Annotated in this window: 45 protein-coding genes and 4 pseudogenes (2 of these 49 only partly in view); 29 read left to right on the top strand and 20 right to left on the bottom strand. The window is 71.5% G+C overall.

Annotation, left to right across the window (positions count from 1 at the left end; all coding sequences use genetic code 11):
- Together IG02_RS0111610 and IG02_RS0111615 are read right to left on the bottom strand one after the other, a co-directional pair.
- On the bottom strand, positions 1 to 406 hold the 5' portion of the coding sequence (locus IG02_RS0111610; protein WP_030745095.1) for a dienelactone hydrolase family protein. The gene continues 350 nt to the left of window position 1, outside the view; 406 of the gene's 756 nt are visible here — the first part of the coding sequence; its start codon is at positions 404 to 406; its stop codon lies beyond the left edge, outside the window.
- A gap of 319 nt (positions 407 to 725) precedes the next feature.
- Positions 726 to 1022: a hypothetical protein gene (locus IG02_RS0111615; protein WP_030745097.1), complete on the bottom strand. Its 297-nt coding sequence runs from the start codon at positions 1020 to 1022 to the stop codon at positions 726 to 728.
- Here IG02_RS0111615 and IG02_RS0111620 point away from each other — a divergent pair.
- From IG02_RS0111620 to IG02_RS0111725, 22 genes and pseudogenes are all read left to right on the top strand, one after another.
- Positions 1015 to 1371, top strand: a complete 357-nt coding sequence (locus IG02_RS0111620; protein ID WP_030745099.1) for a hypothetical protein — start codon at positions 1015 to 1017, stop codon at positions 1369 to 1371. The two genes, IG02_RS0111615 and IG02_RS0111620, sit on opposite strands and share 8 nt — an antisense overlap.
- A 524-nt stretch (positions 1372 to 1895) precedes the next feature.
- The gene (locus IG02_RS0111625; RefSeq protein ID WP_030745101.1) at positions 1896 to 3374 is read left to right on the top strand and encodes a sugar transferase; all 1479 of its coding nucleotides are present in this window, start codon (positions 1896 to 1898) and stop codon (positions 3372 to 3374) included.
- A gap of 72 nt (positions 3375 to 3446) precedes the next feature.
- On the top strand, positions 3447 to 4772 hold the full coding sequence (locus tag IG02_RS0111630) for a nucleotide sugar dehydrogenase (protein WP_030745103.1): 1326 nt from the start codon (positions 3447 to 3449) through the stop codon (positions 4770 to 4772).
- A complete protein-coding gene (locus IG02_RS0111635; protein ID WP_030745105.1) occupies positions 4762 to 6042 on the top strand; it encodes a glycosyltransferase family 4 protein in 1281 nt (426 codons plus the stop codon). The genes IG02_RS0111630 and IG02_RS0111635 overlap by 11 nt, the downstream gene beginning before the upstream one ends.
- A complete protein-coding gene (locus tag IG02_RS0111640; protein WP_030745107.1) occupies positions 6039 to 7439 on the top strand; it encodes a membrane-bound polysaccharide biosynthesis protein in 1401 nt (466 codons plus the stop codon). Before IG02_RS0111635 ends, IG02_RS0111640 begins: the two co-directional genes overlap by 4 nt.
- Entirely contained in the window at positions 7436 to 8956 is a 1521-nt protein-coding gene (locus tag IG02_RS0111645; protein ID WP_030745109.1) for a Wzz/FepE/Etk N-terminal domain-containing protein, read from the top strand. Before IG02_RS0111640 ends, IG02_RS0111645 begins: the two co-directional genes overlap by 4 nt.
- Before the next feature lie 3 nt (positions 8957 to 8959).
- A pseudogene (asnB, locus tag IG02_RS36245) lies at positions 8960 to 10892 on the top strand (asparagine synthase (glutamine-hydrolyzing)); the annotation flags it as partial.
- A 31-nt stretch (positions 10893 to 10923) separates the two neighbouring features.
- Entirely contained in the window at positions 10924 to 13140 is a 2217-nt protein-coding gene (locus tag IG02_RS0111655; protein WP_030745111.1) for a bi-domain-containing oxidoreductase, read from the top strand.
- Complete coding sequence (locus IG02_RS0111660; protein WP_030745113.1) at positions 13137 to 15113, top strand: heparinase II/III family protein; 1977 nt, start codon at positions 13137 to 13139, stop codon at positions 15111 to 15113. Before IG02_RS0111655 ends, IG02_RS0111660 begins: the two co-directional genes overlap by 4 nt.
- A gap of 14 nt (positions 15114 to 15127) precedes the next feature.
- Complete coding sequence (locus IG02_RS0111665; protein ID WP_030745115.1) at positions 15128 to 16648, top strand: right-handed parallel beta-helix repeat-containing protein; 1521 nt, start codon at positions 15128 to 15130, stop codon at positions 16646 to 16648.
- 1 nt (position 16649) lies between these two features.
- Entirely contained in the window at positions 16650 to 17963 is a 1314-nt protein-coding gene (locus tag IG02_RS0111670; RefSeq protein ID WP_030745117.1) for a membrane protein, read from the top strand.
- A gap of 8 nt (positions 17964 to 17971) precedes the next feature.
- Entirely contained in the window at positions 17972 to 19183 is a 1212-nt protein-coding gene (locus IG02_RS0111675; RefSeq protein WP_030745119.1) for a glycosyltransferase, read from the top strand.
- Positions 19180 to 20430 carry a class I SAM-dependent methyltransferase gene (locus IG02_RS0111680; protein ID WP_030745121.1) on the top strand — a complete coding sequence of 417 codons (1251 nt, stop codon included), beginning with the start codon at positions 19180 to 19182 and terminating at the stop codon, positions 20428 to 20430. Before IG02_RS0111675 ends, IG02_RS0111680 begins: the two co-directional genes overlap by 4 nt.
- On the top strand, positions 20427 to 21233 hold the full coding sequence (locus IG02_RS0111685; protein ID WP_030745122.1) for a glucose-1-phosphate cytidylyltransferase: 807 nt from the start codon (positions 20427 to 20429) through the stop codon (positions 21231 to 21233). The genes IG02_RS0111680 and IG02_RS0111685 overlap by 4 nt, the downstream gene beginning before the upstream one ends.
- Positions 21230 to 21877, top strand: a complete 648-nt coding sequence (locus IG02_RS0111690; protein WP_030745123.1) for a PIG-L deacetylase family protein — start codon at positions 21230 to 21232, stop codon at positions 21875 to 21877. Before IG02_RS0111685 ends, IG02_RS0111690 begins: the two co-directional genes overlap by 4 nt.
- A gap of 3 nt (positions 21878 to 21880) precedes the next feature.
- Positions 21881 to 22906, top strand: a complete 1026-nt coding sequence (locus tag IG02_RS0111695) for an NAD-dependent epimerase/dehydratase family protein (protein WP_030745124.1) — start codon at positions 21881 to 21883, stop codon at positions 22904 to 22906.
- The gene (locus IG02_RS0111700; protein ID WP_030745126.1) at positions 22894 to 24243 is read left to right on the top strand and encodes a DUF4910 domain-containing protein; all 1350 of its coding nucleotides are present in this window, start codon (positions 22894 to 22896) and stop codon (positions 24241 to 24243) included. Before IG02_RS0111695 ends, IG02_RS0111700 begins: the two co-directional genes overlap by 13 nt.
- Before the next feature lie 5 nt (positions 24244 to 24248).
- The gene (locus IG02_RS0111705) at positions 24249 to 25544 is read left to right on the top strand and encodes a membrane protein (protein ID WP_030745128.1); all 1296 of its coding nucleotides are present in this window, start codon (positions 24249 to 24251) and stop codon (positions 25542 to 25544) included.
- Positions 25541 to 26497, top strand: a complete 957-nt coding sequence (locus tag IG02_RS0111710; RefSeq protein WP_030745130.1) for a glycosyltransferase family 2 protein — start codon at positions 25541 to 25543, stop codon at positions 26495 to 26497. Before IG02_RS0111705 ends, IG02_RS0111710 begins: the two co-directional genes overlap by 4 nt.
- Positions 26494 to 27735 (top strand): polysaccharide pyruvyl transferase family protein, encoded by a 1242-nt coding sequence (locus IG02_RS0111715; RefSeq protein WP_030745132.1) that lies wholly within the window; start codon positions 26494 to 26496, stop codon positions 27733 to 27735. The genes IG02_RS0111710 and IG02_RS0111715 overlap by 4 nt, the downstream gene beginning before the upstream one ends.
- Before the next feature lie 11 nt (positions 27736 to 27746).
- The gene (locus IG02_RS0111720; protein ID WP_030745134.1) at positions 27747 to 28298 is read left to right on the top strand and encodes a dTDP-4-dehydrorhamnose 3,5-epimerase family protein; all 552 of its coding nucleotides are present in this window, start codon (positions 27747 to 27749) and stop codon (positions 28296 to 28298) included.
- The gene (locus tag IG02_RS0111725) at positions 28273 to 29679 is read left to right on the top strand and encodes a glutamate-1-semialdehyde 2,1-aminomutase (protein ID WP_051764872.1); all 1407 of its coding nucleotides are present in this window, start codon (positions 28273 to 28275) and stop codon (positions 29677 to 29679) included. Before IG02_RS0111720 ends, IG02_RS0111725 begins: the two co-directional genes overlap by 26 nt.
- Positions 29680 to 29691: 12 nt before the next feature.
- Here the strand turns inward: IG02_RS0111725 and IG02_RS0111730 are convergent, their stop codons facing one another.
- The 4 genes from IG02_RS0111730 to IG02_RS0111750 form a co-directional block, all read right to left on the bottom strand.
- Positions 29692 to 30363: a phosphatase PAP2 family protein gene (locus IG02_RS0111730; RefSeq protein ID WP_030745138.1), complete on the bottom strand. Its 672-nt coding sequence runs from the start codon at positions 30361 to 30363 to the stop codon at positions 29692 to 29694.
- Positions 30364 to 30626: 263 nt separating this feature from the next.
- Positions 30627 to 32216 (bottom strand): GMC oxidoreductase, encoded by a 1590-nt coding sequence (locus tag IG02_RS0111740; protein WP_030745140.1) that lies wholly within the window; start codon positions 32214 to 32216, stop codon positions 30627 to 30629.
- Positions 32213 to 34138, bottom strand: coding sequence for a thiamine pyrophosphate-binding protein (locus IG02_RS0111745; protein WP_234314705.1), 1926 nt, complete (start codon positions 34136 to 34138; stop codon positions 32213 to 32215). Before IG02_RS0111745 ends, IG02_RS0111740 begins: the two co-directional genes overlap by 4 nt.
- Positions 34139 to 34213: 75 nt before the next feature.
- A complete protein-coding gene (locus IG02_RS0111750; protein ID WP_030745144.1) occupies positions 34214 to 34879 on the bottom strand; it encodes a ThuA domain-containing protein in 666 nt (221 codons plus the stop codon).
- Between the two features lie 172 nt (positions 34880 to 35051).
- On the opposite strand from IG02_RS0111750, the gene IG02_RS0111755 reads away from it, so the two are divergent.
- Positions 35052 to 36101 (top strand): substrate-binding domain-containing protein, encoded by a 1050-nt coding sequence (locus IG02_RS0111755; RefSeq protein WP_267958504.1) that lies wholly within the window; start codon positions 35052 to 35054, stop codon positions 36099 to 36101.
- Here IG02_RS0111755 and IG02_RS0111760 read toward each other — a convergent pair.
- Together IG02_RS0111760 and IG02_RS0111765 are read right to left on the bottom strand one after the other, a co-directional pair.
- On the bottom strand, positions 36098 to 37423 hold the full coding sequence (locus tag IG02_RS0111760) for an MFS transporter (protein ID WP_063756766.1): 1326 nt from the start codon (positions 37421 to 37423) through the stop codon (positions 36098 to 36100). The two genes, IG02_RS0111755 and IG02_RS0111760, sit on opposite strands and share 4 nt — an antisense overlap.
- A gap of 205 nt (positions 37424 to 37628) precedes the next feature.
- Positions 37629 to 39152, bottom strand: a complete 1524-nt coding sequence (locus IG02_RS0111765) for a PucR family transcriptional regulator (protein WP_030745150.1) — start codon at positions 39150 to 39152, stop codon at positions 37629 to 37631.
- A gap of 164 nt (positions 39153 to 39316) precedes the next feature.
- Here IG02_RS0111765 and hisD point away from each other — a divergent pair, with 164 nt between their 5' ends.
- Positions 39317 to 40630 (top strand): histidinol dehydrogenase, encoded by a 1314-nt coding sequence (gene hisD, locus IG02_RS0111770; RefSeq protein WP_030745156.1) that lies wholly within the window; start codon positions 39317 to 39319, stop codon positions 40628 to 40630.
- A 263-nt stretch (positions 40631 to 40893) separates the two neighbouring features.
- Here the strand turns inward: hisD and IG02_RS0111775 are convergent, their stop codons facing one another.
- Entirely contained in the window at positions 40894 to 41493 is a 600-nt protein-coding gene (locus tag IG02_RS0111775; RefSeq protein WP_030745158.1) for an NAD(P)H-dependent oxidoreductase, read from the bottom strand.
- Between the two features lie 266 nt (positions 41494 to 41759).
- Here IG02_RS0111775 and IG02_RS0111780 point away from each other — a divergent pair, with 266 nt between their 5' ends.
- Positions 41760 to 42722: an AraC family transcriptional regulator gene (locus tag IG02_RS0111780; protein ID WP_030745161.1), complete on the top strand. Its 963-nt coding sequence runs from the start codon at positions 41760 to 41762 to the stop codon at positions 42720 to 42722.
- 88 nt (positions 42723 to 42810) lie between these two features.
- On the opposite strand, the gene asnB (IG02_RS0111785) is transcribed toward IG02_RS0111780, so the two are convergent.
- The 5 genes and pseudogenes from asnB (IG02_RS0111785) to IG02_RS42740 form a co-directional block, all read right to left on the bottom strand.
- Positions 42811 to 44652, bottom strand: coding sequence for an asparagine synthase (glutamine-hydrolyzing) (asnB, locus tag IG02_RS0111785; RefSeq protein ID WP_030745163.1), 1842 nt, complete (start codon positions 44650 to 44652; stop codon positions 42811 to 42813).
- Positions 44653 to 45440: 788 nt separating this feature from the next.
- Complete coding sequence (locus tag IG02_RS42125; RefSeq protein ID WP_199814002.1) at positions 45441 to 45587, bottom strand: hypothetical protein; 147 nt, start codon at positions 45585 to 45587, stop codon at positions 45441 to 45443.
- A gap of 588 nt (positions 45588 to 46175) precedes the next feature.
- Entirely contained in the window at positions 46176 to 48296 is a 2121-nt protein-coding gene (locus tag IG02_RS0111795) for a PQQ-dependent sugar dehydrogenase (protein WP_030745165.1), read from the bottom strand.
- Between the two features lie 203 nt (positions 48297 to 48499).
- Positions 48500 to 49663, bottom strand: coding sequence for a sugar phosphate isomerase/epimerase family protein (locus tag IG02_RS0111800; RefSeq protein ID WP_030745166.1), 1164 nt, complete (start codon positions 49661 to 49663; stop codon positions 48500 to 48502).
- A gap of 54 nt (positions 49664 to 49717) precedes the next feature.
- Positions 49718 to 50028, bottom strand: a pseudogene (locus IG02_RS42740) (alkaline phosphatase family protein); the annotation flags it as partial.
- 678 nt (positions 50029 to 50706) lie between these two features.
- On the opposite strand from IG02_RS42740, the gene IG02_RS42745 reads away from it, so the two are divergent.
- The 3 genes and pseudogenes from IG02_RS42745 to IG02_RS39205 form a co-directional block, all read left to right on the top strand.
- Positions 50707 to 50997 carry a hypothetical protein gene (locus IG02_RS42745; protein WP_234314707.1) on the top strand — a complete coding sequence of 97 codons (291 nt, stop codon included), beginning with the start codon at positions 50707 to 50709 and terminating at the stop codon, positions 50995 to 50997.
- A 7-nt stretch (positions 50998 to 51004) separates the two neighbouring features.
- Positions 51005 to 51208: pseudogene (locus IG02_RS42750) on the top strand (AAA family ATPase); the annotation flags it as partial.
- Between the two features lie 315 nt (positions 51209 to 51523).
- Positions 51524 to 51866: pseudogene (locus tag IG02_RS39205) on the top strand (IS701 family transposase); the annotation flags it as partial.
- A gap of 99 nt (positions 51867 to 51965) precedes the next feature.
- On the opposite strand, the gene IG02_RS0111810 reads toward IG02_RS39205, so the two are convergent.
- From IG02_RS0111810 to IG02_RS0111835, 6 genes are read right to left on the bottom strand one after another with little or no spacing between them, the layout of a single operon-like run.
- The gene (locus tag IG02_RS0111810; protein ID WP_051764876.1) at positions 51966 to 52733 is read right to left on the bottom strand and encodes an SDR family NAD(P)-dependent oxidoreductase; all 768 of its coding nucleotides are present in this window, start codon (positions 52731 to 52733) and stop codon (positions 51966 to 51968) included.
- A complete protein-coding gene (locus IG02_RS0111815; RefSeq protein WP_030745172.1) occupies positions 52709 to 53689 on the bottom strand; it encodes a Gfo/Idh/MocA family protein in 981 nt (326 codons plus the stop codon). Before IG02_RS0111815 ends, IG02_RS0111810 begins: the two co-directional genes overlap by 25 nt.
- Complete coding sequence (locus tag IG02_RS0111820) at positions 53686 to 54606, bottom strand: sugar phosphate isomerase/epimerase family protein (RefSeq protein ID WP_030745173.1); 921 nt, start codon at positions 54604 to 54606, stop codon at positions 53686 to 53688. The genes IG02_RS0111815 and IG02_RS0111820 overlap by 4 nt, the downstream gene beginning before the upstream one ends.
- Complete coding sequence (locus tag IG02_RS0111825; protein WP_030745174.1) at positions 54603 to 55157, bottom strand: VOC family protein; 555 nt, start codon at positions 55155 to 55157, stop codon at positions 54603 to 54605. The genes IG02_RS0111820 and IG02_RS0111825 overlap by 4 nt, the downstream gene beginning before the upstream one ends.
- Positions 55154 to 56149: a LacI family DNA-binding transcriptional regulator gene (locus IG02_RS0111830; protein WP_030745175.1), complete on the bottom strand. Its 996-nt coding sequence runs from the start codon at positions 56147 to 56149 to the stop codon at positions 55154 to 55156. Before IG02_RS0111830 ends, IG02_RS0111825 begins: the two co-directional genes overlap by 4 nt.
- A complete protein-coding gene (locus IG02_RS0111835; RefSeq protein ID WP_234314708.1) occupies positions 56142 to 57131 on the bottom strand; it encodes a Gfo/Idh/MocA family protein in 990 nt (329 codons plus the stop codon). The genes IG02_RS0111830 and IG02_RS0111835 overlap by 8 nt, the downstream gene beginning before the upstream one ends.
- A gap of 90 nt (positions 57132 to 57221) precedes the next feature.
- Between IG02_RS0111835 and IG02_RS0111840 the strand changes: the two genes are divergently transcribed.
- Positions 57222 to 57671, top strand: partial view of a bifunctional 4-hydroxy-2-oxoglutarate aldolase/2-dehydro-3-deoxy-phosphogluconate aldolase gene (locus tag IG02_RS0111840; RefSeq protein WP_234314709.1) — the 5' portion only. The gene runs 279 nt beyond the window's last position; the window shows 450 of its 729 coding nt (coding positions 1–450); it begins with the start codon at positions 57222 to 57224; the stop codon falls past the right edge of the window.

Raw genomic sequence — 57671 nt, forward strand, 5'->3', positions numbered from 1 at the left:
CCATGCAGTAGCCGGTGATGCCGACCGGCCCGTCGGTGGCCCGCGGACAGGCGGCCAGCCAGTCGAGGTAGGAGCCGGCGTCGCGCATGGCGAGTTCGGGGGTGAGCGCCCTCGCGATCGGCATGAGCTTCTCGAAGATGTCCGGACGCGTCCCGGCCTCGATGAACTCGGGCAGCTCCACCAGCGGGGCGGCCCCGTCGCGGTAGAAGACGTTCGGCACCAGCACGGTGTAACCGGCCCCGGCCAGGCGGTCGGCCATACCCCGCAGGTGAGGCCGGATCCCGAAGAGATCCATGTAGAGCAGGACGGCCGGGTGCCGAGCGGTGTCGTCCGGGTGCGCCAGGTAGGCATCGGCGACGCCGTCCTGGGTGGGGACCTCCACGGCTGTTCCTCGTACGGCGGTCATGGGGGCTTCCTTTCAACGGCACGTACGGTGAGGCGGGAAGCGTATCGGCCCCGGCCCACGGGGCGAGACGATCACGGCGATTCATCGGCGGGCTTCGCTCGCCAACGCCACCGCACCCCACCGCATAGCGCCACCTGACACCACATGGCGCCACATGGGGTTGCAATGGCGCCGAGCTGGCGCCACTATTACCGCCCGAGGAGGTGCCGCTGCGGACCGACATGAACATCTACGGCGTGCACCGCCTGCCGGTCACCTGGGACGCGGACTGATCCCCCGGTCGGCGCGGAACGGCCGGTGCGCTGTGCCGGTGGGCACGTCAGTTCGTCCTCTGCACGGCGCACACCGTGGCCGCGCCGTTGAAGACCTGCCACGAGAGCGTCTGCCGGTCGGTACGCCGGGGGCAGCTGCCGCCGTTCAGCACCGCCGTGATCGCCATGATCGCGTTCTGGCCCTTCGGCACCCGCGTCCGGTCGCAGCCCCAGACGCTGAACAACCGCCCCTCGCCGCGGAGTGATCCGTCGGCCTGTTTGCCCAGCGTCGCGGGAAAGCACTGCCCCGCGGTGAACACGCGGTCCAGGCACAGGGCGACGGTCGAACCGTCGTCGTTGGCCATCTGGTCGACGGCCTTCGGCGCGGCAGTCGGGTTCGGTGGCGGGATGGTGGTCGACCTGTTGCAGGGGCACGTGGGCGACGTCGTCCTGGTCCCCCCGGACGGTCTGGCGCTCGGCACCATCAGCGGTCTCGGCGGCGCCCTGGGCTACATCCTGAGCCTGACCGCCTGGGGCCAGTGGTGCGTGCTCTCCCGCGCCTGGCTGCCGTTGACCGGACGCCTCCCCTGGGCCGTCGTCACCTTCCTCGACGACGCCTACCAGCGCGGCGTCCTGCGCCAGGCCGGCGCGGTCTACCAGTTCCGCCACGCCCGTCTGCGGAGCCACCTCGCCCAGGCCCACCGACGGAGATGAGGCCGCGCCCCCCGGGGCCGGGCGGGCCGCTGGAGGGCGCGGTGGCGTCAGGACACCCGTACGTCTTCACCAATCGGTGGATCAAGCCTCAAAGCTTGAGCACAAATTCCACACACCCTCTCTTCATTCGGGTCCCGATGGTCTAGATTGACCGTGCTTCAGCTGTTCGGACATGAGGCGACCAATGATGATCTATGGGTCCGACACTATGTAAAGCCAGCTTGTCGCGTCCCCGGCGCCAGATGTCGGGGTGATCAGTTCTCGGAGCCCGAGAGCGGGCCCTGGGTGCGGGGAGCACCCCGGGTTCCGGCGGGTTCCCGCGCGCCACGAAAGCCTGGCGGGGCAGGCGAGTCCGCTGCCGCCGGGGCGGGTGTTCACGTAGCTCTGCGATGGCCGGTCTGCCATGCGCGGCCGGGGGGTGGGGGCCTCCCGAGGGGAGGAGCGGTGCGGGGGGCGGGGGCCTCCCGAGCAGAGGAACAGTGTGAGGCGAACACGTCGAACCACTGGGGACCTTGGGGGGTTCTGTGCGGCAAGGGGGATTAGTCAGCCCGTTTCCGTCGGCGCGCGGGCGTCTGGCGGACGGGGCGAGCAGCCGGCCCGCGATCGACTGGGAGCAGCGGTACCAGCGCACCGTGATCACCAGCGATACCGTGGCCACCGCGTTCGTGGTGGCGACGATCGGCAACTTCTTCGGGGCCCGGGACGCGGCCAACTGGCACGAGAAGTGGGGAATCCTCGCATTCGGCACCGAGCTGCTGGTGCTGGGGGCGCTTGCGGTGAGCCGGGCGTGGGCTCCGGCCGTGCTCGGCCAGGGCGCCGAGGAATTCCGCCGGCTCGGACGCTCGCTGTTCGCGGCGACCGTCGTACTGGCGCTCGGCGGGATCGCCCTCACCTCGCGCAACATCAAGTTATGGATCTTCGTCGCGATCCCCGCGATCGCGCTCGTCACCATGACTTCGCGGTATCTGCTGCGCCTTGGGCTGCACAAGCAGCGCAAGGAAGGACGGTGCCTGAGACCGGTGCTCGCCGCCGGGAGCCCGGCCACCGTGCACGACCTGATCACCCGGACCCGCAAGTTCCCGCACCTCGGCTGGCGGGTGGACGCCGTGTGCACGACGGACGGTCTCGGGACCGACGGTGACCAACTGGACGGCGTGCCGGTCGTCGGCCCGCTGGCGGACGTCGCGGGCCACGTCCGCCGCGACGGCTACCGGGTCGTCGCGGTCACACCGGACCCGCACTGGTCACCGGACCGGCTGCAACGGCTGGCCTGGAACTTGGAGGGCAGTGACGCCGAGATGGTCGTGGCCCCCGTTCTGATGGAGGTGGCCGGCCCGCGGCTGCACATCGACGCGGTGCTCGGGATCCCGCTGCTGCGGGTCAGCATGCCGGCCTTCACCGGGGGCCGCCGGGCGGTCAAAGAGGTTGTCGACCGGATCGGCGCGGCGATCCTGCTGATGCTGTTCGCGCCGCTGATGGTGTTCATCGGGCTGCTCGTGCTGGCGGACAGCCGGGGTGGGGCGTTCTACCGCCAGCGCAGGGTCGGCAAGGACGGCCGCGAGTTCACCATTCTCAAGTTCCGCACCATGGTCACCGGGGCGCACGGGGCACGCGCCGTTCTGGCCGACCGCAACGAGGGTGCGGGGCTGCTGTTCAAGCTCCGCCGGGACCCGCGGGTGACCCGGGTGGGAGCGGTGCTGCGCCGGTACTCGATCGACGAACTCCCGCAGCTTTTCAACGTGCTCACCGGATCGATGTCGCTCGTCGGTCCGCGGCCACCGTTGCCGGAGGAGTCCGCCGCGTACGGCCCGGACATCCGGCGGCGGCTGCTCGTCAAGCCCGGGCTCACCGGCCTGTGGCAGATCAGCGGACGCAGCGACCTGCCGTGGGAGGAGGCCGTCCGCCTCGACCTGCGGTACGTGGAGGACTGGTCGCTCGCCCTCGACACAGTGATCTTGTGGAAGACGCTGCGTGCGGTGCTCCAGGGGCGGGGGGCCTACTGATACGCGGGGGGATTGTCCGGTCGGCGCACGGACCACAGGCCAGAGAGGCCTGTCTGGGGGGAGGAAGCGATCATGAGAGTCAGCGTTTTCGGGCTCGGCTACGTGGGCTGCGTGTCGGCCGCGTGCCTGGCGAGCCTGGGTCACGAGGTCATCGGGGTGGACGTGAACCACGTGAAGGTCGACCTGGTCAACGACGGCAAGGCCCCGGTGGTCGAGGAGCGGATCGGCGAGCTCACGGCCGAGGTCGCGCGGACCGGAGCGTTACGCGCCACCGGCGACGTCCGCGAGGCGATCATGGGCAGCGAGGTGTCGCTGGTCTGCGTGGGCACACCGTCTGAGTCCAACGGCAGCCTCTGCACCACGTACTTGGAGCGGGTCACCGAGCAGATCGGCGCCGCGCTGGCCGAGGGGGCCGAGCGGGGGGTGCGGCACACCGTCGTGTTCCGCAGCACCATGCTCCCGGGCACGTGCGTGAACCTGCTGGTACCGATCCTGGAGAAGTACGTCGGCGGCACGGCCGGGGTGGACTTCGGGGTCGCGGTCAACCCGGAGTTCCTGCGCGAGGGCACGAGCGTGCGGGACTTCTTCGACCCGCCCAAGACCGTCATCGGCGAGCTCGACCCGGCGAGCGGCGACGCGGTGGCCGCGCTCTACGACGGCCTGCCCGGCGAGGTGTTCCGGGTGCCGGTCCCGACGGCCGAGGCGATCAAATACGCGGACAACGCGTTCCACGGCCTCAAGATCGGCTTCGCGAACGAGCTGGGCGCGGTGTACCAGGCGCTCGGGGTGGACTCGCACCAGGTGATGGACGTGTTCCTGGCCGACCGCAAGCTGAACATCAGTCCCGCCTATCTGCGGCCCGGCTTCGCCTTCGGCGGCTCCTGCCTGCCCAAGGACCTGCGCAGCCTGGTCCACGCGGCGCGGCGGGCCGACGTCTCGGTGCCCATCCTCTCCCACGTGCTGGCCTCCAACTCCGACCATCTGCAGCGCGCGGTGGACCTGGTCGAACGCACCGGCAGGCGCCGGGTGGGCCTGTTCGGGCTGTCCTTCAAGCCCGGCACCGACGACCTCCGCGAGAGCCCGCTCGTCGAGCTGGCGGAGAGGCTCTTCGGCAAGGGGTACGACCTGCGGATCCATGACGCCAACGTGAGCCTGTCCCGGCTGATCGGCGCGAACCGCGAGTACATCGAGACCCGGCTGCCGCACCTCGCGCAGCTGCTCGCGGACTCCGTCGACGAGGTGCTCGACCACGCCGAGGTGTGCCTGGTCGGGACCAGGGACCCGGCCGTGCTGTCGGCGCTGCCCCGAAGCGGCGGCCCGATGATCGTCGATCTCGTCCGCCTTCCCGACGCCGAGGCGCGCCGGGCCGAACCGGGGTACGTGGGCCTTGCTTGGTGACACATCGTCCGGCGACACGGCCGGCGACGAGCGGCAGGGCCGGCGTGCGCTGATCCTGGTGGAGAACCTGTCCGTGCCGTTCGACCGGCGGGTGTGGCAGGAGTGCACGACGCTGCGCGACGCGGGCTGGACGGTGCACGTCATCTGTCCCCGGGGGAGCAAGCGGGACACGGAGCCGGAGGCGGAGATCGACGGCGTGCGGATCCACCGCTACCCGTTGCGCGCGGCCACCGGAGGACCGGCCGGCTACCTGCGGGAGTACGGAGCGGCGCTGTGGCACACGGTCCGGCTGGCCCGCGGGATCGGCCCGGTCGACGTGGTCCACGCCTGCAACCCGCCCGACCTGCTGTTCCTGCCGGCACGGTGGCTGAAGCGGCGCGGCGCGCGGTTCGTCTTCGACCAGCACGACCTGGTGCCCGAGCTGTACCTCTCCCGGTTCGGCCGCGGCGAGGACCTGCTCTACCGCGCCGTGTGCGCGCTGGAACGGCTGACGTACCGGGCCGCGGACGTCGTGCTCGCCACGAACGAGAGTTACCGGGACGTCGCGGTGCGCCGTGGCGGCCGGCGGCCGGAGGACGTGTTCGTGGTGCGCAGCGCGCCCCAGACCGACCGGTTCCGACCGGTGCCGCCGGAACCGGAGTTGAAGCGCGGCAAGCCCCATCTGCTGTGTTACCTCGGCGTCATGGGCCCGCAGGACGGCGTCGACTACGCCTTGCGGGCGCTCGCGAAGCTGCGCGACGAGTTCGGGCGGACCGACTGGCACGCGGTGTTCGTCGGCGCCGGCGACGCCTTCGACGCGATGGTGGAGCTGTCACGGCGGCTCGGGCTCTCCGGGCAGGTGCGGTTCACCGGGCGCGTTCCGGACGCCGACCTGATCCGCTACCTGTCCACCGCGGACGTGTGCCTGTCCCCCGACCCGCGCAATCCGCTCAACGACGTGTCGACCATGAACAAGGTCCTGGAGTACATGGCGATGGGCCGGCCGATCGTCTCGTTCGACCTCCGGGAGGCGCGCGTCTCCGCCGGTGACGCCGCCGTCTACGCGCCCGCCAACGACGAGGCCGCATTCGCCGAGCGGATCGCGCTGCTCCTCGACGATCCGGAGAGGCGGGCCCGGATGGGCCGGATCGGCCAGGAGCGGATCAACGGGCGGCTGTCCTGGCGGAACTCGCAGGCGTCGCTGCTCGCCGCCTACGCCGCTGCCTGCGGTGACAGGGCTCCGGTGTCGGCGGGCGATCCGGGCCGGACAGGGAAGAGGCCGCGGCGTTGAACGACGACACGATCCGCCTGGCCACCATCGGGCGGATCCTCCGCCTGCGCTGGCGGCTTCTCGCCGTCCTCACCGTGCTGGGCGCGCTCGTCGGCTACGGCGCGTCGGCGGTGCTGTTTCCGCCGCGGTACACGGCGTCGGCATCGGTACTGCTGCTCGGGCAGTGGGAAGAGCGCGAGCTGCTGACCCAGGTGGACATCGCGACCAGTTCGTCGGTGGCCGACCGCACGGCCGCCGCGCTCGGCTGGAGCGGAGTCGGCGGCGGCGAGCTGCGGGACCGGGTGACGGCCGAGGCCGCCGACGGGAACATCATCAAGATCTCCGGTACGGCCGACACCCCGGAGCGCGCGCAGCGGCTCTCCGACCAAGCGGCCCGGCAGTTCGTCGAGTTCGCCGCGCGGATCACCGGCGGCGGCACCGGCTCCGAAGCCACCGCGGCGCCCGAGGCGCTGCGGAAGAAGGTCGACGAGGCCGGCCGCCGCATCACCGACCTGGCGAACGCGGCCGATCCGGGGCGGACCGTGGAGAGCGTGCAGGCCCGCACCGCGCTCGAGAAGCTGCGCACGTCGCTGGAGGAGGCCATGACGAAGCTGGACCAGGCCGCCCCCGCGAACAACAAGGCGGGCATGGTCGTCATGGGACCGGCGGCCCGGCCGGGCGACGAGGCGCCGCCCACGACGACGCAGCTCATCGCCGGCGGGGCGCTGCTGTTCTTCCTGGTCGCGGTCGTCGGCCATCTCACCGCCGCACGGATGAATCGCCGGCTGCGCACCGGCCCGGAGATCGCCGCGGCGCTGGGCTCGGTGCTCCTCGGCACCGTCGACGTACCTGATGAACGTGGCGCGCGCCGGCCGGAAGCCCCTGGCCCGCGGGCCGGGATCCGGCGGCTTCTCGGCGTCGACACCCGGTGGGACACACCGGCCCCGCAGCGGTCCGCCGACGAGGCCGGCAGGCGGATCCGCTACCGGCGGGTCTGCGCTCGCCTCCGGGAACAGCTGCCGGCCCCGCGGCGGCTGCTGGTGGTCGTACCGGACGGCGACGAGATCGCCCGCCGGGCCGCCGGGCAGCTCGTCGCCGAGGCCAGGAGCGAGCCTTCTCCAGCCTCTTCGAGCAGGGCGTACCCCGTGTTGCGGGTGGTGGAGGTCCCGGTGGACCGGCCGACGGTGCCGGACCGCGGCCCGGAGTCCGGTGCCCTGGTGGTCCTCAGCGCGGGCAGCTGGACCGCGGAGGAGGTCGGCGGCATCGCCGAGGCGTGCGCGGACGGCAGGCACGAGGTCGTCGGCGTTGTCGTCGCCGGCCCGGTCCGGGCCCGCCCGACGCGGTCCGCCGGCCATCCCGAGGACCACCCCACTGTGGCGCTCGCGGTGCACGGTCGCGCGACGGGAGATTCAGTGTGACGACGAGCACGACGTCGGAGTCGTCGGCCGCCGCTCCGTTGCTGGACCTGCGGGCGCTGGTGGTGGCGGTGCGCAGACGCCGCCGCCTCTGGTGCTCCCTGGCGCTCCTGGGACTGCTGGCCGGCGTGGCGGTGGCGGTCCTGCTGCCCCCGCCGCCGAGCGCGGTGACCAAGGTGCTGGTCGCGCACGCCGAGGACCAGCCGAACGACATGGGAACGCTGATCCGCACCGACGTCGCCGTGCTGGGGACCACGCGGATCGCCGAAAAGGCCCTGCGGTCCCTCAAGTCCTCCGAGGCCCCGGAGGACTTCCTGCGGGACTACCGGGGCACCGGCCTGACCAACAACCTGTTGCAGATCGATGTGGCGGGTTCCAGCGACGAGGACGCGGTGGCCCGTGCCAAGGCGCTGGCCGACGCGTTCGTCGCGGACCATGTGCGGCGGATGCGGGAAACCGCGGCGGCCGAGGCCAAGGCCCTGCTCGACCAGCGTGACCGCATGCGGGACGAACTCGCCGAGGTCAACAAGGAGATCGGCGTCCGGTCGCCGGAGACGGAGAGCGACCCGAGGGAGTCGGCGGGCGTCGAGACGCTCTTCGCCCGCCGGGCCGAGCTCAACTCGCGGATCGCCGATTTCGACCAGCGCGCCGCGGAGGCCCGGACCGGCACGCCCAAGGTCGTCGCCGGCACGCAGATCGTGGACGCCCCGCGCGCGGTGCGGCACTCCCTGCCCAAGGCCGCCGCCACCGACGCCGCGATCGGGCTCGTCCTCGGGCTCGTCCTCGGGCTCGCGCTGGCCGCGGTCCACACGGTGGTGGCGGACCGTCCCGTGCTCCGCCGTGACATCGCGGCGAACCTGGGCGCCTCGGTCATCACGGAGCTGCCCCACCGGTCGGGCAAACTGTGGCGGCGCCGACGGACCCGGGTGGCACGCGAGCGGCTCACCACCAGCCTGGCCCGCACCGTGCGCGGCTCCGCGGAACCGGTGTCGCTGCTGGAGCTGGGCTGTGCGCGCGCCACGAGCGTGATCGCCCTGGACGTCGCCGGGGCACTGGCGGCGGAGGGGCCGTTGGTCGTCGTCGACGGCCTGCCCGGCCCGCAGCTCGCCGGGCGCCGCCCGAAACCGGGAGACCCCACCGTGGTCAGCGGCGAGCGTGCCGCGGCCGTGTCGGATCAGGAGCGCCGGCTCGGTGTCGGCTCGGTCGCGCCCGGCACGGCGTGGACCGACCTCCAGTACCTCGGCACGCGGACCGTGCTCGTCGTGCGGGCCGGGCACGGCAGCGCCGCGTGGCTGCACACCGTGGCGCGGCAGCTCGCGGACCAGCGCGTCGCGGTGATCGGTGTGGTGCTGATCGACCCCGACCCGTGGGACCGGACCGACGGCACTCTGTGGGACGGGCTGCACACCGCGCTGCGCGGCCACAACGAGCGGCCGGCCCGGGAGAACGCGCCGGGCCGGGCGCGGACGGAGCGGCCGTCGTGGACACGGGTCCCGGACATCGACCAGGAGGCGCGGTAGAACATGTGTGGCATCACGGGCACGTACCGGTGGCCGGACGGGAAGGCCGTGACCGACCGGCTCACCGAGATCCTCGCCCATCGCGGTCCGGACGGGGCGGGCCGGTACAGCCATCCCGCCGGTGACGGAGAGGTGCACCTCGGGCACCGCCGACTGGCCATCATCGACCTGTCCGGGACCGGCGCCCAGCCGATGGTCTCGGGCGGCCTCGCCCTGACGTACAACGGCGAGCTGTACAACGCGCCCGAGCTGCGTGCCGAGCTGGCGGCCGCCGGGGCGCGCTTCCGCGGGACCTCCGACACCGAGGTGGTGCTCGAGGCCTGGCGGCGCTGGGGCACGGACTGCCTGCCCCGGCTGCGCGGCATGTTCGCGTTCGGGATCTTCGACGAGCGAACCGGTGACCTGGTGCTCGCCCGCGACCAGCTCGGCATCAAGCCGTTGTTCCTGCTCCGGCGCGGTGCGGGCCTGGTGTTCGCCTCCGAGCTCAAGGCGCTCGCCGCCGCGACCGGTGGGTCGCTGGAGGTGGACCATGGGGCGCTGGTGGCCTCGCTGCTGTACTACTGGGTGCCGGACTCGCGCTGCGCGTTCCGCGAGGCGGAGAAGCTGCCGCCGGGGAGCTGGCTCAGGTGCCGGCCCGACGGCCGGGTGGAGCGCGGCACCTACTGGAACCTCCGGGACGTCGCCGCCGAGGGCCGGGAGCGGGCCCGGACCGGCGAACAGCCGGACCTGGCCGCCGTCGTCGAGGAGTCGACCCGGCGCCACCTGCTCTCCGACGTACCCGTGGCGACCTTCCTCTCCGGTGGCCTCGACTCCAGCTACCTGACCGCGCTCGCGGCCCGCCACCGACCCGGGATCTCCGCCTACACGATCGGATTCCGCCCCGAGGACGCCCGGTTCGAGGCTATGCCGGACGACCTGCGCTACGCCCGGCAGGTGGCCGAGCGGTTCGGTGTCGACCTGCACGAGATCGAGATCGCTCCGAACGTGCTCGACCTGCTGCCGCGGATGACGTACCACCTGGACGAGCCGATCGGCGACCCCGCCGCGATCAACACGTTCCTGATCTGCTCGGCCGCCCGGGAGGCCGGGGTCAAGGTGATGCTCTCGGGGATGGGTGCCGACGAGCTGTTCGCCGGTTACCGCAAGCACCTGGCCAACCTGCTCGCGCTGCGCTACCAGCGCGTCCCGCGGCCGCTGCGGCGCGGGGTGTCCGGGGCCGTGGACCGGCTGCCGGTCGCGACGGCCCGCCGGGGGTACCGTTCGGTGCGCTTCGCGAAGCGGTTCCTCTCCTTCGCCGACCTGCCGGAGGAGACCGCGTTCCGGCGCAGCTACACCATGTACGACCAGGACGAGCTGCTGGCCCTGGTCGATCCGGACCTGGCCGGGACGGTCACGGACGTGCTGACCGAGCACGCGGACGTCTACCGGGACAACGACCTCGACGACTTCGTCAACCGCATGTGCCTGGCCGACGCCCGGATGTTCCTGCCGGGCCTGAACCTCGCGTACACCGACCGGTCGAGCATGGCCGCGTCGACCGAGGTGCGCGTGCCGTACGTGGACGTCGAGGTGGTCGAGGCGGCGTTCGCCGTGCCCGGCGAACGCAAGATCGCCGGGCGGCAGGGCAAGGCCGTCCTCAAGGAGGCGGCCACCTCGATCCTGCCCCGGGAGATCGTCTACCGGCCCAAGGGCCTGTTCAGCGCCCCGCTGCGCGCCTGGATGAGCCGGGATCTGGCACCGCTGGTCCGCGAGGTGGTGCACGACGGCGTGCTCGTCAGCTCCGGGCTGCTGCGCCGCGACGCGCTGGCGCGCATGGTCGCCGAGGACGCCGCCGGGCAGCGGGACTTCTCCAAGCATCTGTGGCATGTGCTGACCCTCGAGTACTGGTACCGCGACGCGACCTCCGGAGTCCGGCCGGAGCACTCGCCCGGCGGCGTGGAAGACGGCTCAGAAACAAGGGGACTTGGGTGAAACAGGTTGTGCAGAACTACAAGAGCGGCGAGCTGGCGGTCCTCGACGTGCCGGTGCCGGGCTGCAAGCCGGGCGGTGTGCTGGTCCGCAGCGCCTACTCGCTGATATCCACCGGGACCGAGCTCATGAAGGTGTCCGAGGCCGGCATGTCGATGCTGGGCAAGGCCCGCTCCCGTCCCGACCAGGTGGCCAAGGTCATGCAGAGCGTGGCCACCAACGGGGTGCCCGCCACCTACCGCAAGGTGATGGGCAAGCTGGACTCCTACACGCCGCTGGGCTACTCGTTGTGCGGGGTGGTCGAGCAGGTCGGCACCGGCGTCGACGATGTGGCGGTCGGCGACCTCGTGGCCTGCGCCGGCAACGAGCACGCGTTGCACGCCGAGCTGAACTGGGTGCCGAAGAACCTCTACGCCCGGGTGCCGGACGGCCTCGCGCCGCGGCACGCGGCCTTCGGCACCGTCGGGTCGATCGCGTTGCAGGGCGTCCGGCGCGGCGAGCCACAACTCGGCGACGTGGCGCTGGTCATCGGCCTCGGCCTGATCGGGCAGCTGGTCGTGCAGCTCCTCGCCGCGGCGGGGGTCCGCGTCGTCGGCGTCGACCCCGACCCGACGCGCTGCGCGCTCGCCGAGCGACTGGGCGCCGCGGCCTGCGGCGATCCCGCGTCCACGGCCGTGGAGGCCGCCGTCGCCGAACTCACCGGCGGTCACGGCGTGGACCAGGTGTACCTGGCCGCCGGCGGCGACAGCAACCAGCCCGTCGAGCTGGCCGCCCGGCTCTGCCGGGACCGCGGCCGGGTCGTCGACATCGGCAAGACCCGCCTGGACCTGCCGTGGAACGCGTACTACGAGAAGGAGCTCGACGTCCGGTTCTCCCGCAGTTACGGCCCCGGGCGCTACGACCCGGAGTACGAGCTCGAGGGGCGCGACTACCCGATCGGCTACGTGCGCTGGACCGAGCGCCGCAACCTGGCGTGCGTCCTCGATCTCCTGGCCCGCGGCAGGGTCGACGTCGAGCCCCTGGTCTCCCACGTCGCCGACTTCGACGACGCCGCCGAGACGTACCGGAGCCTGAAGGACGGCGGCCTGAAGGCCGTGGCCGTGCTGTTCCGGTACCCCGGACCCGCGGCGGAAGGAGCAGCGGAGGAAGGAGCAGCGGAGGCCCCGGCGGTCACCGTGCCCGCGGTACGGCGCGGCGGCGGAGCGACCGCCCCGGCCCGGTCCGCCAAGGCGCCGGTGAGGCTGGCGTTCGTCGGCGCGGGGAACTACGCGACCTCGATGCTGCTGCCGCACCTGGCACAGCGCGACGGCGTCGAGCTGTCGGCCGTCGTCACCACGACGTCGCTGTCCGCGGCCAACGCGCGACGGAAGTTCGGCTTCGCCGAGGCGACCACCGATCTCGACGCCGTGCTCGGAGACACGTCCATCGACGCGGTGTTCGTGGTCACCCGGCACAGCTCGCACGCCGAACTGACCCAGAAGGCACTACGGGCCGGCAAAGCGGTGTTCGTGGAGAAGCCACTGGCCCTCACCGAGGACGAGCTGGCCGGCGTGCTCACCGCCGTGGAGGAGTCCGGCAACGACCGGCTGCAGGTGGGCTTCAACCGCCGGTTCGCGCCGCTGTTGCGGGAGGCCAGGAATCGGTTCGGCGTCCGGACCGGTCCGGCGAGCCTGCGCTACCTCGTCAACGCGGGCCGGCTGCAGCACGGCAGCTGGTACCTCCACCAGGGCACCGAGGGCTCGCGCTTCGCCGGCGAGGGCGGACACTTCATCGACACGGCGAGCTGGCTGCTCGACGCCGACCCGGTCTCGGTGTACGCGGCCGCCACGTCCGGCAACGAGGGCAGCGGTGACATTCAGGTGGTGCTGCACTACCCGGACGGGTCCACCGCCACCATCAGCTACGTCACCACCGGCGCGCCCGGCTTCCCCAAGGAGACGCTGGACCTCGTCGCCGACGGCAAGGTGCTGAGGCTCGACGACTTCGTCCGTGCCACCGTGTACGACGGCCGCCGCAAGCGGTGGGTCAGTTCGCGGCTGCCCAAGGCCCGGGACAAGGGCCAGTCCGCCGAGCTGGCCGCGTTCGTCAAGGCCGTGCGGACCGGCGGGCCGATGCCGGTGCCGCTGGAGTCGCTGGTCGCCACCACGTCGGCCACCCTCGCCGTCCGGGCCGGCCTGGCCGGCGGCGCGCCGGTGACGTTGGCGAGGGCGCGATGACGGTGAACCCGGGGAGTCCGGGCTGGTACCTGCGGCGGCTGTCCCGGATGGGACCGCGGGAGGTCGGCGGCCGGGTGGGCGACGCGGTGCGCAGGCGGCGGTGGCGGTCGGCGCCGCCCGCGTGCCCGGCGGTGACCGGCGCCCGTTTCACCGCGGCACTGCCCGCCGGGGCGATCGCCGCCGTACCCCCGGACGCCGCGAAACGTCTCATCACCGAGGCGGACCGGCTGATGCACGGGCAGGCCGAGTATTTCGGGGTGGTCCGCGACGACCTCACCGACCCGGACTGGTGGCGCGACCCGAGGACCGGGCGCCGGGCTCCGTCGGGCTACGCCTTCGACGTGCCGTACCGGAACGAGGACGCGGTCGGGGACATCAAGCAGATCTGGGAGCTGTCCCGGCATCAGTACCTCACCGTGCTCGCCGCCGCGTACGCGGTCACCGGGAACGAGCGGTACGCCGAGCGGGTCGCCGAGCACCTGCGGTCGTGGTGGGCGGCCAACCCACCGCTGCGCGGCGTGCACTGGACCAGCGGCATCGAGTTGGGCATCCGGCTCCTCTCCTGGGTGTGGATCCGCCGGCTGCTCGACGGCTGGCCGGGCGCGGCCGGTCTTTTCGAGGGCGACCCGGTGGCGCTGAACCAGATCTGGCACCACCAGCGCTGGCTGGCCGCCTTCCCCAGCCGGGGGTCGTCGGCGAACAACCACGTCATCGCCGAGGCCGCCGGGCAGTTCGCCGCGGCCTGCGCGTTCGGGTGGTTCCCCTCCTCGGCGCGCTGGCGAGCCGACGCGCTGAGGTCGCTGGAGCTCCATCTGCGCGGCAACACCTTTCACTCCGGCCTCAACCGCGAGCTGGCCACCGAGTATCACGGACTTGTCCTCGAGCTCGGCCTGGCCGCGGTGGCCGAGGCGGACGGAGCCGGCGTGCCGGTCCCCGCGTCGGTCCGGCTGGTCCTGCTGCGGATGACCGACGCGCTCGCGGCCGTCGTGGACAACCGGTTACGGCCGCCGCGCCAGGGCGACGCGGACGACGGGCACGGTCTGGTCGTCGACGGCGCGGGCACCGACCGCTGGGCCTCGCTCCTCGCCACGGGGGACGCCGTGTTCGGCCGGCTCTCCTGGTGGCCGGAGGTGACCGGCACCGATGTGCGCACCCCGCTGCTCGCCGCGCTCATTCGGCCGTACTCGAAGAACGAGGCGGCACCGGCCGTTTCCCGTCCCCCGAGCCGGCCGGCCCATTTCGCCGACGCGGGGCTCACCATCCTGCGCGGTCCCGCGGAGATCTGGTGCCGCTGCGACGGTGGTCCGCACGGCTTCCTGTCCATCGCCGCGCACGCCCACGCGGACGCGCTGTCCGTGGAGGTCCGGCACGACGGGGTCGACGTGCTCGCCGACCCGGGGACGTTCTGCTATCACGGGCAGCCCGAGTGGCGGCAGTACTTCCGGTCGACCCTGGGCCACAACACCCTGCGGCTGGACGGCGGTGACCAGTCCGTCTCCGGCGGCCCGTTCCTGTGGACCCGGCACGCCCGCAGCCGCGTCCTGGCCGTGGACGCGTCCGGCGCCTCCGACGCGGGGGTTGTCCGCTGGTGTGCCGAGCACGACGGTTACCGGCCCTCCGTGCACCGCCGCCGGGTGGAGCTGACCGCCGCGAGCAAGGAATTGCGGGTGGTCGACGAGGTGCGCGGCCCGCGCCGGGCCGTGCGGCTGGCGTTCCACCTCGGCCCGGCGATCGCCGCGGACCTGGCGGGCGACCGGGCGGAGCTCACCTGGACCCGGGACGGCGAGGACCGCTCCGCGGTGCTCGACCTGCCCGGGCAGCTGAGCTGGCGAGCGCATCGCGGCGAGAGCGACCCGCCGCTGGGCTGGTACTCCGCCGGCTTCGGCCGCAAGGAACCCGCCACCACGCTGGTCGGCACCGGATTCGCCGACGGCGCGGAGGGGTTCACCACCGTGCTCGGGTTCCGCGACTAGGGGAGGGAGGAAGCGTGGGGACGAAGTGGCTGCGCCGGGTGGCGCCGGCGGCACCGCTGGCGCTGACCCTGCTGGCGGCGACCGGCTGTGAGAGCACGCCGGACGCGCGGCCCGCGCCGACCGCCGCGCCGGCCACGTCCGTGGCCCGGGTGTGCGCCGAGCCCCCGGCCGGGCCGGCGGAGGCGCCGGCGGGCGCGGTGACGGTCGACCCCGCGGTGGTCGGCGACCTGGCCGAGAAGACGAGAAGCAGCCCCCCGGGCACCACGTTCTGGCTCCGGTCGGGCAAGCACAGGCTCGAACCGGAGCGCTACGCCCAGGTCATCGCCAAGGAGGGGAACCGCTACCTCGGCGCGCCGGGCGCGGTGCTCGACGGCGGGAAGACCAACAACTACGCGTTCAGCGGCACCGCCCGCGACGTCACCATCCGCCACCTGACCGTGCAGCGCTTCGTCGCGCCGAACAACGAGGGCGTGGTCAACCACGACATGGCCGACGGGTGGGTGATCGAGCACGCGAGGATCCAGTACAACTCCGGCGCCGGGCTGATGGCCGGCGCCCGCCAGCGGGTCCGCGCCAGCTGCCTGCGCGGCAACGGGCAGTACGGAATGAACGCCTACAAGGCCGGCGACTCCATCAGGGGCCTGGTGGTCGAGGGCAACGAGATCGTGGGCAACAACACCGACGACTGGGAGCGGCGGAAGCCGGGCTGCGGCTGCACCGGGGGCATCAAGTTCTGGGCCGTCGACGGCGCCGACATCCGCGGCAACTGGGTGCACGACAACCGCGGGGCCGGGTTGTGGGCGGACAACAACAACAACGACTTCCGCATCGAGGACAACCTGCTCGAGGCCAACGACGGTGCCGCGCTGATGTACGAGACCAGCTACAACGCGGTCATCAGGAACAACACGATCCGGCGGAACAACTGGGTCGAAGGCCGCACGTACGCCGACCGCGGCGACACCTTCCCGTACGCGACCCTCTACGTGTCCGAGTCCGGCGGCGAACCACGGGTCCGGGCCCGCACGGACAAGATCGAGATCTACGGGAACCTGCTGGAGAACAACTGGTCCGGGATCACCCTGTGGGAGAACGCCGACCGGTTCTGCAACAGCCCGGCCAACACCTCGACCGGTTACTGCACGTTGCTGGTGCGGGACACCGACCGCTGCGCGCGGCCGGCGATCGCCACCGCACCGCTCTACGCCGACTGCCGGTGGCGGACCCAGCGGGTGGACATCCACGACAACCGCTTCCTGCTGGACACGTCCGTCGTCCGGTGCGACGAGGAGTGCGGCCGGATGGCGGTCCTCGCCAACTACGGCACCTACCCGGACTGGTCGCCGTACAAGGGCAAGCGGGTGGCCGAGGCGATCACCCTGAAGCAGCGCAACCGCTGGTACGACAACGTCTACGCCGGACCATGGAGCTTCGTCGTCCACGACACGAGCCGGACGCTCGACTCCGGGCAGTGGCAGGGCACGCCGTACCAGCAGGACGCGGGCAGCACCTTCCGGTCACGGGCCGGTGATTGAGATGAGCGGATACCTGGCGCGCGGTGGGCCGCCGGGCGGAGCCGATACGGCGGGCGCGCCGCCGGGCGCCGAACCGCGCCCTGCCGGCACACCGAGGACCGTCGGGATCGTGTGGGGGCTGCTGGCCCTCAACACGCTCGGCTCCGCCGGGGCGAAGACCATCGTCCCGCTGCCCCGCTCCCTCATCCAGATGGTGACCATGGGCGCGCTGGGCGCCGCGTTCGCGCTGGCGCTCGCCGTCAATCTCCGGCTGCGCGTCCGGTCCAGCGCCTTCGTGTTCCTGCTCACCCTGCTGCTGGTGCCGAGCGTGATCTCCAGCGTGAACCTGGAGGTGGGGTTCGGCGCGCTGTTCCGCTGCGCCCGGCTGGCTCTCTTCGTCGGCACGCTGTGGCTGCTCAGCCGCTGGTGGGACGGCAGCCTGACGTTCGTCCGCCACCACATCCGGATGTACTTCGCGGTGCTCGGGCTGGTGGCCGCCGGGCTGGTCGCCTCACCGGGCACGGCCCTGCCCGAGTACTACGGCGGCCGCCTCGTCGGCGCGTTGTGGCCGCTCACCCCGCCGCAGATCGGACAGTACTCCGCGGTGATCATCGGGCTCACCGTGCTGCTCCTGCTGGGCCGCCGGACCACCGGGGCCGGCGCGGCGGTGATCATCGTGCCGTCACTCGTCCTGCTCGCGCTGACGCATACCCGGACGGCCACGCTCGGCCTGCTCGTCGGGTTGGTGCTGGCGATCGGCTCGCTCACGCTGACCAGCGCCGCCGCCCGCCGGTTCTTCGCCTGGGCGGTGCTGTGCGCCACGGTGGCCGCGGTGGTGTTCAGCTCCGCGCTGCAGGCGTGGTTCCTGCGCGGACAGAGCCAGGAGAACCTGTCCAGCCTCACCGGCCGGGCCAAGGTCTGGGACGCCCTGCTGGCAGCGCCCCGGACGACCTCGGAGCAGGTGTTCGGCGTCGGCCTGGGCGACAAGTCGTTCGGCGGGCTGCCGATCGACAACAGCTGGCTGGCCGTCTACAACGAGCAGGGTCTGATCGGCGTCGCCCTCGTGGCGGCGTTCATCCTCGTGCTGGGCGGCGTCGCGTTGCTGCGGCCCCCCTCCCCGGCGCGGGCCTGCGCGATCTTCCTGATCAGCTACGTCGGGATCTCGTCGTACACCGAGGCCGGCCTCGGTGACGCCTCGCCGTATCTGCTGCATCTGGCCCTGGCCGCCTCGCTGCTCGCGGCACCCGCCGCGGCCACGCCGCGGCCGACGGCCACGCTCCTGACGACGACGGCGACGGTTCCTCGACGACGTATCCCGCTATGGGCCCGGAGGTGACCTTGAGCATGCACGTTCTCGTGGCGCACAACCGCTACTCCTCGGCGCAGCCGAGCGGGGAGAACAGGGTGGTCGACCAGGAAGTGGGGCTGCTGCGCGCGGCCGGCCACCGGGTCGAGGTGTTCGAGCGGCGCAGCGACGACATCGCCGCCCGGTCCCTGTGGGGCAAGGCCGCGGTGCCGCTCCTGGTGCCGTGGAACCCGGCGGTCCGTACGGAACTCGCCGCGCGACTGCGCGCCGAGCGGCCGGACGTGGTGCACGTCCACAACGTCTTCCCGCTGCTGTCGCCGGCGGTCCTCGCCGCCTGCTCCGACGTCGGCGTACCCGTCGTCGCCACGCTGCACAACTACACCCAGGTCTGTCCGCCCGGCACGCTGCACCGGGACGGCCGGTCGTGCACCGAGTGCGTCGGGTCGGCGGCGTCGCTGCCCGCCGTCCGGCACGGCTGCTACCGGAACTCCCGCCTCGCGACGGTGCCGCTCGCCGTCGGCCTGACGGTCAACCGGCGGCGGTGGTGGTCCGGCGTGGAGCGGTTCTTCTGCATCTCCGCGGCGCAGCGCGACATCCTGGTGCGGTCCGGCATGCCGGCCGACCGGCTGGTGGTGAAGCACAACTTCGTGCCGGAGCCCGGCACCCGTCGAGCGGGCGCCGGCGAGCACCTGCTCTTCCTCGGCCGGCTCGCGGAGGCCAAAGGAGTGCGGCTGCTCATGGCCGCGTGGGACGAGATCGCGGCGGACGGCGGTGTCGGCGTACCGCTCGTGCTCGCCGGCGCGGGGCCGCTGGAGGGCGAGGTGACCGCCTGGGCGGCGGGCCGGGACGACGTGCGGTACGTCGGCCTGTACGACCCGGCCCAGTGCCGGCGGGCCGTCGCGCGGTCGGTCGCCGTGGTGGCTCCTTCCACGGCCCGGGAGACGTTCGGCCTGGTGGTCGCCGAGGCGATGGCGGCGGGGGTCCCGGCCGTCGCCGCCGGTCACGGCGCCTTCGTGGAACTCGTCGAGGACGGGGTGACCGGGCTGCTGCACCGGCCTGGCGAGCCCGCCTCGCTCGCGTCCCGCGTGCGCCGGATCGTGACCGAGGGGGCCCGCAACCGGGAGATGGGCGAGGCGGCCCGGCGCCGTTACGAGCAGTACTTCAGCCCGGCCGTCGGCCTGGAGCGCCTGGAGGACGAGTACCGCTCCGCGATCGCGGGTCGGACGGAATCAATGGGGGGCAGTAAATGACACGATGCCGACTCTGCGGCTCGGCGGCGCTGGCGAGCGTCGTCGATCTCGGGGCGACGCCACCGTGCGAGAGCTTTCTCGCCGCGGACCAACTGGATCAACCGGAGCCCGCGTACCCGCTGCACCTGCGGGTCTGCACCGACTGCTGGCTGGCCCAGATACCTCCGCTGATCACACCGGAGGAGACGTTCACGCAGTACGCGTACTTCTCCTCCTACTCCACCTCCTGGGTGGAGCACGCGCGCACGTTCGTCGCCGACGCCGTACAGCGCCTCGCTCTCGGCCCCGACGCCTTCGTGGTCGAGGTCGCGAGCAACGACGGGTACCTGCTGAGGCACGTGGTGGACCGGGGGATCCGCTGCCTCGGCATCGAGCCGTCGGTGAACGTCGGCGCCGCGGCGCGGGAGGCGGGGGTGCCCACGCTCACGGAGTTCCTGTCCCCGGACACCGGCTCGCGCGTCCGCGCCGAGCACGGCCCGGCGGACCTGGTCGTGGCCAACAACGTGTACGCGCACATCCCCGACGTGGTCGGGTTCACCCAGGGCCTGCGTGCCCTGGTCGCCGACGACGGCTGGGTCTCCATCGAGGTGCAGCACCTGCTGACCCTGATCGAGGAGAACCAGTACGACACGATCTACCACGAGCACTTCCAGTACTACACGGTCGCGTCCGCCATCCGGGCGCTCGAGAGCGGCGGACTCGCGCTCGTGGACGTCGAGTTGCTGCCCACGCACGGCGGTTCCGTCCGGCTGTGGGCCCGGCCCGCGGAGGTGGCCGGCGATCCGAGCCACCGTGTGGCCGACGTACTGGCCCGGGAGAAGGCCGCCGGACTGCTGGAGCTGTCGGGGTACAGCGAGTTCTCCGCCCGGGTGGCCACGGTGCGCCGGGACCTGCTGCGGTTCCTCATCGAGGCGGCCGAGCGCGGCGAGACGGTCGTCGGCTACGGCGCCCCGGGCAAGGGCAACACCCTGCTCAACCACTGCGGCATCCGGCCCGACCTGCTCCCGTACACCGTCGACCGCAACCCGTACAAGCACGGCAGGTTCACCCCGGGCACCCGCATCCCGATCCTGCCGCCCGAGCGGATAGCCGCCGACCGGCCGGACTACGTCCTGGTCCTCCCGTGGAACCTGCGGGCCGAGCTGGTCGAGCAACTGTCCTTCATCCACGACTGGGGCGGCCGGCTGGTCTTTCCCATTCCGGAACTGAGCATTGTCGAGGTCGCGCCGAAAGAGGTCACAGCATGAAGGTCGTTCTGTTCTGCGGCGGCTACGGGATGCGGATGCGGAGCGGTGCCGCGGACGACATGCCCAAGCCGATGGCGATGGTCGGACCGCGACCGCTGATCTGGCACGTGATGCGCTACTACGCGCACTTCGGGCACCGGGAGTTCATCCTGTGCCTCGGCTACGGGGCGCACCACATCAAGGACTTCTTCCTCAACTACGAGGAGACGACGTCCAACGACTTCGTGCTGCGGGGCGGGCGGACCGAGCTGCTGTCCACGGACATCTCGGACTGGACGATCACGTTCGCGCAGACCGGCATCGAGTCACCGATCGGGGAGCGGCTGCGCCGGGTGCGGCACCACCTGGACGGCGACGAGATGTTCCTCGCCAACTACGCCGACGTGCTCACCGACGCCCCGCTGGACGTGATGATCGACCGGTTCGCCCGGCGCGACGCCGGTGCGTCGATGATGGTGGTGCCGCCGCAGTCCTCGTTCCACTGCGTGGACCTGGGCGAGGACGGCCTGGTGGGCGGCATCACCGCGGTGAGCGACCTGCCGCTGTGGGAGAACGGCGGCTACTTCGTGCTCCGCCGGGAAGTCTTCGACCACATACCGGAGAACGGGGACCTGGTCGCCGACGGCTGCGCCCAACTGGCCAAGCGGGGGCGGCTGGTGGCGCATCGGCACCGCGGCTTCTGGAAGCCGACCGACACCGTGAAGGAGCGGGCCGCGCTCGACGCCGCGTACGCCCGGGGCGACCGCCCGTGGGCCGTGTGGGAACGGGACGGCGCGGGGGCGACCGCCGGAGCGAGCGCGTGATCCGCCTCGGTGCCGGGCCCCTGGAGCGGATCGTCGCGGTGGGCGCGCACTGCGACGACATCGCCATCGGAGCCGGCGGCACGCTGCTGACGCTGTGCCTCGCGCGGCCGGGTGTCCGTGTCGACGCGCTGGTGCTCTCCGGCGGCGGCGGTGAGCGCGAGCGGGAGGAGCGGGCCGCGCTCACCGCCTTCTGCCCGGGCGCCGACCTGCGGCTGACCGTGCTCAAGCTGCCGGACGGCCGGCTGCCCACGCACTGGGACGAGGCCAAGGCCGCGGTCGAGGAACTGCGGGCGCGGACGGAGCCGGATCTCGTGCTGGCGCCGCGCACCGATGACGCGCACCAGGATCACCGCGGCCTGGCGAAGCTGATACCCACCGCGTTCCGCGACCACCTCGTGCTCGGCTACGAGATCGTCAAGTGGGACGGCGACCTCGGCCGTCCGGCGGCGTACCAGCCGCTGCCGCCCGAGATCGCCGAACAGAAGGCGCGGCTGCTGCAGGAGCACTACCCCTCGCAGCGGCACCGGCCCTGGTACGACCGGGAGGCCTTCCTCGGTCTGGCGCGGATCCGCGGCATCGAATGCCACGCGCGCTACGCCGAGGCGTTCGCCGTCACCAAACTAACTCTCGACCTGGGGGAATGAACCTTGCGCGTACTGCTCACCGGGCACCAGGGCTACCTGGGCACCGTGATGGCCCCGGTCCTCACGGCCGCCGGACACGATGTCGTCGGACTCGACTCCGGCCTGTTCGCCGACTGCGTCCTCGGCCCGGCGCCCGCGGACCCTCCGGGACCGCCGGTGGACCTGCGTGACATCACGGCCGACCACGTGGCCGGGGTGGACGCCGTGATCCATCTGGCCGCCCTGTCCAACGACCCGCTGGGATCGCTGGCCCCGGAACTCACCTACGACATCAACCACCACGCGTCCGTACGCCTGGCCCGACTGGCCCGCGACGCCGGAGTGCGGCGCTTCCTGTACGCGTCCACCTGCTCCGTCTACGGCGCCGCCGGCGGCGACGGCCTCGTGACCGAGGACGCGCCACTGCGCCCGGTGACGCCGTACGCGGAGTCCAAGGTGCGGGTGGAGGACGACCTGCACGCGCTGGCCGACGGCGACTTCAGCCCGGTGTACATGCGCAACGCCACCGCGTTCGGCTACTCGCCCCGGCTGCGCGCCGACATCGTGCTGAACAACCTGGTGGGTCACGCGCTGCTGTCCGGCGAGGTCCTGGTGCTCTCCGACGGCACCCCCTGGCGCCCGCTGGTGCACGCCGCCGACATCGCACGGGCGTTCACGGCAGCGTTGACCGCGCCACGCGAAGCGGTGCACGACCGGGCGTTCAACATCGGCAGCGAGACCAACAACGTCACGGTCGCGGAGATCGCCGAGCAGGTCGCCGAGGCGGTGCCCGGCGCGAAGGTGGTGATCACCGGGGAGACCGGGGCGGATCCGCGGTCGTACCGGGTGGACTTCTCCCGGATCCGCGCCGCGATACCCGGCTTCGACTGCGAGTGGACGGTGAAGCGGGGCGCGCTCGAACTCGCCGACGCGTACCGCAAGTTCGGCCTGACCCGGGAGGACTTCGAGCGACGCTTCACCCGGCTCGCCGTGCTGCGCGCGGCGTCCGACGCCGGCGCCGTCGACGACACCCTGCGGTGGCGCCGGTGACCGAGGTCGGCGAGGAGATGCACGCGCTGGTGGAGCGGCTGTACCCGCTGTGCCGGAGCATCACCGGCGACGGTGTGCGCGCCACCCTGGACATCGTCGGCGAGTACGTCCCGCTACGGGTGCACGAGGTGCCGACGGGCACCCAGGTGCTCGACTGGACGGTCCCGCAGGAGTGGAACATCCGGGACGCGTACATCGCCGACGCCGCCGGCCGCCGGGTCGTCGACTTCGCCGCGTCCAGTCTGCACGTGCTCGGCTACAGCGTGCCGGTGTCGGCGACCATGCCGCTGGCCGAGCTGCGCGAACACCTGCACACGCTGCCGGACCACCCGTCCTGGGTGCCGTACCGCACCAGCTACTACAAGCCGGAATGGGGGTTCTGCCTGGCCCAGGAGACCCTGGACGCGCTGCCGGACGGCGAGTACGAGGTGTGTATCGACTCCACCCTCGCCGACGGCCACCTCACCTACGCCGAGCACGTGGTCCCCGGGCAGGTCGCCGACGAGGTGATCGTCTCCTGCCACGTCTGCCACCCGTCGCTGGCCAACGACAACCTGGCCGGCATCGCGGTGGCGACGTTCCTGGCCCGGGCGCTGGCGGAGCGGACGCCGTACTACACCTACCGGTTCATTTTCGCGCCCGGCACCATCGGGGCGATCACCTGGCTGGCCCGCAACGCGGATCGGGTGAACGGGGTGTCTCCCGCTCCGGGGGCGCCCCCCGGCCGAAGGCCGGGGGAAGAGCCGAGAGCTCGGGGAAAGGTCGAGCACGGCCTCGTGCTGGCCTGCGCCGGCGACCCGGGGCAGCTGACGTACAAGCAGAGCAGGCGCGGCGACGCGGAGATCGACCGGGTGATGCGGCACGTGCTGGCCGCGTCCGAACGCCCGCACCGCGTCACCGAGTTCACTCCGTACGGCTACGACGAGCGGCAGTTCTGCTCGCCCGGGTTCGATCTCGGCGTGGGCTCGCTCAGCCGGACCCCGTACGCCGGTTACCCCGAGTATCACACCTCGGCGGACAACCTGGACCTCGTCTCCCCGGAGGCGATGGCGGACACCCTCTCCGTCTGCCGCGAGGCGTTCGCCGTCCTCGACCGCAACCGGCGGTACGTCAACCTCAGCCCCTACGGCGAACCGCAGCTGGGCCGCCGGGGGTTGTACGACGCGCTCGGCGGCCGCAGCGACACCAAGCAGGCCCAGATGGCCATGCTCTGGGTGCTCAGCCTCTCCGACGGCGAGCACGGCCTGCTGGACGTCGCCGAGCGGTCCGGGCTGCCGTTCGACGCCGTCGCCGCCGCGGCCGACGCCCTGGTCGCTGCCGGGCTGATCAAGGCATGACGCCGATGACCACCGAGGGGGAGACGACGACACCGGCGCCGCCGGCGGGATCCGCCCGGCGGGCCCTCGCGGGCCGGCTGTCCTGGGGACTGGCCGACCAGGCGGCCTCCAGCCTGTCCAACTTCGTGGTGGGGATCTACGTGGCCCGCTCGCTGGGGCTGGCCGCGTTCGGCGTGTTCAGCCTGGCCTGGGTGACCTACGGCGTGGTGCTCAGCGTCGCCCGCGGCCTTGCCACCGACCCGCTCGTGGTGCGCTTCAGCGGCGTGCCGGACGCGTCCTGGCGCGGGGCGGTGGCCCGGTCGTCGGGTACCTCGCTCGGCGTCGGCGCCGCCGTCGGCGCGGCGTGTCTGGCGGTCGGGCTCGCTCTCGGCGGGAGTGTGGGGCCCGCGTTCGCCTGCCTCGGCGTCCTGCTGCCGGGGCTGCTGCTGCAGGACGCCTGGCGGTACGCGTTCTTCGCGGCCGGCACCGGGCGGAAGGCGTTCGTCAACGACCTGGTGTGGGGCGTCGCGCTCGTCCCCGCCATGCTGGTGGCGGCCCGTGTGGGCAGCGTCGCCGCGTATCTGCTCGCCTGGGGCGGGTCCGCCGCGGTGGCCGCGGTGTACGGCTGCGTCCAGTCCGGCATCCGGCCCCGGCCGGCCGGGGTCCGCGCGTGGCTTCGCGACCACCGCGACCTCGGCTACCGGTACCTGGCCGAGAACGTCGGCGTCAGCGGCGCGAGCCAGCTGCGGGCGTACGGGCTCGGCGCGATCGTCGGGGTCGGCGCGGTGGGTGTGGTCCGGGGCGCCGAGCTGCTCCTCGGCCCGTTCCTGGCGCTGCTGATGGGTCTCTCGCTGGTCACCGTCGCGGAGGCGGCACGGGTACTGCGGCGGACCCCGCACCGCCTCGGCAGGTTCTGCCTCCTGCTGGGCGGCGGGCAGGCCGTCGCCGCGCTGCTCTGGGGCGCGGCGCTGCTGCTGATGCCGGACCGGCTCGGCGCGCTCGTGCTCGGCGACGTCTGGGGCTCCGCCTCGGCGCTCATCGTGCCGGTCACCCTCGGCGTCGCCGGCGCCGGCCTCGGCACCGGGGCGGCGGCCGGGCTGCGCGCGCTCGCCGCGGCCCGGCGCAGCCTGCGCAGCCAGCTGTTCGCCTCCGCCTGTTACGTCATCGGCGGGCTCGGCGGGGCGGCCGTGGCCGGCACGGCCGGCTCGGCCTGGGGCGTCGCCGCCGCGACCGTCACCGCCTCCGCCGTGTGGTGGCTGCAGCTGCGGTCCGCCCTGCGCGAGCGCCGCCAGAACCCCATTCCCGAAGTGAGGACGTCATGACCGCGCAACCCCGGCTGAGCATCGGCCTGCCCGTGTACAACGGCGAGGAGTACCTCGCCGAGTCGCTCGACGCCCTGCTCGGCCAGACCTACGAGGACTTCGAGCTGGTCATCTCCGACAACGCCTCGACCGACGGGACGCGGGACATCTGCCGCGAGTACGCCGCGCGGGACGCGCGCGTCCGGTACATCCGGCTGCCGGAGAACATCGGCGCCGCGCCGAACCACAACTACGTGTTCACCGAGTGCCGCGGCGAGCTGTTCAAGTGGGCCTCGCACGACGACCTGTACGCCCGCGACCTGCTGCGGCGCTGCGTCCAGGCGCTGGACGAGCGGCCGGAGGTGATCCTCGCGCACGCCGACCAGGCGGTCATCGACGGCGACGGCCGGGTGAAGGTCCCGTACGAGTACGGTCTCGCCACCGGCTCGCCGAGCGCGCCCGAGCGCTTCCGCAGCATGCTGTTCGAGCCCGGCGGCGACGACTTCTACGGGGTCATGCGGGCCGACGTGCTGCGCCGGGTGCGGCCGCACGACAGCTACCACCACGCGGACCGCACGTTCGTCGCCGAGATCGGCCTGCACGGGCCCTTCCACCAGGTGCCGGAGCTGCTGTACTTCCGCCGCGACCACCCCACCCGGGCCGAGCGGGCGAACCCCGGCAAGCGCTCCCGGTGCGTCAACCTCGACCCGCGCCGGGCAGGCCCGCTGCACCCGACGCCGCGGCTGCTCGCCGAGTACGTCTGGGGCTTCGTCTCGGCGATCCGGCGGGCGCCGTTGTCCCCGGCCGACCGGCGCGCGTGCTACCGCCACCTGGCCGCGTGGCTGACCAGCCGGGCCCGGCCGGGCGCCGGCGAGCGGGTCGAGGACCGTGCCCCGGTCGACCCGGCCGAGCTCACCGTCTCCGTCGACGCCCTCGTCGCCGGCCGTGGCGGCCGTGCGGGGGGGCCGGCATGAGGCCGGCGGACGGAACTCCGGTGCGCGTGGGGGTGTTCGGCCTGCTCGGGTCCGGGAACCTCGGCAACGACGGGTCGCTCGAGGCCGTGCTCGGGTACCTCCGCGCCGAGCACCCGGGGGCGGTCGTGGACGCGCTGTGCGGCGGGCCCGAGGTCGTCACGGCACGGTACGGGATCCCCGCGACGCGGCTGCACTGGTACCGCGGGGAGTACCGGACCGCGTCGCGCGCGGGCTCGATCGCGGCGAAGGGGCTGGGCAAACTCGTCGACGCCGTCCGCACCGCCGCCTGGGTGCGCCGGCACGACGTGGTGATCGTGCCGGGCATGGGCGTCCTGGAGGCCACGCTGCCGCTGCGGCCGTGGGGCTTCCCGTACGCGCTGTTCCTGCTCTGCGCGAGCGGCCGGCTGCTGCGCACCCGGGTCGCGCTGGTCAGCGTCGGCGCGGCGGCGATCGGCAGCCGGCCGACCCGGGCCCTGGTGCGCTGGTCGGCGCGGCTGGCCACCTACCGCTCGTACCGGGACACCCAATCCCGCGACGCGATGCGGGAGATGGGCGTGGACACCGCGCGCGACGAGGTCTACCCGGACCTCGCGTTCGCCCTGCCGACGCCGCGGGCGGAATCGCCGCCGGGCCCCCCGGGCCCGCCGGGCCCGGTCTGTGTCGGCGTCATGGACTTCCACGGCGGCGACGACGACCGCGCCCGGGCCGGGGAGATCCACCGGCGCTACCTCGACGGGACGACCCGGTTCGTCCGCGCGCTGGCCGAGGACGGCAGACCGGTCCGGCTGCTCACCGGCGACGCGTGCGACGCCCCGGTGGTCGCCGCGATCCTCGACGCGGTGGGCTCGCCGCTGGTCACCGCCGCGGAGGCGGCCTCGCTGGCCGACCTGATGAAGGAGACGGCGGCCGCCGACACCGTGGTGGCGACCCGGTACCACAACCTGATCTGCGCGCTGAAGGCCGGCACCCCGACGCTCGCCCTCAGCTATGCGGCGAAGAGCGACGCGCTCATGGAGCGGATGGGCCTCGCCGCGTACTGCCACCCGGCGCGCGAGGTCGACGCCGACCGGCTGCTGGAGCAGTTCCGGGCGCTGGAGAGGCGCTCGGCGGAGCTGCGGCGGACCCTCACCGAGCGGAACCTGGCCGCCGCCAGGCGACTCGAGCACCAGTTCACCGCCCTGACCGCGGCGCTGTTCCCGGCGACCGACCACACCCACGCCTTGCGGGAGGCTCCATGAACGCGCCCGGAATGAGAGCGACCGAAGTCCCGGCCATCGCCGGCGCCTACCTGTTCGAGCCGACGCCGTACGCCGACGAACGCGGCTTCTTCTGCCGGACCTTCGACGCCGACGTGGTCCGCTCGGTGGGCCTCGACCCGAGCGCCTTCGTCCAGGACAGCGTGTCCCGCTCGGCCCGGGGCGTGCTGCGCGGCCTGCACCTGCGCTCCGGCGACGGCGAGGCGAAGCTGGTGCGGTGCTCGTACGGGCGCGTCTTCGACGTCGTCGTGGACCTGCGGCCGGACTCGCCGACCTACCGCGAGCGGGCCTTCTTCGAGCTGTCCGGCGAGACGCAGGCGACCCTGTACATCCCGGCGGGGTGTGCCCACGGCTTCCAGGCGCTGACCGGAACCGCCGACACCTCGTACCGGATCGACCGCCCGCACGACCCGGCGGAGGACGTGACGATCGCCTTCGACGATCCGGAGCTCGCCATTCCCTGGCCGCTGCCGGTCACATCGATGTCCCGGCGGGACCGGGAGGCGCCGAGCCTCGCCGATGCCCTGCCGCGGAAAGAGAGTTGAGGTCGGCGTGGACACCGAAGACACCGGAGAGTTCCTCCTCCCCCGGTCGCGGATGGCGAACGAGCGGCTGCACGCCGTGATCCCCGGGGGCGCGCACACCTACGCCAAGGGCGACGACCAGTACCCCGAGAACCTGGCCCCGGTCATCAGCCACGGCCGCGGCGCCCACGTGTGGGACGTCGACGGCAACCGCTACATCGAGTACGGCTCCGGCCTGCGGTCGGTCAGCCTCGGTCACGCCCATCCGCGCGTGATCGAGGCGGTGCGGCGGGAACTCGACCGCGGCAGCAACTTCGTCCGGCCGTCCATCGTGGAGGCCGAGGCCGCGGAACGCTTCCTGGCCACGGTGCCGACCGCGGAGATGGTGAAGTTCGCGAAGAACGGCTCCGACGCCACCACCGCCGCGGTACGCCTCGCCCGCGCCGCCACCGGGCGCCCGCGGGTGGCCGTCTGCGCCGACCATCCGTTCTTCTCGGTCGACGACTGGTTCATCGGCACCACGCCGATGTCCGCCGGCGTTCCGGCGGCGACCAACGAGCTCACCGTGGCGTTCCCGTACGGGGACCTGGCCGCCACGGAGGAGTTGCTCTCCCGGCACCGGGACGAGATCGCCTGCCTGATCCTCGAACCGGCCACGCACACCGGGCCTCCCCCGGGCCGGCGACCGCGGCCGAGCACGCCAGACCCCACTCCCGGGTACCTGGCCGGCCTGCGCGAGCTGGCCGACCGGCACGGCTGCGTACTGATCTTCGATGAGATGATCACCGGATTCCGCTGGTCCGAGGCGGGCGCCCAGGGCCTGTACGGCGTCGTCCCCGACCTCTCCACGTTCGGCAAGGCGCTGGGCAACGGGTTCGCCGTCTCGGCACTGGCCGGGCGCCGCGACCTGATGGAGCGCGGCGGCCTGCGTCACCCCGGCGACCGGGTGTTCCTGCTGTCCACCACGCACGGTGCGGAAACGCACTCGCTGGCCGCCGCGATGGCCGTGCAGACCACCTACGTCGAGGAGGGCGTCACCGCGCGACTGCACGCCCTCGGCGAGCGGCTGGCCGCCGGTGTCCGCGACGCCGCGGCGAGCATGGGCGTCGGCGACCACGTCGTCGTCCGGGGCCGGGCCAGCAACCTGGTCTTCGCCACCCTCGACGAGAACCGGCGGCCGTCGCAGCGGTACCGCACCCTGTTCCTGCGCCGGCTGCTCGCGGGCGGGGTGCTGGCCCCCTCGTTCGTGGTGAGCGGCGCGCTCGACGACGCCGACATCGATCAGACCGTCGATGTGGTGGCCCAGGCATGTGCGGTGTACCGGAAGGCACTTGACGCGGCCGATCCCACCCCCTGGCTGGGCGGGCGACCGGTGAAGCCGGTGTTCCGTCGCCTGGCGTGACCTGACGTCCCGTCAGCGGCGCTCCGGCCGGCCGGCGCCCGCCGTCCGGTCGGCCGTCCGGTCCACCAGCCACGCGGTCGCCGGTAGCACCGCCAGCGCGGTGCACCAGCCGCCGAGGACGTCGGTCGGGTAGTGCGCGCCCAGGGTGACCTGCGCCCAGCCCATGGCGGCGCCGGCGGCCAGCGCCGCGGCGAGCACGAGCAGCGCGCCGGCCGTCCTGCCGAGGCCGAGCCGGCCGGCGGCGAGCAGTGCCCCCACGAGGGCGAGGGCGGTGAGGAAGGCGGTGTGCCCGCTCGGATAGGACAGGTTGCCGTCGCCGTGGATGGTACGACCCACCACCTGCTTGAGCAGCGTCGCCGCCCCCACGCTCACACCGGCACCGGCGACGACGAGCACCGCCGCGCGAGGCCGCCGAAGCACCAGGCAGCCCGTCACCGCGGCCACGACCAGCGTCGCCGCTCCCACGGGCTCCCCCAAGAAGTCCGTGGCCAGGGCGACGTCCCGCCACAGCGGGCCCGCACCGTCCACCGCGGCCCAGATCCGCGCGTCCATCGCGCCGGGCTCGCTGTCGTCGGCGTACCGGCCCCCGAGCACGACGACCACCGACGCGGCGACGACCGCGATCAGTCCGAGCCACACGCGCAGCGACGGGGGCAGCACCTCGGACGCCGACCGGCCGGTCACACGCCCATGGTGGCGGTCGAGCCGAACACCCCGCTCAGGAACGGGACGGAAATGAGCCCGCGCACCGTCGCGGACCGTCCGGCAGCGACGCACCTCGCCCTCCCATCGGGCCGACGCCAGGTCCAGGGCATCGAAAGCAGTCTCCACTCGCCACCTTAACCCGCCGGACTCAACCCGTCAGAGGGTTTCACGGTCCCTGCGCCATGAGCGTCGGCCGCGCCGGGAGCAGGCCGCCGTTCCCTTCACCGGTAGGGTGGTGCGTGTCAGCGGCAGGCCTCCGCGATGTGCGGGGCGACGCGCACCGCGTTGGCCGCGATGGTCAGCGCGGGATTGAGTGCCGCGGAGGACGGAAAGAACGAACCGTCCACGATCCAGAGGTTGTCGATGTCGTGCGCGCGGCAGTCGGGGGTCAGGACGCTGGCGGACGGGTCGTGGCCGGCCACGGCTGTGCCGCACATGTGTGAGTTGGTGGCGATGCCCATGCGCTCGGTGAAGACGAGCGGGTAGCCGGCCTTGCGTACGGCGCGGGTGACGCGGCGGACCAGCTCGGTGTGCGGGACGGTGTTGTTGGGCGTCCAGTCGATGATCGTGCGCTCACCGTCGACGCGGACCCGGTTGGCCGGGTCGGGCAGGTCCTCCGTGGTCAGATAGATGTCCAGGCTGCGGTCGGTGAAGGCCTTCAGTGCCAGGGTGGGCGCCCAGGAGCGGGCTCCCTTGACGTGGGCGGCCTGGAGCTTGCCGAGCATCTGCAGGTTGCCCAGGGGGAATTCGTTGTCGGGGCCCGCGGTGTACCAGTCGTTGAGGCCGAGCGTCTTCTGCCAGCCGGTGCGGTTGCGGCGCAGCGGGTTCACGCCGATGAAGAAGGTGCTGTTGTGGACCATGTAGTTGCGGCCGAGGAGGTCGGAGGAGTTGGCCAGGCCGCGCGGGTGGTGGGTGTCGTCGGCCGAGCGCAGCAGCAGCGCGGCGCTGTTGACCGCTCCGCAGGAGAGCACGAACTGCTTGGCCTCGATGCGTACCGTGGTGCCGCGCACGTCCGCCTGCGCCGCGACGACCTGTGTGCCGTCAGCGCCGGTGATGAGGCGGGTGATGCGGGCTTCGGTGAGCAGACGGACATCCTTGGAGTCGAGGGCCGGGCGGAGCGCGCGGTTCTCGGCCTCGCTCTTGACGTCGTTGGGGCAGGGGGTGCCGTCGGAGGCGGTCGCCTGCATGCGCTGTGCCTGTGTGTCCAGGTTCATGCCGTTGGGCATGTGGAACGGGTTGAGGCCCTGGGCGCGCAGGGAGCGGGCGAAGCGTTCGACGGCGGGCTCGTGCGGCAGTGCGGGGTACGGGTAGTCGGTGGAGCGCGGCGGTTCGGTCGGGTCCTCGCCGGGGGTGCCGTGGACCTGGTAGAGCTCCTCGACGGTCGCGTAGTGCGGTTCCAGGTCTTCGTAGGTGAACGGCCAGGCGGGCGAGATGCCGTCGTAGTGCTGGGTCTGCTCGAAGTCGGTGGCGCGAAAGCGCGGCAGGCAGGCGCCGTAGAACTTGGTGTTGCCGCCGACCCAGTAGTAGACGCCGGGCTGGAAGGTGTCTCCGGTCCTGCCGTCGTACCAGGGTTCGGCCGTCTTGTAGCGGCCCTTGAGGAACATCTCCTCCGGGTCCGCGTTCTCCGCCTCGCGGGGCAGGAACCGGCCGCGCTCGACGACGAGTACGTCCAATCCGCTGTCCTTGAGGGCCCATGCCAAGGTGGCGCCGCCCATACCGGAGCCGACGACGACGACGTCGGCGGTGAGGGTCTCGCCTGTCGCGGTCTGGTCCACGACGGCGCCGGGACGCAGCGGGGCGTAGGGGACGACGGGGCTGTGATGCGTGTTCATGGTGGTCTGCCTCTTGGCGTGCGGGTGCAGGAGAGAGGAGGTGTGGCGGGGCCGGCCCGGCGGGGTGTCACCGGCCGGCCCCATACGGGTGCGCCTAGGGCGTGTTGCGAAAGTCCCGCCTGGCCGGCGACGCCTGGCACGCACGCTCGCCGCGTTGTCGGAGTCGTCCAAGTACGTCCAGTACGAGGACGATTGTAGGCCGGGACCGGGAAGTCCCACCAGCCGGGCACCCAGGGACCGGCCGCGTCGCGGTCGGTGGGGATCTCGATGAGTACGGGCGCGTTGGCGGCGAACGCCTTGCGGTAGGTGTCCTCCAGGTCGGCGGGGTCGTCGACACGGTAGGACTCCAGGCCGAACGCGGTGCCGAGTGCCTTGTAGTCGGGGCTGTAGGGACGGCCGTCGGGGTGATTGAACTCGGTGCCGATGTGGCGGCTGGTCTGCTTGCGCTGGCCGCCGCGGATCGACATGAACCCGGCGTTGTTCTGCACGATGAACACCACGGGGATGTTGTGCGTGACGCAGATGCCGATCTCCTGGGCGGTCATCAGGAAGTCGCCGTCTCCCACGACGCAGGCCACCTGCCGCTCCGGTGCGGCGAGCTTGGCGCCGATGGCGGCGGGGATCGCCCAGCCCATGGAGGAGAAGCCGCCGGAGGTGAGGTGGGTGCGCGGCTCGTAGACCGGGAAGGTCTGCTTGACCGCGCCCTGGGTGTTGCCCGAGCCGGCCACGATGATGCCGTCGCGCTCCATGACGTTGCGCAGGGCGCCCAGGGGCCGCTGCGAGGTGAACGGGAAGCGGTCGGAGTCGCGGCGGGAAGCGAGCTTTTCCTCCCACTCCCCCTTCAGTCCGGCCAGCTCCCCCAGGTATTCGGCACGGTCGGGCCCGGTGGCCGGCAGGGCGCCGGCGATGGCGGCGACGGTGGGCTTGGCGTCGGCGACGATGCCCACCTCGGCCGGGTAGTTCTTGCCGATCTCGTGCGGGTCGATGTCGATGTGGATCAGCTTGGCGGGCGGGATGGAGAAGGTGACGCCCTGCGCGTAGCTGGAGGAGGACCAGTCGGTGAAGCGGCAGCCGATCGAGATGATGACGTCGGCGAGCGAGGCGATCGAGTTGCCGACCGGGGTGCCGGTCTGCCCGACGCTGCCCGCGAACAGTTCGTGGTCCTCGGGGAAGGCGCTCTTGCCGTTCCAGGTGGTGACCACCGGAATCGACCACTTCTCCGCCAGCGCCAGGACCTCCTGGGCACTGTTGGAGGTGATGGCGCCGCCGCCCACCACGATGACGGGACGCTCGGCCGCCGCGAGGACCTCGGCCGCCCGCTCGACGGCGGTCGGGTCGGGCTGCGGAACGCCGACCGGGAGCCGCTGAGCGAGGTCGTGCAGTTCGACGTCGGCGGCCTCGGCCTGGACGTCCATGGGGATTTCGATGTGCGCCGGACCCGGGCGCCCGGTCAGCATGGAGCTGAACGCGCGGTGCATGATGAACGGCAGTTCCTCGACCCGGCCCGCCACCCAGTGCCGCTTCGAGACGGCCTCGGCCACCTTGGGGAAGTCGTTGTCGGTGTAGCGCTCCAGCTCCTGCAGGAGACCATGGCCGCGCATGTGGGTGGGCGGGCCGCCGGTGATGACGAGGACGCTGGTCGAGTCGCTGTAGGCGGTGGCCAGGCCGAGCACGGTGTTCGCCGCGCCCGCGCCGATCGACGTGGTCGCCGCCATCGGCTTGCCGGCCACCCGGTAGTAGCCGTCCGCGAGGTGCACCGCGCTCTGCTCGTGGAACACCTGGATGAAGGGGATCTCGGACCCCTCCTCCAGGAACGCGTCGGTGAAGGACCAGATCCCGTGGCCAGGGATGCCGGCGACGTACTCGACGCCGTTCTCCTTGAGCATGCGCGCGACGATCTGGCCGCCGGTGAGTTTGGTCATGAGCTTTCCGTAACTTCCTCTGCTCGGCCCGTGCGGGGCCTGGGTGGTGCCGGATGAGGGGCGGAGGTGTGTCGGTCAGGTGCTGCGGCGGGCGGCGTAGGCCAGGCCCTGCTTGGTCAGCCGCCGGATGTTGGGGTCGGCCAGGTCGTCGGGGGTGTGGCCGATCGAGTGGTAGAAGACCCGGCCCTCGCCCCAGTCGCGCACCCAGGCCACCGGGCTGGTGTGCCCCTCGAGCCACGGCAGGTGCTCGCCGGTGAAGCGGGTCTCGGCCAGCACGTGATTGTTGGGGTTGACGTGCATGTAGTACTGCTCGGACGCCACCTTGAAGTCGCTGACGCCCGCGGTCACCGGGTGGCCCGTGTCGGTGATCGTGACGGTGTAGGGCTGCGGGTAGGCCTCGCCCGCGGGGTGCTCGATGAAATCGCCGCCGAGCAGGAAGTGGTACTTCAGGCTGGCCCGGAAAGCGGCGCCCGCCCCGTGCCAGGCCGCGACGCCGGTGCCCGCCGCGACCGCGTCGAGGAGCCGCTGCTCCTGGGCATCGCTGAGGTCTTCCGTGGTCAGGGCATTGTTCCAGCCCAGGACGATCAGGTCGTAGCCGGTGAGGTCCGCGTCGAGGCGGAAGATGTCCTGCGTCTCCTCGACCGTGAAGTCAAGCTCCGCGAACAGTCCACGCGCCCAGTCGGCCATGGCATACGGGTGGTGACCCGGCCAGCCGCCGTACAGGTTAAGGACCTTGGTCATCTGTCACTCCAAGAAGCAGGACGTGCTGATACGGTTAACCAAGTGCTGATTAACCGTATCACCAAGCTTCGCGAGGTCAACGGGTCAGCTCGGGAAATGAGAAAATCGGGCCGTACGCGGCGGGCGGTTCGCCCGCCGCGCCGTCGAAGAGTTGGGCAGCTCGTTGGTCACCATGAAGGACGTGGCGCGCGCCGCGGGTGTGTCGCAGGCGACGGTGTCTTACGTGTACAACAACGCCGGCCGGGTCTCCGAGGCCCAGCGCAAGCACGTGTACGCCGTGGCGGCCGAGCTGGGATACACCGGCCCGAACGCCGCGGGGTCCAGCCTGCGCTCCGGCCGGGTCGGCGCGGTCGGCGTCGTGGTCATGGACTCCGTGGCGGACGCGCTCGAGGACCCGTCGACCATCCTGCTGATGAAGGGGATCGCCCAGGTCGGCGATCTGAGGGACGTCGCACTGACCCTGCTGTCCGCGGGCGAGGACATACGCACCTCGCAGGCTCTGCGGGGCCTCGTCGACGGGATCGTCCTGCACAACATGCCCGAGAAGCACCCGCTGGCCGGGGCGTTGTCGACGTCGGGCGTCCCGGCGGTGGCCGTCGACTCCCCCCGCACCAGTGGCCTGCCCTACGTCGGCATCGACGACCAGCGCGGCGCCCAGCGGCAGATGGAACACCTGTTGGAACTGGGCCACCGCCGGGTGGGCATCCTCGTCGACAAGCTGTGGGTTCGCGGCGAGGGCGGGCTCGTGAGCCTGGAGCAGGCCCGCCGGGCCACGGAGCGCAATGCCCGCGAGCGGCTCGCCGGTCACCTCAAGGTCTGGCGGCAGGCGGGGTTCGACCCGAGTGGGCTGCGCATTGTCGACGCCGCGGGCATCGACGACGACGCCGGCGCCAGGGCCGCCGAGATCCTCCTCGACGACGACCGCGTCACCGGCATCGTCGCGCTCTCCGACGTGCACGCGGCCGCCGCCGCCCGCGTCGCTCGCGAGCGCGGTCTGTCGGTCCCGGAGGACCTGTCCGTGATCGGCTACGACGACGCGCCGATCGCGGCACTGGCGGGTCTCACCACGATCCACCAGCCGATCGTGGACAAGGGGCGGCAGGCGGCGGAGATCTTGCTGGACCGCATCGCCGGGGGCAGCCGCAAGCGAGCACTGCTGCGCACCCGGCTGATCGAGCGCGGTTCCACGGCCGCCGTCCGGCCGCGGAACCCTCGCGGCTAGACCACCTCGGCCGCGGCCTCCTGCCGACCAGCCCCTCCCCCGTCCGGGTCCGGACCGCGGCTCGGGGTGGTGCTCGCCGTGCGCATCAGCAGCGGGCCGCACAGCGCGATCAGGCCCAGGAGCAGGACGGAGAGCACGGGCATCCACCGGATGCCGAACGCGTCCACCACCAGCGTGATGGCCGCGGGGCCGACGAGCATGCCGCAGAAGCCCACGGCGTTGACGAGCCCGATGTTGCGGCCCGCGTTGGCCGGGTCGTAGCGCCCCGCGGCGGACAGCATCAGCGGGGCCATGCAGGACAGTCCGAGCCCCATCAGCACGAAGCCGGTCAGTGCGAGGAATGTGGTGGCGGCGCTCAGGGCGACCAGTGCGCCGGCGGCGCCGATGACGCCGCTGGCCCCCACCACGACGCGTGCGCCGAACCGGTTGGCCAGACGGTCGCCGAACAGGCGTCCCACGAACTGGGCGCCCGAGTACAGGGACACCCCGGTTGCGGCGAGCGCGGCATCGGCGCCGGTGGTGCGCCGCACGAACTCCTGCCCCCAGTCGAGCAGGGAGCCCTCGCTCAGCATCGAGCCGAGCAGCAGCACACCGAAGCCGAGCATGAGCAGCACGGTGGCCGTGGCCGCCTTGGACGCCTTCGCGTCCTCGGACGTCCTGGTCTCCTTCGCGGCTGGTGTCTCCCGCTGCGCCGGTGCCGACGCGGGCAGCAGCTCGTCCTGGCCGAGCAGCCAGCGTCCGGCCAGCAGGCCGACCACCGACATCAAGACGCCCAGGACGACGTAGGACATGGCGGGGCTGGAGGCGTAGTGGCGCGCGAAGGCGCTGCCCACCAGCCCCAGGAGGAAGCCGCCGGCCGGATAGGCGGCGTGGAAGGCGGACATGAGGGGCTGGCCGTAGTGGCGCTCCACCTGCACACCGTGGGCGTTGATGGCCGTGTCACCGGCTCCGCGCCACAGTCCGACCAGAACGCCGATCAGGATCGTCGCTCCGAATCCTTGCAGGAAGGCGAGGGGGATGTACGCCAGCGGGTACACCACCATGGTGAGGGTGGCGGTGCGCCGGGGGCCGAAGCGGTCCAGGAACGGTCCGATCACGAAGCAGCCGACGGCCGATCCGATACCGATCGCGAGGGCGAGCATGCCGAAGTCGGAGTCGCCCTGTGCGCCGTCCCAGCCGAGGTGATTGCGCAGCGGTGTCGTACTGGTCGACCAGACGAGGATCATCGCGCCGAGCTGGAAGAACCCGATGAAGGTGGCGAGGCGGGCCTTGCGTACTCGGGCGGGGGGCAGTGGTTGTGGCTGGCAGCCAGTGATGTCCATCAGCGTTCCTTCGGTTCGGCCCGCACCGCACCATCGTCAGGCCGGCCTGACGTGGGCGGCACGAAGGTTGCTCGGGAGGGAAGGGGACGTGAATTCGGATGTGAGATCCGATCGCTGACTGGAATGTAGGCACGCATGTTTTCGGCCAACAGACACAGACTGTGCACCACTGGGCTCACACATGCACGAAGTGAGCAACCCCGCCCTACGGGCGGGAGCCGCCCGTGTGTGGCCCGGACTCCATCAGATCCAGGCTCTTGACGGCCAGGAACAGCGCCTGCCGGGTGGCGGTGTCCTCGAGGGAACGCCCCAGCAGGGCGGACAGCCGGTCGAGCCGGTTGTACAGCGTACGCCTCTGGATGTGCAGAGTGGCCGCCGCGTGCGACTTGTTTCCGTCGGTTTCCAGGTATGCGCGCAGGGTGGGCAGGAGCGGTGTGGCCGACCGGGCGTCCCGCGCCAGGACCGGGCCCAGCTCGTCCTGGACGTACCCGGCGAGCTCCGGCCCCTGGGCCAGGGAGACCAGCAGCCGCTCGACGCCGAGTTCGTCGAAGCGCAGCACGCGCGGGCTGCCCATGGAGCGTGCCACCGCGGCGGCGCTGCGGGCCTGGGTGAGGGCGGTGGGCAGCATGGCGGGTTCGACGCTGCGGCTGATGCCGCCTCCGTGCGCGGTGTGTTCGGGGGCGACGGCCGCCCCGCTCCGCCAGGCGGCTCCCGTGGTGATCACTACGTAGTAGTCGCCCATGTCGGCCCGCATCGCGCCGAGCTGGGTGGCGCGGGCGGGCTGCGCGGCGCGTGACTCCTGACCTGGGGATTTGTTCAGGACGATCATCACGAGGTCCCGTCGGTCAAGGCGGCAGCCGAGCCCTGCGACGCGGTCGAGGAACTCGGGCCCGGTGAGGTCGCCCAGGGCAAGGCGGGTGATCAGCGCGGTGCTGCGCTGGTTGTCGCGGGCGTCACGGCTGTGGTCGCTCAGCAGGGAGATCGCCACCGCGGTGGTGGCCCGCTCGACGGCGAACGCGGGGCTGTGCAGCGTCGTGGTCCGCGGATGCAGGGCGTGCAGCCACCCCCAGGTCTGGCCGCGCATCAGGACGGGACAGCGGATGCAGGTCGCCTGCGAATCATGGGCGCTGTCGGCGTGCCCGGCGAAGTCGTCGAGGTCTTCGTCGGCCGTTCCGGCGCTGGCCACGACGTGGTGTGCCACGTTCTCCAGGACGACGGCGGACTGGGTGAGCCGCGCCAGCTCCCGCACGATCGACACGTAGTCGCCGCCGGCCAGCAGGAGCGCGTTGAAGGTCGACTCGATCCGTCGTTCCTGGGTCAGGGCTTGGACCTGCAAACCGGTGAGGACCTCGTGTACCTGTGCGGACACAGCGGCGAACGGCACCTCCACGCCCAGGGCGACCACGGGGATGCCGCAAGCGGCCGCCTCGTCCACCACCGCCTGCGGCACCCGCTCGAACATGCGGCCCGACTCCTCAATGATCAGGGCGACGGCCCCTGCCTCGTGCACCGCGCGCACATAGGCGCGCTGCTCCGCGCTCGAGGACCCCATGCCGAGGCCCGCCGTGAGCAGCAGCTCGCCACCGCTGAGGAACCGGGCGACATCGGGGATCTCCGAGGAGTGCACCCAGCGCACCTCGCGCTCGAGCGCCGACTCCCCGGTCAGCAGGCGGGCGTTGGCGTCGTGGAAGACCTCGAGCCGCAAGGCCTGAGCGAGAGTGAACGGCATGCCTCTCAGGCTAGAGCCCCACTCTGTGCATTTCCAGGCGGCGATGTTGCTCACCGTGTGTCTTCCAGGGGTGGCCTCGCGGCGGGCAGTCTTGCCCCCAGGTGCGGTCCCGGACCTTGCATGCCGTCGTCGGCCGCGTCGTCACACCCAAGGAGTTGCTGACCATGTCCCACGTGCTCAAGGCCGCCGTCGGCCCCGTTGCCCGCCGCAGCAGCGACCCGGACGTCATCGACACGGTGGCCGCCGTCATCGCGGACGTCCGTGCCAGCGGGGACGCTGCGGTGCGCCGCTACTCGGAGGCCTTCGACGGCTGGTCCCCCGCCTCGTTCCGCCTGACCGAGGACGAGGTGCGGGGCATCGTCGCCGCCGTGCCCGAGACGGTCCTCGACGACATCCGCTTCGCACAGACGCAGGTGCGTCAATTCGCCCGCGCCCAGCGCGAGTCCCTGCACGAGTTCGAGATCGAGACACTGCCCGGCGTCTTCCTGGGACAGCGCAACATCCCGGTCGAGGCCTCCGGCGCCTATGTGCCCGGCGGCCGCTACCCGCTCACCGCTTCCGCGCACATGACCGTGCTCACGGCCAAGGAAGCCGGGGTGGAACGCGTGGCGGCCACCACTCCCCCCAATGACGGGCTGCCTCCGCAGATCAGCGTCGCCGCGATGCACCTGGCCGGCGCCGACGAAATCTACGTGCTCGGGGGTGTGCAGGCCGTGGCCGCCCTCGCCGTGGGGACCGAGACCATCGACCCGGTCAGCATGGTCACCGGCCCCGGCAACGCCTACGTCGCCGAAGCCAAGCGCCAGCTGTTCGGAGAGGTGGGCATCGACCTGTTCGCGGGCCCCACCGAGACCCTCATCGTCGCCGACGAGCACGCCGACGCCTTCACCATCGCCGTCGACCTGCTCAGCCAGGCCGAGCACGGGCCGGACTCCCCGTGCGTACTCATCACCACCTCCGAGGAGGTCGGCACGGCGGTCCTGGACCACATCAAGGCGCTACTGCCCGGCCTGGCCACCAAGGCCGTCGCGGAGCCCGCCTGGGACAACCACGGCCAGATCCATGTCGTGGACTCGCTGAAGGACGCCTACACGCTGGCCGACCGGTTCGCCTCCGAGCACGTGCAGATCCTCACGGCCGACCCCCGGGAGGCGCTGGAGACGATGCGCAATTACGGCGCGCTCTTCCTCGGCGAGGGCACCTGCGTGCCCTACGGCGACAAGGTGATCGGCACCAACCATGTCCTGCCGACCCTGGGTGCCGCCCGCTACACCGGCGGCCTGTGGGTGGGCAAGTTCCTCAAGACCGTCACCTACCAGGAGGTCCGCAACCTCGACAGCAGCGCCCAGTTGGGCGAGGCCTGCGGCCGTCTCTCCCGCCTGGAGCGCTTCGAGGGACACGCCCGCTCCGGCGACCTGCGGGCGTCAAAGTACGGGGCGGCGCCGCTGGCGTGGGATCCGTACCCGGTCAACAGCTGACCCGGCCGCCCGCGCAACCGGGCCGGCACGCACGAGCCCGTCGGTCCGGTGGCTCGTCGTCCAGGCCATGGAGAACGGGCCCCGGCCGTGGGACGCGCACGGTGAACTGTTACACCGCTCGTTCGACAGCCCCGGAGACGGTCATCGTGCCTGGAGCCGGGGTGGCGGCTCGGCGTTCCGACGTCCCTTTGGAAGCGCGGCAGCCAGCGCCCCTGACTGCTCTGCCGCGGCATCTCACCGGTGGGAAGGGCGTCCGATCCGCCTCACTCCGCGACGCGGGCATGGATGGCTTCGCTGATGGTCCGTACCGCACGGTCAACATTTCGCGCCGTGACCTCGGGGGAGAGTTGTTCGGATTCGTGGATGAACGCTGTGGAGCCGCGCCGGCTGCCGCAGTAGTCGACGATGCCGTGCTCGATCTGTGTCCGCAGTGCGCTCTCGTATCCGTGGCGCTCGTACGCACCGGAGTCGTCGCCGGCGACGGGTAGAAGATGCGTGGTGAGGTGCTGCAGTCGCGGGCGCAGGCCCGAAGCGGGGGAATGCTCGAAGGCCCAGCCGTTGACAAAGACACGGTCGACCCACCCCTTCAGCAGTGCGGGCATCGACCACCAGTACACGGGGAAGACCAGCACGAGATCGGTGGCACGCTCAAGACGACGGTGCTCAGCCATGACGTCAGCCGGATAGTCGCCGCACTCGTGGTACGCCCGCCGATCCGCCTGAGTGAACCGGGGGTCGAACCGCTCCTCGGACAGGTCGGCGATCTCGACCGAACTGGGTTGCAGCGCTGCCTCAAGCCTTCTCAGCACGTAATGCGTCAGGGACCGGGGATCCGGGTTGGCGGTGACCAGCAGGGTATGCATCGATGGCTCCAGTTACGTGACGGACGAATGTCAACCGTTGGTGTGGATGGGCAGGATGGCGTGCGGTACTCCGCCTCCGCAGTCCGGTACGCCGGGCCGGGGCCCGCGGGGTTCAGCGCCGCCAGGCTTCCGCTGCCGTGGCCCTCGGGACGAGGTCCTCGGATGTCGTTGCTCACGAAAGCGATTCAACGGCACGCACCCGGACGATTCCATAGGCGACAAGCCAGATCACCTGGGTAATCGTCTGAATCGTTTAGCCTTGACGGGTGGATGCTTTCGGCGACCTTCTGCGCGGACTGCGGGCCCAGGGCTCGTTGTTCGGCAGTTCGACCCTGAACCCGCCCTGGTCGTTGCACTTCGTGGACGGCGCGCCGCTGACCTTGTGCACTGTCCTCTCCGGAGGCGGCTGGATCGTGCCGGAGCGCCGCCCGCCCGAGCGTCTGGACACCGGCGAGACAGTGATCGTGCGAGGCCCCGCGCCGTTCCTCTTCGTCGACGAGGTGGGCACCCGGGCCGAACCCGTCGCGTGCGGCGCGTTCTGCTCGGCGCCCGAGCAGGGCGGGACCAGGTACCGGCTCGGCTGGCACGACGCCGGTACCGGCGGGGAGGACACGACGACCCTGGTCATCGGTGCCTACCCGGTGCACGGCGAGATCAGCCGCAGGCTGCTGGACGCGCTGCCCGACGTACTGCGCGTGGGATCCGGCGGCGGGCCCGACCCCGTGTGGGACCATCTCGCCGCCGAGGTCGCCGCCGACACGCCGGGCCAGCAGGTCGTCCTCGACCGGCTGCTGGACTGGATGCTGGTGTGCGCCCTGCGCGAGTACTTCGACCGGCCCGGTGGCACTCCGCCGGGCTGGTACTCCGCCGGGCGCGACCCGGTGGTGGGCGGCGCGCTGCGCCTGCTGCACGGGGAACCGGCGGCGCCGTGGACGGTTGCCTCGCTCGCCGACCGGACCGGGGTGTCGCGGGCCACGCTGGCGAAGCGGTTCACCGACCTCGTCGGCGAACCGCCGCTGACCTACCTCACCCACTGGCGCATGACGCTCGCGGCGGACCTGCTGACCGAACGCGAGACGGCGACTATCGCGGAGATCGCCCGCACCGTCGGCTACTCCGACGCGTTCGCGTTCAGCGCGGCGTTCAAACGGGTCCGCGGCATCAGCCCCAGCGCGTATCGGCGCACCGCGACGACCCCACCCCCGCAGCCGGTCGGCACACCCCCCTGACACGTCCCCAGGCGTCCGCCCCCACCTTCAGGGCCTTCCGCTGGTCCGGGCGGGTACGGCGACGAGCGCCGACAGCCAGGGCCTGAGGTCAGGCGAGTACGACCTCGGGGCGGTACAGGTCGAGCCACTGGGCCAGGTCGAGCGCGCGTTCCAGACCACGGCGTTGGGCCGGGGTGTGGACGGACAGGTCACGGTGCGCGGCGCTGCGCAGCCGGTCGCGGTCGACGAGGTCGAAGACCGGGTGACCGGTCCTGGCCAGCAGGTCCTTGGCCTGGTCCTGGAGCGCCAGCCCGTACTCGGGGTCCTGGGTGGACGGGTAGGGGCTCTTCACCCGGTCGTAGACGGACCGCGGGAGGACGTCGGCGGTGGCCTCCCTGAGCAGGGTCTTCTCCCGGCCGTCGTAGGACTTGAGTGTCCACGGGGTGTTGTAGACGTACTCGACGAGCCGATGGTCGCAGAACGGCACCCGGACCTCCAGGCCGACGGCCATGCTCGCGCGGTCCTTGCGGTCGAGAAGGATGCGCACGAACCGGTTGAGGTGAAGGTTGCAGACGCGGCGCATCCGGTACTCGAAGTCGCTCTCCCCGTCGAGGCGCCGGACGCCCGATACGGCGGTGCGGTAGCTGTCGGCGATGTACGCGTCAAGGTCGAGGGAGGCCAGCAGGCCGGGGCTCAGCACCTCGCCGTCGTCGCCGAAGTGGCGGCCGTAGCGCACCAGCCACGGGAAGGTACCGCCACGGCGGGCCTCCTCGTCGAAGAACTGGAGGTAGCCGCCGAAGACCTCGTCGGCGGACTCGCCGGACAGCGCGACGGTGGACTGGTCACGGATGGCCCGGAACAGCAGAAGGAGCGAGGCGTCCATGTCGCCGAATCCGGTGGGCAGATCGCGGGCCCGGATCACCTTCTCGCGGATGGCGGGATCGGCGAGGGCCTGGGCGTCCAGGACGATGTCCTGGTGGTCGGTCCCGGCGGCGCGGGCCACGTCGTGGACGAAGGGGGTGTCGGGAGTGCCGCGGAGTTCGTCGGCGACGAAGCGGTCGGTCTGACCGACGAAGTCGACGGCGAAACTGCGCACCTTCTCGCCATGCCGCCCGAGTTGACGGGCGGCGATGGCGGTCATCGCGGAGGAGTCGAGGCCGCCGGAGAGCAGGGTGCAGCGGGGCACGTCGGCGACGAGCTGGCGGCGCACGATGTCATCGAGGAGGGAGCGGACGGTGGCGACGGTGGTGTCGCGGTCGTCGGTGTGCGGCCGGGTCTCCAGCTCCCAGTAGACCCAGCGGTGGACACCCTCGCGGTCGACGGTGACGACGGTGCCGGGTTCGACCTCGGCCATGCCGTCCCAGATCGCGTGGCCGGGTGTCTTGACCATGGTGAACAGTTCGCGCAGTCCGTCGAGCGTCACGCGGGCGGGGGCCAGCGGGTTGGTGAGGATCGCCTTCGGCTCGGAGCCGAAGAGGACGCCGTCGGGTGTCGGCCGGTAGTAGAAGGGCTTGATGCCCATGCGGTCGCGGATCAGGACGAGCGTGTCCCGGCGGCCGTCCCAGACGGCGAACGCATACATGCCGTTGAGGCGTTCGGCGACCTCGTCACCCCATTCGAGGTAGCCGCGCAGCACCACCTCGGTGTCGGAGGAAGTGCTGAACCGGTGCCCCCTGCCGATGAGTTCGCGGCGCAGTTCCTCGAAGTTGTAGGTCTCTCCCGAGTACACGAGGGCGACGGTCCCGTACGGGGTGTCGGCGGTCATCGGCTGCCGGCCGCCGGGCAGGTCGATGATCGCGAGCCTGCGGTGCCCAAGGGCGGCAGGGCCCTGGACCCAGGTGCCGCGGTCGTCGGGGCCCCGGCAGGACATTGTCTCGGTCATCGCGTCCAACACGGCTGCCTCGGACCCCAGGTCGCGCTCGAAGGATATCCAGCCGGTGATGCCACACATGTGTTACCTCCCGCGCCAGGTGTGCCCGCGGTTCCCGCCCCCACCTGCTGTTTCCCGTCAGGGAAGCGATCCCGCGAAAAAGGTGCTATTGCCATCTACTTGCGAGGGTGCGCCCGGCGATCGGCCCGGTCAACAAGGACGTCACAGGCAACGGCCGCTCCGGGCGCGGTTTTCGGCCGCACTTGGCCTGCGCGAAACCCGCCGCGCCCCCTCCGCCCGGGCGGACCCCCGCCGGGAACCGGCCACGGGTAAAAACTTGACCACCTGCGCGGGCCGGGCGCCGTCGTACGAAGCGCGGCACCCGATGGCGGCCACGCCTCCCGGACACGTTCCGCGCGGGCGATGGCCGCGGCGCGTGCTGGTCGCAGTTCTCCGATGCCACACCCGAGTACGTCGGCCGACGCACTGCCGGACACAACGAGCCGAGCCCGGTACATCACTGTGATCGCAAAGGAGTTGGCCCTGGCAGGCCACCCGGATCGAGCGGAACGGATCACCGGTACGATCACCAGCCCGCTCCTTGGATCCCTCAGGCCCGGTGGTCTGCTCCTCTCATAGGTCCGGTCGCCTCGCCGGATGTGAACCACGCGCTCCTCGGCGGTACCGCGCGTGAAGTCCGGCGGCTCGTCGTTCTGCCCGCGGGGTCAGCCCGTGAAGTGGGTGCGTTCCAGCGGGCTCGCGGGCAATCGCCGCTGCGCTACCGCGCCGTGTCCCGGATGGCGTCGGAGTAGCCACCCGGGACTGCGCTCAACACGAGCCGCGCCGGCCCCAGCTGCTGGTCGCCGGCCTCAGCTGCTGGTCGCCACAACGACACCGCGCGGCTCGCCGGTCAGCGAAGCCTTGGCCGCCGCACCGTGATCGTCCGCCACGATCTCGATCCCGCGGGCCTCGATACCGTCGAGTGCGGAGCTGACGATGTCGGCCGGGTCGTTCATCACGGCAGCCGGGTCCGTTGGTCAGGCTCCACTGTGCGGCCTTGGCCACCGCGTAGGAGTTGTTGCCGTCGAAGCTCATCCAGGACAGATGCGACAGCACGTTGAGAATGGCGCCGCCGCCGTTGGCGCCGAGCACCGGCGCGGACGCGCGGACCATGTTGAGGGTGCCGAAGAGATGCGTCAGGGTGATCGGCTGGTCACCCTCGCCGAGCGTCACCAGGTCGGTGGCCTCGGCCTCGCTTGTCGAAGTGCGGAATTCGACGTCGGGCGAGGAGCCCGGCCGCCTCTGTCGGCGATGCCTGAAAACCGCAGGCCGCGCGACGTCGTCCGGCTTCGCCTCTTCCCATGCCGGGTGGCGGAACGGGGCATCGCGGTCCGGGGGCCGACTGCCCTCGATCGTTGGAACACCTGCCCACGCGACGAAACGCCGCGGGCCTTACGGCCGGAGAACCGTAAGGCCCGCAGCGGCTACGTCCGTCCCTTACTGGCCGGGAGTACCGCGCCTGTGGAGGTCTGGGGAATCGGGTCGCGGTGCCACCGCGACGGGGCAGTCCAGGTGGCGCCCCGCCGCGGTGTCCCCGCTGCCGGTCAGTCGGCCGGGGTCAGTGCGACCTCGGCGCTGCCCGAGAGGGACGGCAGGCCGTCCGGGGGCGTGTCCGTGTAGGTGGCGTTGAAGACCGCCTTCAGGTTGTCCGCACCGGAGTGACCGCCGTCCACGAACGTCTTGAACGATCCGGAGCAGCCGTTGCTCGTCGACAGCGGGTGGCCGTGCGAGTCGTGGCCGAGGATGAACGAGACGCTGACCTTCGAGCAGTCCACCGGCTGGTCATCGGTGACGGTGACCTGCCAGGTGACCGTGTCGCCCCAGTGGAACGGCGTGCCGCCGTGCGGAGCCGGGTCGGTGGTGAGTGAGACGACCGGTGCCTTGTTGCCGACGACGACGGGAACGGAGGCGGAGGCCGAGCGCCCGGTGCTGTCGGTGACCTTCAGCGTGGCGTCGTAGACGCCGTTCTCGGTGAACGTGTGCTTCGGGTTCGCCTCCCTGGAGTCCACGGTGCCGTCGGCGTCGAAGTCCCAGGCGTAGCGGAGGGCGTCACCGTCGGCGTCCTTCGTGCCGGCGCTGGAGAGCTGGACCGTCAGCGGGCTGGTGCCGTTGACCACGTCCGCGGCGGCCTTGGGCTCCGGGGTGCGGTTGCCCCGAGTGAAGTCGATGCGGGAGAGCTGGGCCTCGGGCAGTTCCGCGAAGTACCCGGTGCCGTACTCGAGGACGTACAGCGCGCCGTCCGGGCCGAATTCGGCGTCGATCGGGCCGTCCGTCGTGATCGAGGGGATCGCGTCCTCGATCTTCTTGACCTCGTTCTTCTTGCCGAGGGTGATGGCCTTCATCTGGTCGCGGGTCCACTCGTAGAAGAGCGGCTTGCCGTCGAAGTACTGGGGCCAGCGGTTCTGGGCCTTGTTCCGCCGGTCGTACTGGTACGCCGGGCCGCCCATGGGGCCGATGCCGCCCGTGCCGAGTTCGGGGAACGTCGGGGAGGCGTCGTAGCCGTAGACGATCTCCGCGTCCGTGACCGGCGGCAGCGCGCTCCGGCCGGTGTTGTGGCGCGAGTCGTTGACCGGCTTGGCGCAGTCGAACGCGCCGCTGGAGGTCTTGGTGGCGAAGTCGTAGTCCTGGTACGGCTGGTCCTGAGTCACGCAGAACGGCCAGCCGTAGTTGGCGGGGCGGTCGATGACCATCCAGCGGCCCTGGCCGGCGGGGCCGCGGTCAGGGCCGGCGGTTTTGGCGTCGGGTGAGTAGTCGCCGACGTAGACCGCGCCCGTCTTGTCGTCCACCCCGAAGCGGAACGGGTTGCGCAGACCCATGGCGTAGATCTCCGGACGGGTCTTGGGGGTGCCCGGCGCGAAGAGGTTGCCGCCCGGTATGACGTAGCCGCCGTCGCGCTTGACCTTGACGCGCAGGACCTTGCCGCGCAGGTCGTTGGTGTTGCCCGAGGTGCGCCGCGCGTCGTAGGCCGGGTTACGGTCGGGCCGGTCGTCGAGCGGGGCGTAGCCGTCGGAGGAGAACGGATTGGTGTCGTCGCCGGTCGACAGGAACAGGTTGCCCTTGTGGTCGAAGTCGATCTTTCCGCCGACGTGGCAGCAGAGGCCGCGGTCCGCCGGCACGTCGATGATCTTCTGCTCGGTGGCGTAGTCGAGTTTGTTGCCCGCGAGCTTGAACCGCGACAGCCGGGTGACGCCCTTGTACTTGGCGAAGTCCTCGGCCGTGCCGGTCTGCGGCGCGTCACCCTCATTGACGCCCGGGGTGGCCGGGTCGTCCATGGGGGTGTCGAGGCGGGGCGAGTAGTAGAGGTAGACCCAGTGGTTCTTGGCGAAGTCGGGGTCGACGGCGATGCCCTGCACGCCCTCTTCGTCGTGCTGGTACAGCCCGGCGGGGCTCTTCTTCATGTCGGCGGCGAGGAAGTTCACGCCGCTCTTGGGGTCGTGGATGCGGACCTCTCCGGTACGCGCCGTGTGCAGCACCCGCCGGTCGGGCAGGACTGCCAGGGCCATGGGCTCGCCCGGGCGGTCGTTGAGGGTGACCTTCTGGAAGTCCGACGAAGCCGGCGGCACGGGGTCTGATGGGGCGGCCTGGGCTAGGGGGAGGGGCAGGAGCCCGACGGCTCCGGCCAACGCAGCCGCCCCCACGAGGGTGACGATCCGTCTGTTGCGCACTCAGAACTCCTTTGGTCCGGCCAGCGGGTGAAAGAGCGGGCCAAATACGTGGGTTGGACGCTAGGGCGCCCACTTTCAACTCGTCAAGGACAAAGTCACAAACTTTTCAAGGAAAGTTCGCCCTTGTATTTCATGCCTTTTCGGGCACACTCGGGGCTCGCCCCGCGCCAAGTCGCCGAGCGGGCAATGTATATGACGTGGGGTCAGCTACGGGCGCGCAGGGCCGCGAGGTTGTTGTAGCCGATCCGGGCATACTCCAGGGACTGACCGGGAACGCTCGCGCTCGGTGCGGTGTCCTGCTCGACCATCGGGTTGTGGTAGTTCTTCGCGCCCACCCGTGTGAAGAACCGCCGGTAGTCGATGTCGCCCGTGCCGAAGGGCACCATGTCGTAGCCCAGGCCACTCTGCGGATTGACCACGCCGTCCTTCGCGTGGAAGAGCGGGAAGCGGTTGGTGTTGCGGACCACGAGTCCGGCCGGGTCGAAGACACACTCACGCCGCGAGCCGTCGTGGGCGGTGTACGTGTGGAACTTGTACTGGGCCACGTGCGCCCAGAAGACGTCCAGCTCCAGATAGACGCTCTTGCGGTCCGTCACCTTCAGGAAGTACTCCAGCTTCCGGATACCGGAGCTCCGGGTCGGCCGGCCCTGGGCGTCGAGCGGGCCGCCGTCGAGCAGGAAGTCGTAGGCGCTGTCGTGGTTGTGGGTGTAGAGCTTGATGCCCTCACGGCGGGCGATGGCGCCCAGGGTGTTCCACTTCTGCGCGGCGAGGTCCCAGTCGGCCCGATAGGGGGTGCCGGTGGGGTCGCCACCGGTCCCCATGTGCTCCATGCCGAGGATGTTGGCGATCTCCAGGTAGCGCTGGAAGGTGTCCCGGTCGGACGGGGTCAGCGGCCAGGACGGGGGGATGAAGCCGTGGCTTCCCTGCGCCCGCAGGCCGTACTCGTCGAGCCATGAGCGCAGCAGCTTCGCGCCCTGGACGGTGCCCAGATCCGCGCCGCCGGGCGCGTTGGCGTGCTGGCCGTAGCCGGCGAACTCCACCTGGCGGTAGCCGAAGCGCGACAGCTGCTTGAACACCTCACGGAAACCGGACGGCAGATCGGAGGCCAACGGGTCGCGGCCGACCGCGTCACGCACGGTGTAGAGAATGATGCCGCGCTTGTGCGGCGGGACCAGAGCGGAACGACCACCGTCATATCCGGCGGCTTCCGCTCCGTCCTTCGCCAGGGCGGGCGCGGCGCCGAAGACCGGGGCGGCCACCGCCGCGGCCGTGGCGGCTGTGCAGGTGCTGAGGAAACGGCGGCGACTGACGCCGAGTGCGCGGCGCAGGGCGTCGCCGGTGACGGCTTCGTCGTTGAACGCGGTCACAGTGGTTCTCTCTTTCGTTGTCGCAGTGCTGCGGGCGCCCGAACGGCTACCGCCTCAAGAGAGGCCGACGAGCCGCAGGAACAGGGGACTTCCACCTCGGTGGCCGCTACGCGGCCGGATACTGCGCGCGGGGGGACCAGGACGAGCGGACCTTCTTCGTCGCTCGTGGGGAGGCGGCCGTGTCCGCCGCGTACGGGTGAGGCGTCAAGGGGTACGACGGCGAGCCGGTAGCGCATGCCGCACGTAAGGATCTTCGGGATCCATGAACAGCTCGACGAGGTCGTAGCGGGTTTGCGGTGGATCTCGACGTGCCGGGCGAAGTCAGGGGCGCGGGCGTCGTCGAGCCAGTAGTAGTACGTGAACCAGGGTTGGCGTGGTTACGGCGTGCGAGTGGGCGGCAAGGGCCGCCGGTGAGAAATGCGGGGTACCTGAGTGCTTGGCCCTGCCCTGTGTCGGGCTGTCCTCCGTAGGCCGGTCAAACGAGCGGCGCGCCGCGCGACCTGAACGCGCCGTCAGTCTCGAACCATTGTGTGGTCCCTGTGCACGAAGGGACAGTAGCCTCGTTCGTTCTTGACCGGAACCCCTTGCGCAACGAAGACGGCAAACTTCTTCCCGAGTCAGGACAAAGCCGTGTCCGGGCGGCCCGGACCAGCCCGGACCAGCCCGGCGGCATATCGCGCCTCTTGCTGCGGAGCGCCTAGCGCCTAGTTGTCGCCGCCTCCGAAGGAGGCGTCGAAGGAGGCCGAAGGCGGGTCGAAGCACCTCGAAACTCACCTGACGCGCCATCAGAACGAGCGTCAAGACACCACGGAGAGCGTCATTCGAGCGTCACGGCCGGCAGTCCGTGCCGCTCAGGGCGGACAGACTGCGGCAACCAGATCACTCCGAGGGGTCCGCCTCGCTCGTTCCAGTCCTCAGTTCTCAGTTCTCATCCCGTACGGCACCGGGACGCCCTGGAGCGGGCCGCCGGGTACTTCCGGGGCATCGTAGGCGAGGACGGCGGCTACCCCACCTGTGTGAAGGGCTGCCCGTCGGAGGTAGGTATGACCGCGGGCGCGGTCAGCGCCCTCGCCTGGAACGGCACCGGCAACGCCGACCTGCCGCACACCGCGGCGCGCTGGCTGCTCGACGCACAGCGCGAGGACGGAACGTTCGAGCGGAGCTGGAGCGTGAGCGGTATGACCGACACCACCGTGCCGGCCATCGACGAGCTCTCCCGTCCTCGGGCGACCGGCTGCGCCCGCGCACCCTTGGCCAGGTGGTCGGCCAGGAGCACCTGCTGGCCGATGAGGCGCCGATCGGGTGGATGGCGCAGCGGCAACATCTGGTGTTGATGATCCTGTGGGGCCGCCGGGCTGCGGGAAGACCACCATCGCCCGGCTCCTTGCCGATGCCGCCGGTCTGGTCTTCGCCTCGCTTTCGGCGACGTTCGCAGGCGTTGCGGACCTGCGCCGGGTGTTCCGCGACGCCGAGCAGTGCCGGGCCCGGGGGCAGAGGACGCTGTTGTTCGTGGACGAGATCCATCGCTTCAACCGCGCCCAGCAGGACAGCTTCCTGCCGTACGTGGAGGACGGCACGGTCGTGCTGGTGCGCGACGACGGAGAACCCGAGCTTCGAATGGAACGGCGCGCTCCTGTCGCGCAGCCAGGTCTTCGTCCTCAAACGCCTCGACGAGCAGGCCCTTCAGACGCTCACGGCCCGCGTCAAAGAGCTGACCGGCCAGGTCCTCCTGCTGGTGGGCATCGTAGATGCCTGCCGGATCACCGAACGTTCCCGGGCGACCCACCACCGGCGGGTGCGTCCCAAGCCGCCGGCGCCCAGGCGGCCGCGTCCGGCCCCGGTCACCGCACTGTCGGCCACCGAGCGGGAAGCGGTGCTGGCGCTGATGAACACCCCCAAGTACGCCGAGCTGCCGCCGGCCCAGAGCCGACCCAATTCTGGCTGTCCGACCTGCCCGAGGACACTCCCGTCGCCGAACTGGTCTGGCTGGCGAGATCCGCTGGCGCATCGAGCACGACTACCGGGACTTGAAGCACGGCCTGGGCCTGGACCACTTCGAAGGCCGTTGCTGGAGGGGCTGGCACCACCACACCACTCTGGTCACCGCCGCCACGCCTTCCTCACCGAACAGCAACTCTCCTCAAAAGCCGACACACCGGACTCACCCTCTACCAGACCCTCGACACCATCCAGGACCTCCTGAACTGCTGGACCGGCACCTGCACCACCTGCCACCGCCCCCGGCCCCAGCCCCCGGCCAGACGCCAACCGGCAAGATCCAACACGACCTGACCAAGCCCTACTAGGACCCCATACCAAGATGCGCTCCACCGGCGACGTCGAGAGAGACGCCGGTGATGTACCGGTTGGCCCGGTCCGTGAGAAAGCCGATCGCGTTGGCCACCTCGGCCGGTTCGGCGAAGCGTCGCATGGGGAGCTGCGCGGCGCGAGCGTCGCGTGCTGCTTGCGCGGAGCCGGACTGGTCGGCGAGCAGTGTCCACATCGGCGTGTTCACCGGTCCGGGGTTGACGGCGTTGACCGAGATCCCGTCCGGTCCGAGGATCTTCGCCATCGACCACATGATGTGCAGTACGGCGATCTTGCTGGCGTTGTACGGCAGGTAGTCGACTCGTGCTTCCTTGGCCGCGACCGACGACAGCAGCAGAATGGTGCCTTTCGTGCCGCTGTCCCGCATGAGGTTCGCGACCTCGCGCGTGATGGTGAACGTGCCCGTGGCGTTGATGCGCATGGTGCGCTCGAACTCCTCGGTCGTGGTCGCCAGCGGATCGGGGGTGCCGCCGAGTACCCCCGCGGCGTGGACGAGGACGTCGATGCGGCCGTGCTCGGCGACGGTGCGGCGCACCACTTCGGCGGTCTGCTGCTCGTCGGTGACGTCGAGTTCGGAGAAGCCGGCGATGTCCTGTCCGTCGAGCGGTGCGAGGTCCGCCCCGACGACGATGTCCCCGCGCGCCTGCAGCGCGTCGACGGCGGCCGCGCCGATGCCGCCGCTGGAGCCGGTGACCAGGGCGACCTGGGGCAGCGGCGCTACTGCACTGCTTTGCTGGACCACGTGCGTCCCTCCTGCTCCTCGGTGGGCAGGCCTGCCGCTGCGAGGATCTTGTCGAGTAGCTGCTGGGTCTTGACCGCTTCCCAACCGGAGGTCAGCGGCTGCTGTCGGTCCTGAACGCGGTCGAGGAAGTGGCGCACCGCGTCGGCGAAGCCGAAGGTCTCGGTCGCGGTCGCCCAGCCGAACGCCTCCGGGCTCATCGACCGGACGGTGCGGACGCCGTCCGCCGTCACCGCGACGGTGTCGGGGGCGATGACCTCCGCCGAGCGCAGCTGCCCGTACGCGTCGAGCTTCTCACTCCACGCGCCGGCGGCTCGGGCCGCGACCAGCAGGCCCGTGTTCCCGGTCGAGAACCGGATGAGGGCGGCCGTGCCGTCCTCCTCCCAGGGGTCGGTTCCGGCGGCCGCGCTGGTGACCTCGACGACGTCTCCGCCGCAGAACCAGCGGAGGAGGTCCACCATGTGGATCGCATTCTCGAACGTGGCCCGGTACTCGGAGCCGGCGCGGTTCTTCTGCGCGACGCAGAACGACGCTCCGGCCGTACCGAACGCTTCCCGCGCAGCCACGTATACGGGCGCGAACCGCCGGTTCAGGCCGACCATCAGGATGCGGCCGTGCTCGTCCGCGAGCTCCGCGAGGCGGACCGAGTCGGAGGTCGAGGTGGCCAGGGGCTTCTCGCAGAACACGTCGACGCCGGCGCGCAGTGCGCTCTCGACGGCCGCGACGTGCTCGGAGCGGGGAGTGAGCACGAAGACGGCGTCGAGCTCTTCGGCGTCGAGCATCGCGTCGACCGTGCGGTACACGTTCGCGAACCCCCACCGACGCTGCAGCAGGCTCGGGTCCTCGCGCCGCGACACCAGGGCACGCAGCTCGACGTCGTCGCGCTGAACAAGGGTGGGCAGCTGCGCGATGCTGGCGATGTTGCCGGCGCCAACCACGCCGACGCGGAGTGCGGTCACGAGCGGACCTCGGCGTCCTGGCCGTTCGCCTCGAGATCGAGCTGCCGCAGCAGCGTACGGAGGTGCTCGGCGCCGCGACGGAATCCGGTCTCGGGGGCGTCGAGATCCTGCGGATGCCACCGGTACTCGTATTCGAGCGAGAGCACGTCGTCGTAGCCGACCTCGCGCAGGCGCCGGAGGATGGACGACCAGGGGAGGACGCCTTCGCCGACGACGCGCGAGGTGACGGCGCGTTCCTCGGCGTGCACGCGCGCCGTCTCGGACGCGACGAACGGGGCGTCCGGGTCCTTGAAGACAAGGTCCTTGACGTGCACGTGGCCGATGAGATCACCCTGGACGGCGAAGGCGTCGTCGACGTCCTCGTCGTGGGTGAAGGTGAGGTTCGCCTGGTCGTAGAGCACGCGGACGGCGGGCGAGTCGACCGCGCGGACGAGCTTGGCGGTGTCACGCGCGGTCTGCGTCATGGTGCCGAAGTGGTTCTCGGCGCAGAGCACGACGCCTGCGTCCGCCGCCGGGCCGGAGAGCTCCTGGAGCGAGCGGACGAGCTGCGTCCAGTGCGAGGCGTGGTCCTGCCGGCCCGGCTGCCACGCGCCGGAATAGACGCGGATGCGGTTCGCGCCGACCGCGTGGGCGATGTCGATGGCCGACCGCAGTTCGTCGACGGCTGCTCCGCGTATGCGCTCGTCGGTCGCGTTGATGGCGGTCGTGTACGGGGTGAGCCCGATGACCGGGATGCCTTCGCCGTCGGCGACGCGTGCCGCTTCCGCGGCTGCCGCGGCACCGCCGATGGGCAGACCGCTCGTGTAGTCGTCCTGGTAGATCACCTCGGCGGCATCCAGGCCGGCTCGGGCGAAGAGTTCAAGCGCTTCGGGAACGGTGTGGTCGGGGGTGCCGAGGGTATGGCCGGCAATCTTCACGAGGGTGTCTCCGAGGTCGAGTGGGTGTGCCAGTCGTGGGGGCCGACGAGACGCGGCGGATCGACGACCCGCGAGCGGTCGACGAACTCGAGGATGAGCCCCCAGGAGGTGCGGGCGTACACCCACCGGTTCCCGGCGACAGCGGGGCTGTCGCCGGCGACCTCCTTGCGCGCACCCAGGATCTCGATGCCCCGGAGGTCGGCGACCGCGTCGACGACGTCGTCGACGTCGTCCACGACGAAGCAGAGGTGGTGCCCGCCCGCATCGCTGGCGCGCGGGAACACGGGGGAGCGGTCCTCACTCCACCACTGGAACAGCTCCACGTTCAGGTTCGGCGGCAGCCGGAGCATGCGCAGCTCCAGGTGCGCGTCCGCGGGCACGCCGAAGTGCTCCGGCATGACCGCGGCATCGGGTCCGCGGGTGGAGCGATAGAGCTCCTCGGCGCCGAGAAGGACGGTGAACAGGCGGGTGGCGTCGTCGAGGTCGGGGACGGTGAAGGCCACGTGGTCCACGTATTGCAGACCGGGAAGGCGACCGCGGTTCGGATTCATGGGCGGAGTTCCTGGGTGGAGGAGCGGATGAGAAGCGATGGCTCGAGCACGAGGTGGTCGGGCGGTCCGCCGGCGATGAGGGCCTCGCCGAGTTCGATGGCGATCCGTCCGAGGTCGGTGATTGGTTGTCGGACACTGGTCAACCGGGGGCTGAACTGGGCGCCGAGGTCGAGGCCGTCGAAGCCGATCACCGACAGGTCGGCGGGCACCGTCAGTCCGCGCGCGCCGAGTTCGGAGATCACGGCGAACGCGATGAGGTCGTTGGAGGCGATCACCGCCGTCGGGCGGTTCGGTTCCCGCATCCAGTGGTCCACGATCCCCGGCCCCGGATCCGCGCCGGGCGCCGCCTCCAGGACGACGGGCGGGATGCCGTGACGCTCGGCGGCGTGGTGGTAGGCGTCCCAGCGGTCCTGGGCGGTGTACGTGCCGACGATCCCGGGGGCGTAGGCGATGTTCGCGTGGCCGAGACCAAGGAGGTGGTCGAAGGCGAGGTCGATGCCGCGGGCGCTGTCGACGGTGACGGTGGGCACGGCGGGGTCGTCTTCGACCCGGTCGATGACGACGACCCGGTTCTGAAACGCGTACCGGCGGAGCGCCTCGAGGTTGACCCGGGTTGAGGGGGCGACGATACCGAAGGGGGAGTACATGGAGTGCATCGCACTCACGTAGTCGGCGGTCTGCCCGGTGTCGCCGTTGGTGATGCAGAGCATCAGCTGGTAGCCGCGTGCCTCGGCGGCGGCGGCGGTCGTGCGCGCCAGCTCGGCGAAGAACGGGTTGGTCATGTCCGGAACGATCAGCGGGACGAGGTTGCTCGAGCCGCGGCGGAGAGCCTGCGCGAGGGGGTTCATCGAGTACCCGAGCTCGGCCGCGACACGCAGCACGTGTTCCCTGGTCGCCGCGCGCACCGCATCCGGCTTCGAGAACGCCCGCGACACGGTCGAGCGGTGCACGCCGGCGGCCTTGGCGACGTCGTCGATGCTCACCTCAGCCACGACGCGCCGTCCCCTCCGGGTGCGACGACCAGATGAGTTCCATGGTGGTCACAAGCTCGGCGAGTGTCGGCAGGCCCGCGAACCCGGTCGTGAGCGTGTCGGCGACGCCGGTGACGAACACGTCGTACAGCGGGTCGCTGTCCACCTCGAGGACGGCGCTCTTGGTGACGCCGGATGGGTCGGTGAACGTCGCGGCGCCGGTGGTGTCGACGGTGGCGAATCCGTTGGTCCCGGCCGCGGTGAAGCTGCAGTACCTCTTCAGCGGTGAGTTGGGGAACGCGTAGCCGACTTCGACGATCGCCTCGCAGCCCGTGGCGGTGGTGAGGATCATCGTGGCGTGGTCGTCGACCACCTCGCCGTGCAGCGTGGTGGAGAGCTTCTGGACGACGTCGACGGGGTGACCGAGGTGGCGAATCGCCAGGTCGACGAAGTGCGGGCCGAGGTTCATCAGGCTGCCGCCGCCGGAGAGGGCGGGTTCGAGCATCCACGGGTTGCCGTTCCGCCGGTACCGCGAGGTCGGACCGGCGACGAACGCCATCCGCTCGTAGACGATGTCGCCGGCCTGTCGCAGCCAGGTGTCGATCGGGGCGCCGCGCTGGACGAGCGGCACGGTCGCCGGCACGGCGGCCAGGCGTGCCTCCTCCTCGATCGTCCGAAGGTCGTCGAGGCTCCCACCGGCGGGCTTCTCGATCACGAAGGGGATGCCGCGGTCGATGAGTTCCCGGCCGACCGCGAGCATCTCGTGGTGCGGGCAGAACACGAACGCCACCTCGATGCCGTCCTGGCTCAGAGCCTCGTCGACGCTCGCCGCGACCGGTGCGCCCAAGGGTTCGGCGAATGCCCGAGAGACCGCGGGGTCGGGGTCCTGCACCGCCGTCACGCGGAATCGTCGAGCGAGCCCGGCACGGTACAGCGGCGCGTGCCAGTGGGACGCACCCAGCACCACGGCCGAGGGCCGAGGGGCCGAAGAGGAATGATCCACCGCCGTCGACTCCTTCGCCTTGCTGAGGATCGCAGCACATCAGTCGCCCTCGAGGATGAGAACGATTGCTGAGATCGATTGCAATCGAAGATGTCAGACCTCGCCGCGATTCGTCAACGCACCCGGGTCTCGGCTCGCGAAGCGCGCGAAAGTGGTGTACCCATCAGGGTCATGTTCCAGAAACTCGACGTCATAGAGACCATCCGCGATTCCGGCAACGTCCTCATCGTCCGCCTCGACACCGCCGAGGAGGCGTTCGAGGTCGCCTCGGCCGCCGTCGCCGGCGGCATCCGCGCCCTCGAGATCACCCTGTCGATCCCCGGCGCCCTCACCGTGATCGAGCGCCTGACCGAGCGCTTCGCCGGTGAAGACGTGGCCTTCGGCGCGGGCACCGTCCTCGACGGGCACGCCGCCTGGGCGAGCATTCAGGCCGGTGCGCGGTTCCTCGTCAGCCCGAACCTCAACCCCGAGATGATCCGCGTCGCCAACCGCTACCAGATCGCCACCATCAGTGGTGCCTACACGCCGACCGAGATCCTC

Origin of the sequence: Streptomyces sp. NRRL F-5135 (assembly GCF_000719775.1) — a bacterium.
Lineage (GTDB): Bacteria > Actinomycetota > Actinomycetes > Streptomycetales > Streptomycetaceae > Streptomyces > Streptomyces hebeiensis.

What these genes read in the sequence shown, in the direction of transcription:
- IG02_RS0111615 (WP_030745097.1), bottom strand. Translation starts at nt 1,022, where the DNA reads ATGGCCAACGACGACGGTTCGACCGTCGCCCTGTGCCTGGACCGCGTG.
- IG02_RS0111630 (WP_030745103.1), top strand. Translation starts at nt 3,447, where the DNA reads ATGAGAGTCAGCGTTTTCGGGCTCGGCTACGTGGGCTGCGTGTCGGCC.
- IG02_RS0111660 (WP_030745113.1), top strand. Translation starts at nt 13,137, where the DNA reads ATGACGGTGAACCCGGGGAGTCCGGGCTGGTACCTGCGGCGGCTGTCC.
- IG02_RS0111670 (WP_030745117.1), top strand. Translation starts at nt 16,650, where the DNA reads ATGAGCGGATACCTGGCGCGCGGTGGGCCGCCGGGCGGAGCCGATACG.
- IG02_RS0111675 (WP_030745119.1), top strand. Translation starts at nt 17,972, where the DNA reads ATGCACGTTCTCGTGGCGCACAACCGCTACTCCTCGGCGCAGCCGAGC.
- IG02_RS0111680 (WP_030745121.1), top strand. Translation starts at nt 19,180, where the DNA reads ATGACACGATGCCGACTCTGCGGCTCGGCGGCGCTGGCGAGCGTCGTC.
- IG02_RS0111685 (WP_030745122.1), top strand. Translation starts at nt 20,427, where the DNA reads ATGAAGGTCGTTCTGTTCTGCGGCGGCTACGGGATGCGGATGCGGAGC.
- IG02_RS0111705 (WP_030745128.1), top strand. Translation starts at nt 24,249, where the DNA reads ATGACCACCGAGGGGGAGACGACGACACCGGCGCCGCCGGCGGGATCC.
- IG02_RS0111710 (WP_030745130.1), top strand. Translation starts at nt 25,541, where the DNA reads ATGACCGCGCAACCCCGGCTGAGCATCGGCCTGCCCGTGTACAACGGC.
- IG02_RS0111715 (WP_030745132.1), top strand. Translation starts at nt 26,494, where the DNA reads ATGAGGCCGGCGGACGGAACTCCGGTGCGCGTGGGGGTGTTCGGCCTG.
- IG02_RS0111720 (WP_030745134.1), top strand. Translation starts at nt 27,747, where the DNA reads ATGAGAGCGACCGAAGTCCCGGCCATCGCCGGCGCCTACCTGTTCGAG.
- IG02_RS0111725 (WP_051764872.1), top strand. Translation starts at nt 28,273, where the DNA reads ATGCCCTGCCGCGGAAAGAGAGTTGAGGTCGGCGTGGACACCGAAGAC.
- IG02_RS0111740 (WP_030745140.1), bottom strand. Translation starts at nt 32,216, where the DNA reads ATGAACACGCATCACAGCCCCGTCGTCCCCTACGCCCCGCTGCGTCCC.
- IG02_RS0111745 (WP_234314705.1), bottom strand. Translation starts at nt 34,138, where the DNA reads ATGACCAAACTCACCGGCGGCCAGATCGTCGCGCGCATGCTCAAGGAG.
- IG02_RS0111750 (WP_030745144.1), bottom strand. Translation starts at nt 34,879, where the DNA reads ATGACCAAGGTCCTTAACCTGTACGGCGGCTGGCCGGGTCACCACCCG.
- IG02_RS0111755 (WP_267958504.1), top strand. Translation starts at nt 35,052, where the DNA reads ATGAAGGACGTGGCGCGCGCCGCGGGTGTGTCGCAGGCGACGGTGTCT.
- IG02_RS0111760 (WP_063756766.1), bottom strand. Translation starts at nt 37,423, where the DNA reads ATGGACATCACTGGCTGCCAGCCACAACCACTGCCCCCCGCCCGAGTA.
- IG02_RS0111765 (WP_030745150.1), bottom strand. Translation starts at nt 39,152, where the DNA reads ATGCCGTTCACTCTCGCTCAGGCCTTGCGGCTCGAGGTCTTCCACGAC.
- hisD (WP_030745156.1), top strand. Translation starts at nt 39,317, where the DNA reads ATGTCCCACGTGCTCAAGGCCGCCGTCGGCCCCGTTGCCCGCCGCAGC.
- IG02_RS0111775 (WP_030745158.1), bottom strand. Translation starts at nt 41,493, where the DNA reads ATGCATACCCTGCTGGTCACCGCCAACCCGGATCCCCGGTCCCTGACG.
- asnB (WP_030745163.1), bottom strand. Translation starts at nt 44,652, where the DNA reads ATGTGTGGCATCACCGGCTGGATATCCTTCGAGCGCGACCTGGGGTCC.
- IG02_RS42125 (WP_199814002.1), bottom strand. Translation starts at nt 45,587, where the DNA reads ATGAACGACCCGGCCGACATCGTCAGCTCCGCACTCGACGGTATCGAG.
- IG02_RS42745 (WP_234314707.1), top strand. Translation starts at nt 50,707, where the DNA reads ATGACCGCGGGCGCGGTCAGCGCCCTCGCCTGGAACGGCACCGGCAAC.
- IG02_RS0111825 (WP_030745174.1), bottom strand. Translation starts at nt 55,157, where the DNA reads ATGAATCCGAACCGCGGTCGCCTTCCCGGTCTGCAATACGTGGACCAC.